A 56,340-nucleotide genomic window follows, 5' to 3' on the forward strand; every position below is an offset into this window, starting at 1 on the left:
CGTACCCCGTTCGACCTGACAGGCAAGCTGGCCGTCGTCACCGGCGCACGCCGGGGCATCGGGCTCGCCGTCGCGGAGGCGCTGGCCGTCGCCGGCGCCGACATCGTGGCCGTCAGCGCCCACCTGGAGCCGTCCGGCAGCGAGGTCGAGCAGCGGGTGACCGCGCTCGGACGCACCTGCACGGCCCTGCGAGCGGACTTCGCCGACCGCGCCGCCGTCCACCGGCTCGCGGCGGATCTCGGAGAACTCGGCCGGCCGGTGGACATCCTGGTCAACAACGCCGGAACGATCGCTCGGGCGCCGGCCGCGGAGCACTCGGACGACGACTGGGACCACGTCCTGACGGTGAACCTCAGCAGCCAGTTCACCCTCACCCGCGAGGTCGGGCGACGCATGCTGAGCCGCGGGCGGGGCAAGGTCGTCTTCACCGCCTCCCTGCTCAGCTTCCAGGGGGGCGTCAACGTCCCCGGCTACACCGCCGCGAAGTCCGGTGTCGCCGGCCTGACACGGGCACTCGCCAACGAGTGGGCCGGTCGCGGGGTGAACGTCAACGCCGTCGTGCCCGGTTATGTGGCGACCGACAACACGCAGGCGCTGCGCGACGATCCGGCGCGCTACGCCGCCATCCTCGACCGGATTCCGGCGGGACAGTGGGCGCGGCCGGAGGACATCGGGGGCGCCGTGGTGTTCCTGGCGTCGCCCGCGTCGGACTACGTCCACGGAGCCCTGCTCCCCGTCGACGGGGGCTGGCTCGGCCGCTGACCCGCACAGCCCGAGGCGCCCGCGCCGGGCGCCGCATCCCCGTGAGCTGTCCCCGGCCGTTGCGGCCGGGGACAGCTCACGGGGTCGTCGCCTCAGCTACGCGCCCACTTCTGGTTGGTGGCCCCGGTGCAGGTCCACAGTTGCACCTGTGTGCCGTTGGCCGTGCCGTAGGCGCTCGCGTCCAGGCACAGTCCCGTCTGGACGTTGGTGATGCTGCCGTCCGAGTTGACGTTCCACTTCTGGTTGTTCTGGCCGTTGCAGTCCCAGATGATCGCGCGGGTGCCGTTGGCCGTACCGCTGCCCTCGTCGTCCAGGCACTTGGTGCCGTAGACCTGGAGTTCCTTGGCGCCGGTGAGGGCCCACTGCTGGTTCGAACCGCCGTTGCAGTCCCACAGAGCGGTCTGTGTGCCGTTGCTCTGGCTGAGGTTGGGCACGTCCATGCAGCGTCCGGACGCGGTGCCGCGCACCACGCCGTTCGTTCCGCCGCTCCCGGAGGAGCCGCCGTAGCCGGCAGCGGTGATGCTCGCCTGCACCGCGTTCTCCGTGGCGTCCGACGGGAAACCGGCCGTGATCGCGCCCTCGAAGAACTCGCCCTGGCCGGAGACGCTGTTGTCGCCGCCGGTCCCCAGCAGGAGGGAACTGTCGGTCTTCATCGGCGAGTAGCCGTTCGGTAGTGCGCCGGAGTATGTCGTGGTGAGGTTTCCGCTCGCGGCGTTGCCGTATCTGAGGGTGAAGTTGCTGGTTCCGTTGTTCTTCTCCCAGGCGCTCACGAACGGGAAGTGCACGCCCTGGTTGTTGGAGTCGTGGTTGGACCCGCTTCCGGTGTGGAACATGCCGTTCTCCAGGTCGGCCTCGACCCAGGGACCGGTGCCGGTGCAGCCGCCGAACCAGCACGCGTTGCCCCAGTAGATCGCGTTCATGGTGGCATTGCCCGTGTCGGTGTGCGTGTTCTCACCGCTGCCGTAGTCGAAGCAGCACCACTGGTTGGTGAAGTTGGACGAGGTCACCATGTAGATGCCCTCGGGCTGGGAGCCGGTCGGCGCCCCGTTGGCGTGGTCGATCCGGTACCCCACGCCCTGGTTGACCTTGACGCCGAAGACGGGGTGGCCGCCCGCGGTGACCGGCAGCGCCGCGGCGTCGGCGCCCACGTCCGCCCCGTTCGCGCCCGGCCCCTTCCAGTAGCCGCCCCACGATATGGGCAGGTCGTTGTGGCGGGAGCTCTGGTCGTAGATCTTGCTGATGATGCACGAGGTACCGGCGCAGAAGGACGTCTGGACCGAGGCGTCGGCGTATCCGCCCGCGGACAGCAGGCCCACGTCGCGATACGCGTGGTCGGAGGCGCGCTGGACCTGGTAGAGCGGCCCGTTGTACGCCGCGAACAGCGCGCGGGTCGTGGAATGCGCCCCGATGCAGGGGGTGCCACCGGTGGCGTAGATGTCGCAGGGCAGGGACGAGGCCGCGGCGGGCGCCGCCTGAGGGCTCGGGCCGTTCGCGGCGGCCCGGCCGCCGAAGACCGCCGCGGCCATCGCCAGGGCCAGCAGGAGGATGACCAGGGGTCTCGCCCGCCGGAGGCCGGCGGACGGGGACGATGCGGAGCTGTGCATGGGCTCTCCTTCGATGGTGAGGGGGGAACTCCGGCTGTGTCGGACCGGGGAGTCCCGCCCGGACGCGGGACGCCGGTCCGGCGTGTGTCGTCGGCGTGGCTCAACCGGGAACCACGGCGGTCCACTTCTGGTTGGCCTGGCCGTTGCAGTCCCACAGTTGGAGCTGCGTGCCGTCGGTCGTGGAGGAGTTGGGATCGTCCAGGCAGCGGCCGGACACCGGATTGACGTAGGCCCCGTTCACGGCCTGCCAGACCTGGTTGGCACCGCCGTTGCAGGTCCAGATCTCGATCTGCGTTCCGTTGGCGGTGCGGCGTCCGGTGGCGTCCAGACACTTCCCGACCGCGCGAAGGGTGCCGTCGGGATAGGCCGTCCAGTTCTGGGCGGCGGCGTTGTTGCAGGCGTAGATCTGGGCCGCCGTGCCGTCGGCGTTACTGCCGTTCCTGACGTCGAGGCACTTTCCCGCGATCCCCGAGCGGACCGGCCCTGAGGCGGATACGGAGCCGCCGAGCCAGCCGGCGCTGTCGGCTGCCCTGACACCCTGCCGGAAGGCGTCGGCCATCTTCTGGTACCCGCGGTCGTTCGGGTGGAGGTAGTCGGAGAGGTCCGCCGTGGTCACGGCGCTCATGTCCACGTACCCGACGTGTCTGCCCGCGGCCTGCTCGCTCTGCACGATGCCGGGGATGGCCGCGTTGTAGGCGCCGCGGTACTGCTCCTCGGTCGAGCTGGTGGAGACCACCAGCGAGGCCACCAGCACGGTGGCCGACGGGACGTCGCGGGTGATCTGGTCGACCATCGCCTTCAACCGGGCGGTGGCCGTGGCGACCTGGTAGTTGCCGTTGAGGTCGTTGGTGCCGATCTCCAGGGTGACGACATTGGGCTGGTACTGGGCGAGGACCGCGTCGGTGAGGGCGGCCACCTGGTCGATGCGGTAGCCGGAGTGCCCTTCGTTGTCGGGGTCCGACATCGTGCCGCCGCGCAGCGAACCGACGAAGTCGAGGGGATGACCGTCGGCCGCGAGACCGTCGTACAGCGCGGCGCGGTAGCCGTTGCCCGTGCTGCTGCCGTATCCCCAGGTGATCGAGTCACCCAACGGCATGAGGCGTACGGGCGCGGTCGACGCCGGGGTGGCCGCCGCCTGCGCCGTCGAGGCGATGCCCGGTCCGCCGAGGGCGGCGACCAGGGCGAGCAGGAGCGCGGTGAGAGGTCTTTTCATGAGGCTTCCTCGTCCGGTGAGGGGTGCGGATGCTCGGGCGGCGGAGCTGACCGCTCCGGCATGCGGGTCCGGCCGCCCGCCCGGAACGCGCTGCTGTTCTCTCGGGAACTCCTGCGACGAGGGTCTGAAGCGCCAGATTGTGAACGCTAACAATCCTCGGGAGCGGAGAGACCGCGCAGAGGCGAGTGACATGTCCACTGTGCGGCCATCGGTGATAGTGGGGTGATATGAGACTGACACATATGGGCGACGGAACTCAAGAGTGCGGTACCGGACCGTCCGTCTGTCGGCGGTGGCCCGCTCCGGGCGGTGGCGGCGGGAATCGGGCGATGCCGCCGAGTACGCGGCCGGAACTACCAGTTCACGACGTCATGACGATCGACCCGCCGATGACCGCTCGCCGAGTCACCCCGAACTCGACGCCCTGCGGCATGGGTTGACCGAAGCCGTCCGGTCGCTGTTTCGCCGCACACCACCGACCTGCCCGGCTCGATGAATACGACAGAAGATGCCGGGAACCCCGCGTGAACCCGTGAGCGCCGAGTGCCGCGAGAGGGCTTGACACCGCCTGCCCGATGCAGCACGCTTCCGTCGTTCCGACGACAGTCACCGTCCCCAAGAACGGGTGTCTCGCCGGTAAGCATGTTAGCGCTCACATTTTTTACGTGTGCGCTCGGCCTTGGCTCCCCCCACCTGCCAGGAGACCTGCGTGAACGTCAGGCCCATTCCCGACCGGCCTCACGGAACCCGCAGCCCACTCGCCACGACAGCGCCAGCCCGCGCGATCCCACCGGACCGCGCCTCAGAAGGGAGATCCCGATGGACGACAGACTCACACGAGGTGGTGCGCCCTCCCGGCACGGCGGCATCCGCCGCATCTGGGAGCCGGTCCTGCGCCGAACCCGGCTGAACACCGAGCCCGCCCCCGCCGCCAGGACCGCGCGTCGGCGCGCCGGTCTTCCGGCCAAGCTGGCCGCGGCGGCCCTGCTCGTGGTCGGCGCCCTGGCCGGGGGCGCGGCGGGAGCCGGTACGGCGCGGGCCGCCGGCTCGGGGCCCTGCGACATCTATCAGTCCGGTGGCACGCCGTGCGTGGCGGCGCACAGTACGACGCGCGCGTTGTACTCGGCGTACAACGGGCCGCTGTACCAGGTCAGGCGTGCCTCGGACAACACGACGAAGAACATCGGGCTGCTCAGCGTCGGCGGTTACGCGGACGCCGCCTCGCAGGACTCCTTCTGCGCGGGCACGAGCTGTCTCATCACGGTCATCTACGACCAGTCGGGCCGTAACAACAACCTGACCCAGGCTCCGGGCGGCAGCGCGGCCGGCGGACCCGACAACCTCGCCGGCGCCACCGCCGCGCCCACCATGGTCGGCGGCCACAAGGCGTACGGGGTCTTCGTGGCCCCCGGCACCGGCTACCGGAACAACCACACCAACGGGATCGCGACCGGCGACGACCCCGAGGGCATGTACGCCATCTTCGACGGCACCCACTACAACGGCGGCTGCTGCTTCGACTACGGCAACGCCGAGACGGACAGCAACGACGACGGCAACGGCACGATGGAAGCCATCTACTTCGGCAACATCAGGGTCTGGGGCTACGGCGCGGGCAACGGTCCATGGATCATGGCCGACCTGGAGAACGGCCTGTTCTCCGGTGTCGACCAGCACTACAACGCCAACGACCCGACCATCAACTACCGCTACACCACCGCCATCATCAAGGGCACCCACAACCAGTGGGCCATCCGCGGCGGCAACGCCCAGTCCGGCGGCCTGTCCACCTTCTACAGCGGGCCGCGCCCCAACGTCTCCGGCTACAACCCGATGCGCAAGCAGGGCGCCATCATCCTCGGCACCGGCGGCGACAACAGCAAGGGAGCCCAAGGCACCTTCTATGAAGGCGTCATGACCTCCGGCTACCCCTCGGACGCCACCGAGAACGCCGTCCAGGCGAACATCACCGCGGCCGGATACACCAACTCCTCCGGTACCGGTACGACCGGTGCGTTGCACGCGGTGGGTGCGGGCAAGTGCCTGGATGTGCCGAATTCCTCGACCACGCCGGGTACGCAGCCGCAGATCTGGGACTGCAACGGCCAGGCCAACCAGAGCTGGTCGCGTACGTCCTCGAATCAGTTGACGGTCTTCTCCGGCGGCAGTCAGTTGTGCCTGGACGCGTACGACAACCAGACCGCGGCCGGTACGAAGGTCGTGACCTGGACCTGTAACGGCGGTGCCAACCAGCAGTGGCAGGTGAACTCCAACGGCACGGTCACCGGCACCCAGTCCGGTCTCTGCCTCGATGTCACCGGAGCCTCCACCGCCAACGGCGCCCTCGCCGAACTGTGGACCTGCAACGGCGGCAGCAACCAGCAATGGACCCTCGGCTGACACCCACCGGCTCACGACAAGCACATCCACCCACCCCGGTGGCTCGCCGGCGCTCCCGGCGAGCCACCGGGGTGGGAGCCGAACGTACCGAATCGCCGAGGACCGTGACGGCGCTGCGAGCGGTACGGTTCTGGCGCGTACGAGGTCGTGCCGGATCATCGGGCTGCGGAAGAGGGGGCGAGGGGTCGTGACCGCGATCGCGTACGTTCCGACGGCGCTTGTCCGGCTCGACGAGCCGCCCGCCCCCGCCGCCGTGGGCGTCGGCATCCACGGCCCCGCCGGGCAGGTCGACGAGTTCCGGTTGCCGGATCTGTGGCAGTTCCATCTCTACGACTACGAGGCCGACTTGACCGTGGACGGTGTCGGGCACGAGATCCGCCCCGGCAGCGTCAGCCTGGTGCCGCCAGGAACACCGGTGCGGTACCGCTATCGAGGCCGTTCCGAGCACTTCTACGTCCACGCGCGCCTCGGGACCGTCGGAAGTCCTCGTGAGGTGCCCACCGTTCAGCACGCGGGCCGCCAGGCCGCCCAGCTCACCGGGCAACTGCGGCAGGCCGTGGCCGCCTGGCCGAGCACACCGGGGCGTGCGGTCGCCGAGGTGTGGGCCGCTCTGTGGCGGGTGGCCGAACTCGCCCCGCCGCACGACCGGAACACGCCGGCCGCCACTCACCCGGCGGTGGCGGCGGCGGTCGCACTGATCGAGGCACGGCTGGCGGAGCCGCTCACCGTCCCGGAGATCGCGAAGGCGGTCGGTGTCTCCCACAACCATCTGACCCGGCTCTTCCGCACGGCCACCAAGGAGACCGTGGTCGGCTACATCCGGGCGCGCAGGATGGCTCAGGCCCGGCACCTGTTGCGGGCCAGCACGCTCTCCATCCCCGCCATCGCCGCGACCGTGGGAATCCCGGACCTCCAGAGGTTCAACAAGACGTGCCACCGTGAACTGGGGGCATCTCCGCGCGCCGTCCGCGCCCATCTCGCGTGAGGGTGAGAATCGACCAGTGGACGGTGAACATGACCCACGCCCTGCGCCTGGACCGTCCGTAGCGTGAGGGCCATGGAGGACACCGAGAAAGAGATCCCGAACACGAGCGGTGAGCTGCTCGGTTCGGTGCGGATGGCCCGTTTCGTGGCCCGCGGATCACTACGCCTTGACGCCGTGGTCCCGGCCGGGATGAACGCCGAGGCGTTGCGTGTGCTGGCGGACGGGGTGCCCCCGGTGCCGTACGGCACACCGCTCGACCAGGCGTTCCCCCAGGGGTCGTTCGTCGCCAGGCTGCTCGGACTGCCGCGGGTGGCAGGCGCCTTGCGCAGCCTGGTGGGCCCCGGGCCGACCGTCGACCACCACGCCGTGCACATCCGCGAGCCCCGCGGCGGCGAGGCCCAGCCCCTGCACGCGGACGCCATCATCGACGTCCGGCCGGACGCGTTCGACGTCCAGCTCATGTACTACCCGCAGGAAGTCACCCTGGAGATGGGGGGCACGCTCAGCGTGCCCGGCAGTCATCTGCGGCGTGTCAACGAGTCCGACACCGGCCGGTACCAGAACCTCGCAGGGCAGGACCGCCTTGTCTGTCCGGCGGGGACCGTGGTGTTTCTGCACCACGGCCTCTGGCACGGCGGCCGTCGCAATGACAGCGACATCGTCCGCTACATGTTCAAGGTCCGCTTCAACCCGACGGTGCGCCAGCGGCTTCTGTGGGACGCCACGGACCTGGACGATCCGCGGGTGCGCACCGAACTGGACGCGCACTTCCCATGGTACGAGCAGGCGGCCGGGCGCCTGGAGCGCTACAACCGCGTGCTGCTGTGGCGTGAACTCACCGGTGACAGCGCGTTCGACCTCGACCACTGGGTGACCAGGGTCACCAACCGCCCTCGGAAGGCCGCCGCATGACCGTCACCACGTCACGTTCCGCGCCGACCCTCCGGCAGCAGGTGCTGGTGCTGTACCTGTCCACGTCCACCCTGGACTCCCCGGTCGTCGGCTGGTCCCGCTACGACGGGACCGGCCGGACCACCCCGACCGCGGGCGACAGCGACGAGCCGCCCTACGCTTCCGGGGTCGCGGCGCTGTGCGACGGCTGGCGGCTGATCCAGGCATCCCCGCTCTTCCCGCCGCACCCGGGCAGTGAGTACGACGTCTCCTTCCTCAAGCACGAGTTCTTCTTCGAGCGCATCGTCGACCTCCCGGGCGGCGACGTGTGAACGGCACTCAGCGCCTGGGCGGCGCCGTACTCTCCCGGACCACGAGCCGCGTGGCGAATTCCAGACCGATCTGCGGCACCTTCTCGCCGCGTCCCAGGGCGAGTGCCAACTCCGTCGCGGCGGCGGCCATTTCGGTCAGCGGCTGGTGAACCGTCGTGAGCGGCGGGTCCACCCACGCCACCACCGGGACGTCGTCGAAGCCGACCACGCTCAGATCCCCCGGCACGCTCAGCCCGGCCTCGCGCGCCGCCTGGTAGACGCCGAGCGCCTGCATGTCGTTCGCGGCGAAGATCGCGGTCGGCCGGTCGGGGCGGGCGAGGAGTTCGCTCGCCGCGGCCTGCCCGTCCTCGCGGGTCAGCCCGGTACGCAGGACGAGTTCGGGGTCGGCGGGAAGCCCGGCCTCCTCCAGCGCGGATCGGTACCCGGCCACCCTCGCCAGGCAGTACCCGTGATCCGGACCGCTGATCATGGCGATGCGCCGGTGCCCGAGCCCGGTCAGATGCCGGGCCGCGGACTGGCCGCCCTTGAAGTTGGTCGCGCCGACGTAGGGGACCCCGTCCGGGACGTCGTCCATCGGGTCGAAGACGACGTACGGAATGTCCTTCGCGGTCAGGCGGTCGCGCTCCGCGTCCGAAAGCTGGGCCACCGACAGCACGGCCTGCGGACGCCGCCCCACGGTCTCGTCCACGGCGGCCTCCGAGTCGTGCAGCCCGAACCTGGAGACCATCACGCCCGTCCGGTTCCTGCTGGCCACCTGCTCCACGCCCCGCAGGATCTCCACGGCCCACATGCTCTCCAGCTCGCGGAAGACCAGCTCCACGATCTTCTGGCGGTTGCCCTTGGGCTTGCGGTAGCCGTACCTGTTGATCAGCTCCTCGACGCGGGCCCGCGTCTGGTCCGAGACACCCGCGCGGCCGTTGAGCACTTTCGACACCGTGGGAACCGAGACACCCGCGGACTGCGCGATGTACGCGATGGTCACCGACGCGGCCCCGTCGCCCGGCGCCGCGTTCCCGCTGTCCTGCGCCGCACTCTCGTTCTTGTCGGCCACAGCTGCCTTTCCTCGTCCCCGGGGCGGGGTGCTCGCCTGTTCCCGCGGTGCGCCCGCCCCGGCACCGCAGGTGATCCGTCATTCTGACACTGCCCGAGCGTGCCCCGGCGGAAGTCCGCCGCGGGCTCACCCGTCCGTCCGCGTCCGCGGTTGCGGGGCGGCGGCGAAGACCCTCACGTCCCACGGACCGAGTTCCACCCGCGCACCCGCGGGGAGGCTGCTGCCGTTCAGGACGTCGGTCAGGTCCACGGGGGCGTGCGCGGCGGCCGGTGTCCAGCTCCAGTTGTGGACCACGTGGACGCGGCGGCCGTCCGGGGCCGTACCGGTCGCGGCCGTGGCGGAGTCCGGCAGCCCCTGCCAGCCGCTCAGCGGGGCCGGGGCCGCCCACGCGGCGAGTGAGCGGGCCAGCTCCCGGCCGGGCACCGTGCCGACGCAGGTGACGCGGCCCGCACCGTGGCGGCGGGTGGTGATCGCGGGCCAGCGCCCGAAGTGCGGATGGTCGTACGTTGCCATGACCTCGGCGTCATCGACGGCCAGGCACTCCACCCAGCGGGTGGCGACCGCACCTGCCGGGAGCCGCAGTGGACTGTCCGGCGCGGTGATCAGCGGCAGGTCGGCGTGGAGGTTGCTGAACTCGTCGTAGCGGACGCCCGCGGCCTCGACCAGGCGGGCCGGGGTCACCTCGTGACGCGCCCGCGCCTCCTGGTCGCCGTAACCCGTGCGCGGCCCGAGGACCAGATGACCGCCCGCCCGCGCGTACGCGGCGAGCCAGTCGAGCGTCCCGTCGTCGGCCACGTACAGCCCGGCCGCGATCAGCACGGGGTGCCGCCGAGCCGCCGACTCCGGGTCCGTCCCCTGCCGTGCGCCGCTCGGGTCGTGGAGCTGACGGGCGTGCAGGATGCGTACCTGGCGGCCGGCCTCGAACGCGCCGCGGTAGAACGGCTCGAAGATCCCGTCGTACGATCCGCCGTCCTGACCGCCGTCGGCGGTCGCCAGCGGCGGATGCGCGTTCATCAGCCACTTGCTCGGCGCCGAGTACACCATCGCGATGTCGGCGTCCGGCGTGATCCCGGCGACCAGTTCGCCGGCCCGCTCGAACTCGGCTCCCAGTACGGCGAGTTCGCGGTGGACGCGGCCCGGTCGCCCGCTGTGCGGAAGGACGCCGCCCCAGTACGTCTCGGTGCCGAAGTGCAGGGTGTGCCAGTGCCAGTACTCGATCATGCGGGCACCACGCGCGACGAGCGCCCACGCGGCCTGCCGCCACTGGCCGTCGAACGCGGGCCGGTTGTCCGAACTTCCGCCGATGGCCTGGGCGTTGGTCTCGGTGATCAGGAACGGCTCCTGGCGCGAGGAGTAGATCCGGTCGGCGCTCTGGTGCAGCGCCCACGCCCCGTGCGCCATCCATTGCTGCGGCAGCTTCTCGGCCGGCGGCTCGGGCATGGTGAGACTGTCCTGCATGTCGTAGTACGGGTTGCCCGCGGTGACATCCAGGCTGTCGGTGAGCTCGTCGTCGTCCAGGCCGGGGGCGCCGTAGGCGAGGCAGGTGGTGACGAACTGCTCAGGGCTCGCGTACTCGCGCACGATAGCGGCCTGCCAGGCGATGAACTCGCTGGTCTGCCGGGCCTCGAAGGCCCGCCAGGCCAGGTCGTACTGTGGCTGGGCGTTGCCCTTCGGAGTCCACAGGTCGGCCCAGGTCGAGAGCCGGTGTGACCAGTAGACCAGCCCCCACTCGCGGTTGAGGGTCTCCACGTCGCCGTACCGCTGCCTCAGGTCGTCCACGAAGCGCTGGAAGACGCCGTGGTTGTGGTGGATGCGGGTGCCCGGTTCGTTGTCGACCTGGAAGCCGATGACCGCGGGGTGACGTGCGTAGCGGGCGGTGACGGCGCGGATCACCCGCTCGGCGTGGAAACGGAAGGCGGGGTGGGTGTAGTCGACCTCCTGGCGGGCGCCCCAGCCGGACGGGCTGCCGCTCGCGTCGGTACCGGCGATCTCCGGGTACTGCCGGGCCAGCCAGAGCGGTACCGCGTAGGTGGGGGTGCCGAGGACGACGGCGAGGCCGCGCTCGTGGGCGCCGTCGAGGACGGGCCGCAGCCAGTCGAGCTCGAAGCGACCGTTCTCCGGCTCCCAGGTGGACCACACCGACTCGCCGACCCGGATGACGGTGAACCTCGCCTCCGCCATCAGGTCAAGGTCGGCCTCGAGGCGCTCGTACGGTTGGTACTCGTGGTAGTACGCGGCGCCGAACAGGACGCGCGAGGGCAGGTCGGCCATGGTGAAGTCCTTAACGGGACAGGGACGTTGGAGCGCCCCGGCTGCCGGGCTCGGGACGTGAGCCCGGCAGCCGGGACGTATGACGGTGGAGCCTCAGCCGGCCGAACCGGTCACCGACGTGCCGGTCCTGGTCACGTGGTACGTGATCTTGGCGCCGCTGTAGAAGTGGAAGGCGAGCGTCACCGGCGCGTTGTCCCTGAGCGATCCGAGGAAGGTGTCGGTCAGGGTGATGGTGTTGCCGGCGTAGTCGGGGGTGAAGTTGAGGTTGAACTCCTGGAACGCGGTCCAGTCGGCCGGTCCGGCGTTGCTGCCGTCGGCGTAGGTGGACTCCATGGTGGCGAGCTGGTCACCGCGGAACTGGGTGGGAACAACGAGGGATGTGGTGTTTCCCGTGGCGCCCGACTGCTGGGGGGTGTCGTACGTCGTCACGTGGATCTTCCAGGGCAGGCCCTGGGAGAAACGGGCCTGGAGCGTGGAGTTGTCGCCGTACGAGCGGTCGCCGACCAGCCGGGTCAGCGCGGTCGCGGTGAGCGTGAGCCGGTCGCCGGAGACCGTGTAGTCGGTGCCCTCCGCGAGCTTGCTGTCACCTTGCCAAAGGCCCTGGAACGACAGGCCGTTGAGGTTGAGCGTGAGCGACTGGTCGGTGATGGCGCCGGACTTGGGGACGAAGACGCGGTCGAAGGACATCGAGCCCGAACGGTTGGTCCCGCTCGCCTTGATCCAGTCGAAGAGCTCCTGGTCCCGCCACTGGAGGGTGGCGCGGTTCAGATAGGCGAAGGGATCCCACAGGGCCGTCGTCACACCGGCCTGGCGAGCCGCGTAGCCCACCTGCTCGAAGTACTTGAGCGCTTCGCCCCGCTCGATCCGGTCCGGGTGGTTGTTGTCGGGGTAGCTGAGCAGTCCGTACTCACCGAGGTAGACCGGGACGCCCTTGGCGACGAACGTGTCGTGCATCCGTGCGAAGGCGTCGGTCAGATCCTTCTGCGCGGCGTCGTCGTAGCGGGTGCCGTTCGCGATGTTCACGCTGAACGGGTAGTAGCTGTAGTAGTGCACGGTGGCGATCAGACCGGGGTCGTTGAGCTTGCTGATCGTGGCGTACAGATCGTCCATGAGCGGCTGGGACGGAGTGCAGCCCTGCGTCGGCAGCACCAGCAGACGCGATGTGTTCTGCCCGCCCGAGGCTCGGACGATCTCGTGGAAGGAGACGTTCAGCTCGTCGAGCATCCGGGTCTTCTGCGCGTCCGTGGCGTTGTCGAACTGCGGCTCGTTGACGCTCTCGAAGAGCAGGGTGCGCGGCTCGTCCTTGAACGTCGAGGAGATCTGCGTCCAGGACGAGTCGAAGCGGGCCAGCACATTGTCGTGGTCGGTGGACATCTTCGCGATCCACTGCCACGAGTCGTGGTGGACGTTCAGCACCACGTACAAGCCGTCGGCGAGTGCCCAGTCGACGACCTGCTTCACGCGGCTCAGGAAGGCGGCGTCGATGGTGTACGGCGCGGTGGCGGACTGGTGGTCGGTCCATGTCACCGGGATGCGGACGCTGCGGTACCCCTGCGCGTGGATGGTGTCGAAGAGCGCCTTCGTGGCGGGCGGGTTGCCCCAGGACGTCTCGTCGGGGATGGCGTCGAGGCTGTTGCCGAGATTCCAACTGGGCTGCATCGCGGCGACGGCGTCCGCGGCCTTGGCCGGTACCTTCGGCCTGTTGGGAGCGGCCTCGGCGGCGGGCGCGGTCAGGGCGATGCCCAGGAGCAGTCCGAGGGCGGCGACCAGGGCGAGCAGTATGCTCCCGGGGCGTCGGAGGTGTATCGGTGTGCGGCCGCGGTGGGGCGCGGCTCGATGTGATTCGGTCATGTCCCTTGTGTCCCTTTCGTTTCGGGATGGTGGTGGGGGAGGACCGCCTGCGGGACGTGCGTACAGGCGGACGTCTGTGTGTGGGGAGGACAGAGGCGGCGGCCGGCGGCTCAGCCGGGCAGTGGCTCGTAGCCGAACCAGTCGACATGGACGGTGCCCCGGGCCGCGTACGGACCGATGACGCGACCGGTGAAGCCGCCGGCCACCTCGGTGGAGAGATAGCGGCCGTCGAGCGTCGCGAGCACGCTGAAGGCGCCGTCCGGCCGCTCGACGCCGAGGGAGACGACATCGGGACCGGTCCGCGGGTCGTGCGGCGCGGGCGGTCCGCTGACGCGTACGCCGAGAACGGTCGGGCCCGCGGGCACGGGCAGGGTGGCGACGACGGCGCGTACCGAACCGACCCGCGAGATCACCCGCGCCTGTGTGCCGTCGGTCTCGATGCCGTAGTGGTGCTGCTCGTCGAGCCGCACGGCGAGACCGCCGACGCCCTGGCCCGCGTCCACCAACGCGCTCGCGTGGCAGGCCGGGTGCTGCTGACGCCGGCCGATGAAGACCGCGTCGGGCTCGTCCAGCGAGGAGCCGCGGGCCCGCAGCGTCAGGGAGCCGGAGCGCTCCTTGGTGGAGCAGTGCTCGGTGGACCGGTCGCGCACGGAGATCCAGGACGGATGGAGCTCGGGGAGGTCGAAGTCGTCGCGGAACGGAGCGTCGGCGGCTGTGGCGTCGGCGGGGGAGACGATGTCGCCGACCGTGGGCCAGCCGTCCTCGGTCCAGGTGACCGGCGCGAGGAACGTCTCACGGCCCATCACGTGCCAGCCGGGGGTGCCGCCGTGCGGCCTCACGCCGAGGAACACCAACCACCACGAGCCGTCGGCTGCTTGCACCAGGTCTCCGTGGCCCGTGTTCTGTACGGGGTGGTCCGTGCCGCGATGGGTCAGGATCGGGTTGTCGGGGCAGGGCTCGAAGGGGCCCGTCGGGCCCGGCCCGCGGGCGATGGAGATGCCGTGCCCGCGCTCGGTACCGCCCTCCGCGATGAGCAGATACCAGTGGTCGCCGATGTGGTAGAGGTGGGGCGCTTCAGGCGCTCGGGCGCCCGGCGCGCCGGACCACAGCCCGCGCTGTTCGCCGAGGACGCGGCCCGTGTACGGGTCTATCGGTATCTGCCCGACCCCGGCGAACGTGCACCAGCAGGTGCCGTCCTCGTCCCAGGCGAGGTCCGGGTCGATGCCCGGGATGCCGGGGAGCCACGTGGGGGCGGACCAGGGACCTGTCGGGTCGGCGGCGGTGACGATGAAGTTGCCGGCGCCCTCGGCACAGTTGGTGACGATCAGCCAGAAACGGCCGTCGTGGTGGCGCAGCGTCGGTGCGTAGACGCCACCGGAGGACGTCATGTCGACGGGCAGACGCAACTGCTCCGGCCGGTCGAGGACGTTGCCGATCTGGGTCCAGTGCAGCAGGTCACGGCTGTGGAAGAGCGGGATGCCGGGGAAGTACTCGAAGCTGGAGCAGACGAGGTAGTAGTCGTCGTTGACGCGGCAGACGCTCGGATCGGGGTGGAAACCCGGGACGACGGGCAGAACGGACACCATGGGCCTTTCGTCGGTCGGCTGTGGATCGGGCGGGGTCAGCCCTTGATGGCTCCGGTGAGCACTCCGGTGCGGAAGTGCTTCTGGAGGAACGGGTAGACGATCAGCAGGGGCACCAGCGTCAGCACGACGACGGCCATCTGAAGCGAGAGCGGAGCGGTCTGCGCGTGCGCCTCGCCGAATCCGCCGTTGGCCTGGCCCGGCAGCCCGATGCCCCGGTTCACGTAGGTGAGAAGCACGTATTGAAGCGGCCACTTCTCGCTGTCGGTCGGCATGTACAACATGACGTTGAAGAAGGAGTTCCAGTAGCCCACGCCGTAGAAGAGGGCGATCACCGCGGTCACGGCGCGCGAGGTGGGCAGCACGACCGACCACAGGATGCGCCAGTCGCCCGCGCCGTCCACCCGCGCGGCGTCGGTCAGTTCCGACGCGGTCGACGAGTAGAACGCGCGCAGCACGAGGATGTTGAAGACGGAGACGGAGCTCGGCAGGATCAGCGCCCAGAACTGGCCGTAGCCGCCGAGTCCGGTGACCACGAGGAAGGAGGGGATCAGGCCGCCGCTCACGAACATCGTGATGATCAGCAGCCACAGCACCGTCTTGTGTCCGAACGTCCCCGGCCGGGACAGGCCGTAGGCGCACAGCACGGAGACGACCATCGACAGGGCGGTGCCGACCGCGGTGACGGCGAGGCTGACGAGGAGCGCCGTGCGGACGGTCGGCTCACCCAGCATCTCCCGGTAGGAGCGCAGGTTCAGGCCGTCCGGCCACAGGACCAGGCCGCCGGCCCGGTTGATGGCGCCCGGCGTGGACAGGCTCGTCAGCACGATGATCCACATCGGGACCAGGACCGCGCCCACCACGACGGTGAGAGTCAGCCCCTTGGCCGTCCGGCCGAGCGTGGTCGGGGGTTCCTCCCACGGCGCCCGGCCCGACTTCGGAGATTTCCGGACGATTCTCACGGCGGGCGTGCCGGTACTGCCGCGCTTGCGGCCGATCGTGAAGGTGTTGGTCATGTGCGGTACAACCCGTCCTCGCCGAAGGCGTGCGCGAGCCGGTTCGCGCCCCAGATCAGCAGCAGCGAGATCACGCTCTTGAACAGCCCGGCCGCCGCGCCGTAGCCGTAGTTGCCGGTGGCGATGCCGTAGTAGAAGGAGAAGGTGTCCAGGACGTCGGCCGTCTCGTGGCCGACCGCGTTGCGCTGGATCAGGAACTGCTCGAACCCCACCGTCAGGGCGTTGCCGAGCCGCAGCACCAGCATCAGTACGATCACTCCGCGCAGCCCCGGCAGTGTGATGTGCCAGGTGCGGCGCATCCGGCCCGCGCCGTCGGCCGCCGCCGCCTCGTACAGCTCCCTGTTGATCGCCGCCAGCGCGGCGAGGAAGACGATGATCCCCCAGCCCGCTTCCTTCCACACCGACTGCGAGGTGATCAACAGGGCGAAGGTGTCCGGGTTCGTCATGATGTCCCACGTGCCGATGTCGTGGGTGCGCAGGAAGTGGTTGAGCACGCCCGCACCGCCCAGCATCTGCTGGAACACCGTGATGGTGAGGACCCACGAGAAGAAGTGCGGCAGGTAGACGATCGACTGGACGGCGTTGCGGATTCGCTCGTTGAGCACCGTGTTGAGAAGCAGCGCGAGGGCGATCGGCACCGGGAAGAAGAGGATCAACTGGACGAAGCTGAGGTACAGCGTGTTCTCCAGCGAGCCCCAGAACTGCGGGTCCTGGAAGAGCTGTTGGAACTGGCCGAATCCGGCCCAGTCGCTGTGCCGGATCCCGGTCAGCGGGTCGTAGTACTGGAAGGCGGTGACCAGGCCGACCAGGGGTGCGTAGCTGAAGACCAGGAGCAGGCCGACCGCGGGCAGCGTCATGATCAGCATCGACCGGTCGCGGCGCAGCCGCATCCGCCGGGTGAGCCGGTCCGGATGCCGCGCCGCGGGGTGCTTCGGCGGGCGCGTGTGCGGTGCGGCGGTCGTGCTCACTGGCCGGTCCCGTACTTCTCCAGGACGTTCTCCGTCATCCAGCGCCTGAGCCGGTCCCCGCTGCTCGACTTCCAGGCGTCGATCGCCTGTTGCACGTCCCGGACCTTCTTCTTGCCGAAGTAGCAGTCCTTCACGGCATCGCTGACGGACTGCGCGGCGGCGGCCGTCGACATCGTCTGCGGCATCGCGATGTTCATGTTCCAGAACACCGGCTTGTACAGGCGCGTGACGTTGGTGGCCTGCCAGGCGGCGTAGTCCTTGGTGACCATGTCGGCGCCCATGTTGCTGATCACGGAGGACGGCGAGGCGAGGAAGGAGTAGGTCGGCACCTGGGTGGTCTTCTTACCGGCGTCGGTGGCCGTCGGTACGCCGTCCTTCATCGTGTGGTGGACGCCCTCCACACCGAAGTTGGCCAGGGTGTACTCACGGGAACCGTACGGAGCGGCAAGGTAGTTGGCGACCTCGAGCAGTTCCTCGATCTGGGCCGGCTTCAGCTTGGCGTTGAGGTAGCTGAACATGCTGGTGGAGGCGCCCATGAAGGTGCGAGGTGCGCTCTTGCCGTCGGCGGCGAAGATGTCGAACGCGCCTCGCCGGTAGTTCTCGTCGGCGGCCCGGCCGGACTCGAAGTCGGACAACGACCAGGCGCCCGTGCCTCCGCCCATGATGACCACCTTGCCGGAGTAGAACCGGGTGGGGCCGCCGGAATCTCCGGCGAGCGCGTCGGGGTGCATGTAGCCGGACTTGGCGAGCTTGTAGTGCCAGTCGAGCGCCTCCAGGAACTGCGGGGTCTCGAAAGCGTTGACCAGCTTGCCGTCCTCGATCCGCCACCCCGTGGGTACGTCCCAGAAGGGGAAGAGGTACGTCCATACGTCGTCGAAGGCCCACACGCCGCGTTTGGCGTCGGTCAGTTCCTTGCCCAGGCTCATCAGGTCGGCGGCGGACTTGACCTGGTCGCCCGTGATGCCTTTCGCGTCCAGGATGTCCCGCCGGTAGAACGTGGTGCCGGCGACCACGAACCTGCTGGAGGCGCAGGGGATGCCGTACAGCTTGTCGCGCCAGGCTCCGGCCTGCCAGGCACCGGTCGGCAGTGCGGCGAGGTTCGGGTACTTCCTGATCTTGTCGCCCGACAGGTACGGGGTCAGGTCGGCGAGTTGGCGTCCCACCAGTTGGCCCATGTTGAAGTTGCTGTTCCACCAGGCCGGCAGCGAGATCCAGTCGGGCAGGCGCTTGGCCGCCGTCATGGTCGGCACGATGGCGGCGTAGTTGTTGCCGTCGGCCGGCTTCATGGTGAGCTTGACGCCGAGGGCCTTGTCCATGGCCTGGTAGAACGAGTTGCCCGGTGAGGGGACCGTCCCCCACAGCGGGGTCACGGCGGTGTAACCGCCACCCTTGCCCGGCGCGCCCTTGACGGTGGCGGCGCGTTCCGACGGGTAACGCAGGAAGGCGGGGTCCGTGGCGGCGCCATCGCTTCCGGAGACGGACGCGATGTCCGGCGTGACGGGGTTGCTCGGCACATAGGAGGGCAGCGCCGCCTTCAGGCCCGACTTGGTGTTGGCGCCGGTGCTCTGGGCGCCGCCGCCTCCGCAGGCGGACAACAGCGGTGCTGCCGCTGCGGTGCCCGCGACGGCCGCTGCCGCGCCGACGAGCTTTCTGCGGCTCAAGTCTGGACTCATGGGGGTGACCCTCCGTACGTCGAAGCGCTTCACTTGAGAGGGAAGTTAACGAGATGTTTCGCGCGAAACAAGTAGTTGGATCGAAAGAAACTTTCTTTCGTGCGGGTCATTGACACCTCACGGAGCGGGGTGGCAGCGTCGATGCGCTTCGCCAATGTTCTGGACCACACGGTGGTTCGTTTGTGAAACTTTCGTTCCGTATCCCACACCGCGCCGCCGCGCGCACGGAGGAATCCGCCTGATGAAGTTCACCGACGGCCACTGGCTGACGCGTCCCGGCCACACCGCACGCTTCGCCAGAGAAGTGGCCGAGATCCGTGCGGAGGACCACCGCCTGACGCTCTTCGCGCCGGTGCGGCACGTACGTCACCGCGGCGACACCCTGAACAGCCCCTTGCTCACGGTCGAGTGCTGGTCCCCGGCAGAGGGCGTCATCGGCGTACGCGCCACCCATCACGCCGGATCGGTGCGCGGCGGACCGGAGTTCGCGCTTGCGGGCGCTGCCGAGGGGGTCGGCGAGGTGAGCCGGGACGGGGCGGTGGCCGAACTGCGCAGTGGCGAGCTGACCTTGCGCGTGGACTCGGAGGGCCCCTGGCGGCTGGAGTTCACCGTCGACGGGCGGACGCTGACCTCGGCCGGTGAGCGCGGCACCGGATTCGTCACGGACGCCGAGGACCGGCACCACATGGTGGGCCAACTGAGCCTCGGTGTCGGCGAGTCGGTCTACGGTCTAGGGGAACGCTTCACGCCCTTCGTCAAGAACGGCCAGTCGGTCGACATCTGGCAGGCCGACGGCGGCACCAGCAGCGAGCAGGCGTACAAGAACATCCCCTTCCACCTCACCAACCGCGGCTACGGCGTCTTCGTCAATCACCCGGGCAGGGTCGGCTACGAAGTCGGCTCGGAGTCGGTCGGCCACGTCCAGTTCAGCGTGGAGGACCACGTACTGGAATACTTCGTCATCCACGGCCCCACACCCAAGCGCGTCCTGGACCGCTACACAGCGCTCACCGGCCGCCCGGCCCTGCCCCCGGCCTGGGCGCTCGGCCTGTGGCTGACGACCTCCTTCACCACCGAGTACGACGAGAAGACGGTCACCTCCTTCATCGACGGCATGGCCGAGCGCGAGATCCCGCTGTCCGTCTTCCACTTCGACTGCTTCTGGATGCGCGGGTACCAGTGGTCGGACTTCACCTGGGACCCGGACACCTTCCCCGACCCCGAGGGCATGCTGGCCCGTCTCAAGGAGCGGGGGCTGCGGATCTGCGCATGGATCAACCCGTACATCGCGCAGAAGTCCGCGCTGTTCGAGGAGGGCATGCGCCAAGGTCACCTCGTCCGCCGTGCCGACGGCACCGTGTGGCAGTGGGACCTGTGGCAGCCCGGCATGGCCCTGGTCGACTTCACCAGCCAGGCCGCGCGCACCTGGTACACCGGCAAACTCAAGACACTCCTCGACCAGGGCGTGGACTGCTTCAAGACCGACTTCGGCGAGCGCATCCCCACCGACGTGGTCTGGCACGACGGCTCCGACCCCGAGCGTATGCACAACTACTACACCCACCTCTACAACCAGGCCGTCTTCGAGCTCCTGCGGACCGAACGCGGCGAGGGTGAGGCGATGCTGTTCGCGCGCTCCGCGACCGCGGGCGGCCAGCAGTATCCGGTGCATTGGGGAGGTGACTGCGAGTCCCACTTCAACGCCATGGCCGAGTCGCTGCGCGGCGGACTCTCGCTGGGCCTGTCCGGCTTCGGCTTCTGGAGCCACGACATCGGCGGATTCGAGGGCACACCGACACCGGCCGTGTTCAAGCGCTGGGTCCAGTTCGGCCTGCTGTCCTCGCACAGCCGCCTGCACGGCAGCACGTCGTACCGCGTGCCGTGGGACTACGGTGACGAAGCCGTCGACGTCACCCGCGAGTTCACGCTGCTCAAACACCGTCTCGCGCCGTACCTCCAGCGGGCCGCCCAGCAGGCGCACCTCGCCGGCACCCCGGTGATGCGCGCCATGATCCTGGAGTTCCCCGACGACCCGGCGGCAGCCACCCTCGACCGGCAGTACATGCTCGGCGACGACCTGCTCGTCGCCCCCGTCTTCTCCGAGGACGGCACGGTCGACTACTACATTCCCCCGGGCACGTGGACCAACATCCTCACCGGAGCCCAGGTGACGGGCCCGCGCTGGGTCCGCGAGCAGCACGACTTCCACACGCTCCCGCTGCTTGCCCGCCCCGACTCCGTGATCCCGCTCGCCGCCGACGACCAGCGCCCCGTCTCCGCCTGGACGGAGGATGTCGAGTTGCGGCTGCACGCTTTCGCGGACGGTGCCCGGCGGCTCCTGGTGATCCCGCGTTCCGACGGCCCCGCCGAGGCCGCCCGCTTCGACGTGCGCCGCGACGGGGACCGTATCCGCGTCACCACGGACAGCCCGCACGGCTGGCGCCTGCGCATCGGCGGCCCGCACGGCGCCGTGCACTTCGCCGAGCCGGGAACCGAGGTGACCGAGTTCCTGATCGCACAGTGAACCGGTCCCTTGGACGTGCACGGCGAGAGCGGTTGGCACTCGCCCGTATCAACAGCCGTAAGCGGTAAGGGAGGTGCGGGCGGCCCGCGGACGGACCGGGAGGCGGGGCGTCTGCCGGTCCGTCCGGAGGACACGAGACGGGCGACCCGCCCGGTCCGCGGCGGTCGGCTCAGACCGGCAGCCGCTGGGCGACCCGGCGCGTCGCCCACTCGAAGATGCCCGGCTCGTCGAGCGTGGCGACCCACAGGTCGACCCGCGCCGCGACGTCTTCGCCCGGCCAGGGGCCGACGCCGACGACGCGCAGGCCGCCCCGTACGGCCGCCTCCACCCCGCAGGCGGAGTCCTCGACCGCCAGTGTGTCGCCCGGCGCGGCGCCGCAGAGCCGGGCCGCGGTCAGATAGACGTCCGGGTGCGGCTTGGGCCGGTTGTCCATGTCGGCGACCACGATGTGGTCGAAGTGGTCCCGAAGCCCCGCATGGCCGAGGCAGGTCTCCACGACGTCCAGGGGGCAGTTGCTGGCGACGGCGAGCGGGGCGAACTTGGCGGCCGTCTCCACCAACTCCCGTGCGCCGCGCATGGTCTGCGGTTCACGGGCCACGAGCGCGCGGAAGTGGTGCAGCAGGCGGGCGGTGAGCTGGACGCCCAGCTCGGGACGGCCTGATTCGTCGGCCATGAGCTGGCCGCACTCGGTGAAGTGCAGGCCCTTGGCCCGTTCGGCGAAGCCCGCGGCGGGGGCGACCCCGAAATCGTCCATGGCCAGTTCACGGGCCTGCTGCCAATGGCGTTCGGTGTCCATGAGCGTGCCGTCGCAGTCGAAGACGATGGCCGCGGGTGTCCACGAAAGAATGGGGTGAGATTTCATCGGGGATTTCCGTTTCAGGAATGCCTGAATGTGCCGGCGGTGCGACGTCGCATTCCTCGCGGCGGGGTCGGCATACCGGTGAAAGCAGACAGGCGTGGGCTCTCGGCGGACGCGGCCCCGTAAAAGGGCCGTCGGGGAGACCGCCAAGAACATATCGATCGTTACGCTATGGACGTCAACCCAGCGTAGTCAAGCAAGTCCTCTTGGTAATCACCCGAGTCGCCGTATCCGAGTACCCCGAAAGCGGCGCGCTCGGCGCCGCTGTGGATACGGAAGACGCAGGTCCTGTGGTGCGGGACGCACTCCACGCTGGCCCGCGGCGTGAACTCGGCGAAGCGCGCCGCCACCAGCCGGCCGCGCGTCGGATGCAGGAGTACGCCGCCGCTGACCTCGGCGGCGGCCTGCCGTGCCGCCTCCAGGAGCACCATGCCGGGGACGTGGTCGGTCGGGTGGTCGAAGAAGAACGGGTGGCACGGGTCGGCCGGGTCGATCTCGACCGTGCCGGAGCGGTGGGCGATCAGCACATCTCTGGGATGGGCGACGGCCAGCGCGGCGGGCCCGGGGCGCCCGTCGGCCGTCGGCGGCGGCTGGCGTGCCGTGAGGCGTTCGGCGCGCAGCGCCGCGTATCTGTGAGCGCTCAGGAAACGGACACCCCCGCCCGCCTGCGCGAACGCCTGGCCGTCGGCGAGGTAGGTGACGTCGAGCCGCAGGCCGGTGGTGACGCCGTCCGCCCCCCGGCGGTGGCCGCTGGCCGCGATCCGGCACGTCACCTCGGTGCAGCCGTGGCCGGACCGCGGCTCGCGTTCGGGCCGCAGGGTGAAGGACAGGTCGGTGATGAGCAGGTGGCTGGTGGGCGAGACCCCGTACCAGCGCAGCGGTATGTGGATGCCGAGTTGCCGCAGGGTCTCCACCAGGACCAGCGGGCTGTGCCGGTCGGTCCCGTCGAGGGGGAAGGTCGTATGCGATCGGGGCCAGGCGGCGGCCGCCTCGAACGCGTCGTCCGCCGTCGGCCGTACGTCGGTCAGGAGAACCTCGGCGACGGACGCGCGGTGCACCGTCTCGCGGGGGACCGTCCGGGACCAGTTCAGCGGACGCGAACGACCGCCGACCCCTGTCGGAGAATTCATACCATAAGGAGAACTCACGCTCTGGGGATTTGCACGCGCATTGCTTCGTGGATGTTACGCCGAGGTAGTAGATTGCCCGCTGTTGGTGACGGCGCGGCATCCGGAGTGAACGTGCAGGAGCGGGCGGAGACGACACGGCGGTTTCTGCTGGAGGCAGCGGCGCGGCTGTTCGACGAACGCGGTTATGCGGGGACGAGTATCAGCGACATCAGCGCGCTGTCCGGCCGCACCAGCGGAGCGATCTACTTTCATTTCGCCAACAAGGAGAAACTCGCGCTGGCCGTCGTCGAGGCGCACTTCGCGACCTGGCCGGAACTGGTCGACCACGCCCGGACGGCCGACGCGCCCGCGCTGGAGAAGCTCGTCGCGCTCAGCTTCACCGTGGCGCGCGCCTTCCGTGACGATGTCGTCGTACGCGCCGGGTCCCGGCTGTGGATGGAGCGCAAGGCGATCGACGCGCGGCTGCCGACCCCGTTCAGTCCCTGGATCGAGACGGTGACCGCGTTGCTGGAGGAGGCCGGCCGCCGCGGGGAACTGGCCGACGGCGTCGCCCCGGCGGTCGCGGCCCCCGGCGTCGTCTACGCCTTCTTCGGCCTCCACACCGTCTCCGACGCGCTGGACGGCCGCGACCAGATCGAGGAGCGGCTGCACGATCTGTGGGTGCTGCTGCTGGGAGCGCTCCAGCGGGTGCCGGAGGCGGCGGGGCTGCTCGGGCGAGTGAGGGAGGGGCAGCCGGAGCCGGCGGGGACGTACGGTGACCACGGGTCGCCGCGCGGCGGCGTCCCTACCGTGATCTGATGGAGAGGCGCTCTCGCCGCCGAGTGCGGCCCGCGGGCGAAGAGGCCCGCCGACGGACCGGGCAGCTCGCCCCCCGATCACTTTCCAGCGCCTGAACGAGGCCGCTATGAACCAGCTCCATCACTTCCACATCGAACACGCCGGACACTCGATCAGCGTGGACGTCAGCGGCGGGCACCACCGCGAGGTCGAGCTCCTCGTCGACGGGCGGGAGGTGGGCCACCGGGAGGACAGGAACGCCGACCGGCTGACGCTCTCCGGGGAGCTGCCGGAGGACCCGCCCCGGCCCTTCGCTGTCCGCGTGGCGGGGCGCGTGGCGGGGCGCGAGGAAGGGCGCGAGGAAGGGTGGCCGCATCACCGATCCCAGCCTCCGACCTGCACACTCGTGCTGGCCGGGGAGGAATTCTCCGTCCCCGACCGGACCCCTGTGCGGCGTCCTGACCACCGCGTCCGCTGAGCAGGAGCCCGGCCGGGGCCGCTCCGGTAGCCGCTCCTGTCGAGGGTTCACGCGGATGGTTCAGGAAGAACGGGACCCTGCGGCAACAGTTCGGCGGCCATGAAGGAGACCACGGAGGCGAGGACGATGACCGGCGCGGAGCCGGAGTGGCCGAGCATGATCGCGACCAGCACGACGCTGCTGACCGGCAGCCGCAGCGCTGACGTGGCCGCCGCCGCCATCCCGGCCGCCATCGCGGGCACCAGGCCAAGACCCGGCAGCGGGGCGAGCAGCGCGCCCGCGGCTCCGCCCAGGAAGAGAGCGGGGAAGACCGGGCCGCCGCGCAGGCTGCCCAGGCACAGGAGGTAGGCGGCCCCCTTGAACGCGAGCACCGCCACCAGCGCCCCCACCGACCAGGCATGCGGGTCCTTGGCCAACTGCGACAACGTCGCCTGGCCCGACAGCGCCGCCTCGGACGGCGAGCGGCCGGTGCTGACCGCGAAGAGCGCGACGCACCCGCCGGCCGCCAGCGCGCAGAGCGTCGTGTGCGGCAGCAGCCGGCCGGACACGAAGACCGCCACGTACCGTCCGCCCACCACGAGCGCGTGGACGGCCGCTCCGATGACCAGCCCCATCAGCAGCGACCAGACGACGTCACCGGTGTCCAGCGGGGGAGGGGCGGGCAGGCCGACGGCCAGGCTCCCGGTCGCGAAACCGGTCCACTGGCCGAACCCGCTGAAGATCACCGATCCGATGCCGCTGGCCAGCAGGGCCGGCAGCATCACGGCGAAGAGCCGCGGCCCGCCCACGCCCGCCACTTCCATCAGCAGGACGCCCGCCACCAGGGGGTTGCCGAAGATCGCGGAGATCGCCGCCGCGGAACCCGCGGCACCGAGCAAGGCGGTGCTCTGCGGTGAGGCAGGCGCGCGCGCCAGGTCCCGGAAGACCAGGGCCAGCCCGCCGCCGAGCGCGATCAGCGGGGCCTCGGGTCCCAGGACCGCGCCCAGCGGCAGGCTGAACAGCGCCGCGATGATCACACCGGGAAGCGCTGCCGTCGTTGTCCCGCCCGCGTGCAACCCGACCGCCGGTACGTGCCCGCCGCGGCCGGGCAACCGGCCCGCCACCAGCGGGACGACCAGTCCCGCCAGCGCGAACGCCGGAAAGGGCCACCACCAGGGTGCGTGCGGCCACCCCAGGTCCTTGGGCCAGTCCGTCCAGACCAACTGCTCCAACTCGTGCAGCGCCGCGAGAAACCAGAAGGCCAGCGCGGACACCGGAATGCCGATCAGGGCGCAGAAGAGCAGCGCTCGTCGGTAGGCGGGGTCGCGCAGCATCGTCCGCAACCGCTCGGCCTCGGGCGGCTGGGTTCCGGGGGAGGCCCCTGCGGCGGCGGCCTTCGACTCGGCGATAGGTCATCTCCATCGGTCGGCGCGCAGGCAGAACCGCACCCGGGCCAGCGCGAGACTACCCACCCCGGCCCCGCCGGCCCCGTCGGCCACGCCCCGTGACCTGGAATTCCCCCTGAGCGGCCGTATGGACGGACCGCGGAGGCGGGGTCACGGTGACGACGGGGGCGCCGGGGCCTTCGTCTGGTGCGTGTCACCGATGGTCTGCCACAGCCGCAGTGCGCGCTCGTGGTGTCGGCGGGCCAGATCGTGGGCCCCGGCGGTGGCGTCGAGGTCGCCGAGCAGGTGCCAGCACGCGGCTTCGTCGTGGCGGTCGCCGTGTCGTTGGAAGATGCGGGCCGCGCGTTCCAGCGCCGGGCGGGCCCGGTCCCGGTCCTGCTGGCCGGCGTGCACGCGGCCGACTTCCAGCAGCGTGTACGCGGCGCACCGCTCGTCGGCCAGTTCCTCGAAGGCGGCCAGCGCCTGCCCCAGGCAGCGCAGCGCCTCGTCCGGATCGCCGCGCCGGTCGTGCAGCCGGCTGAACCGCCGCAGCACGACCGCCACCCGGTGCCCGTCGTCGAGCGCCCTGGCCTGGCGCAGTGCCTCGCCGAACCAGGATTCCGCCTCGTCGAGTGCGTCCTGCATGAGCCGCATCACGCCCATCGAACAGCACAGTTGCGCTTCGAGGTGCCGGTCGCCCGCACCGACCGCGATGGCCAGCGCCCGCTCGATACGGGCGGCGGCTTCGTCGTAACGGCCCCGCACCCGGCTGACCGTGCTGAGCATGGCCACCGCCAACGCCTCGCCGCGCTTGTCCTCGCCGTTCCGGCACAGGGCGGCGGAGGACTCCAGGGCGCGGGTCGCCCCGTCGAACTCGTCCCGGTAGATGTCGAGTTGGCCGAGGCCGCGCAGCAGCACCGACGCACCGCGCGTATTGCCCGCGGCCTCGGCCGTCTCCAACGCGAGCCGGTGCCCGTGCTCCCAGTCCTGGTACAGGCACCGGTGGTCGTAGTAGGTCGCGGGGCCGGCCGCCAACTCCCAGGCCAATTCGTCCAGTCCCCAGTCCGCGGCCAGCCGCACCGCGCCGAGCAGGGTGTCGCGTTCCGCGTCGAACCAGGCGACCGGGTCGGCCAACAGCCGGTCCACGACCGCGTCGGGAAGCGAACGGCGCGACGCGGAACCGGGCTCGGCGACCAGCAGTCCGGCGGGCAGCCGATCGGTGCCGCGCCCGGCCAGGTCGAGCCAGGTGGACAGCACGCGGACCATCGCGTCCCGTTGGTCCGCCGCCGGCAACTGTGCGGCGATCTCCACGGCACAGGTCCTGATCAGGTCGTGCAGCCGGTAGCGCGGCTGGCCGATGGCGTCGGTGGTGGTGAGACGGACCAGGCTGGCGTCGACGAGGGTGTCCAGCACTTCGTCGGCGTCGAAGCGGTCCAGCAGCGGGCCGACCACCCAGCCGGGCAGGGTGGACGCGCCGAGCAGCCCCAGCAGGCTCAGCGCGCGTACCGCGTCGGCCGGCAGCAGCCGCACGCTCAGTTGGACATTGGCTCGCACACTGACGTCCCCGATCCTCAGCTCGGCCAGCCGACGGGACTCGTCCTCGATCCGTTCCCGCAGCACCCGCAGCGACCAGGCCGGGCGGCCGGTGAGCTTGGCACCGGCGATCCGGATCGCCAGGGGCAGATTGTCGCAGCAGGCGAGGATCGCGTCGGCCTCCGCCGGTTCCCGCTCGACCCGCCGCCGCCCGACGATGCCGGTGAACAACTCCCGCGCCTCCACCAGGCTCAGCACGTCCACGTCGATGTGCCGGGCGCCGGGAAGCTGCGTCAGCAGCATGCGACTGGTGATCAACACCGCACAGCCGTCGGCGCCCGGCAGCAAGGGCAGCACCTGACTGGCGGGACCGGCGTCGTCCAGTACCACCAGCATCCGGCGGTCCGCCAGTAACGACCGGTAGAGCGCGGCCCGTTCGGGCAGGCCGTTCGGGATCGCGCTGCCGCCCACCCCGAACGCACGCAGCGCCTCGGCCAGCATTAGCGCCGGGTCCCGCGGCGCGTCCGACGTTCCGGCCAGATCGAGGTAGAGCTGGCCGTCGGGGAAGGAGGCGCTGGCCAGCCGCGCGGCGTGCGTCACCAGACAGGACTTGCCGACACCGGGACCGCCCACGACGACGGCTACCGGGGCCCGGCCGGGCGCCGACACGTCCAACTGCCGTGCGACCTCCGCCAGCGCGTCGGCTCGGCCCACGAAGTCGGGTACGCCGAGCGGCAGTTGGCGCACCGGCAGCGCCATGACCGGTTCGGCGGCAGGGGCGCCGGACCCGCCCGGTCCGGTGTCCGCGGGACCGCTCGCCGGACCGTTCGCCAGACCGCTCGCCGGGGCGGGGGCCGCCAGAGACGGATCGGCGGCCAGAATGCGCCGGTGCAGCGCCTGGAGCGGCGGAGTGGGATCGACGCCGAGTTCGTCCGCGAGCGTCCGGCGCAGCCGCTCGTACACCTGTAACGCCTCGCCCTGCCGCTGGCACCGGTACAGGGCGACCATCACGTGTTCGGCGACCTGCTCGTCATAGGGGAACTCGCGCAGCAGGGCGGTCAGTTCCTCGACGGCCTCACGATGGCGCCCCAGATCGACCTCGATACTCAGACACAGCTTGTGCGTGGCCGCGCGCTTCTCGTTCAGCCGTGCCGCGTCCAGCTCCAGGACCCGGCTCGCCAGGCCGACCAGGGCGTCTCCGCGCCAGCAGGCCAGCGCGCGCCGCAGCGCGACGGCGGTCTCCACGGGTGAGGTGTGCCGCTCGGCGAGCCGCCGCTGGTGGTCGAACTCCAGCAGGTCCAACTGCTCCCGTTCCAGGTCGATCTGGTAGCCGCCGCGCCGCGTGCTGATCAGGGAACGCGGCGCCCCGCTCGCGGCGAGGTTGCGGCGCAGCCCGGACACGGCGTCCTGGATCTGGCGGACCGCGGTGGCGGGGACCTTCCTGTCCCACATCACGGCAACGAGCTGTTCCACGGCGACGAGGTTGTTCGCGTCGACCAGAAGCGCGGCAAGCATCTTCGCCTGCCGCGCTCCGTCGAGTCGGACTTCGCACCCCGCGACGTGGGCGCGTAACGGCCCCAGCACGCCGAATCTCATGCCCCCGGCACTCCACGATCAGTGCCGGACCCCCGTCTGACCCGGCATCAGGACCGATCCTAGCGCCGCCCCGTGGCCCGCGGAGGTGCGGGTTCAGCCATACGCCGCGAGGAAGCACGCGGACGTCAGAACGTCATAGTTCATTTCTTCGGTGTTCTTCACCGTGGCGGCCAACGCGGGCACACAGGCGGCAAAGGCGTTCTCCGCGTTGACGAAGGCGGCGACAGCGGTCGCGTTGCAGATGAGGATCCGCGCGGTGGTGGCCGCGTAACCCCACTGCGTGAGGGTGCTCATGCAGGAGGTCGGGTTGGCGTCGGGCTTCACCTGCGCCGCGGGTGCGCCGGCCGGGGCCGGAGCGGCGGAGGCGCCGGGCGCCATCGCCATACCACCGCCCGCGAGAGCGACCACGCAAAGCGCGGCGGCGCCGAGTCGGCGGCCGGAGAGCGTTTTTCTCATCTGTTACCCCGTTTCGTTGGGAAAGGTGCTGATGGCGCGGACGGTGTCCGTCAACGGGCGGACGACGTCCAACCGGCGGACGACGTCCTTGGACAGACGGCTTCCTTCGACAGGCCGGACTCAGGTGGCCACGTCGAAGACGAGCCACGCCTGGTACCCCGAGTCCTGGGACGTTCCGTTGCACGGGTAGCCGCGCAGGCCGTACTGGAGGGAGAGATCGGCGCACATGTTGGCGTGGTCTTCCTGGTACCGCCCGTTCTGGAGCACGACCTGGGTGATGCCGTGAGCCTGGCGGGTGACGAGCCGCCACTCCTGCCACCCCCCGGTGTAACTGGTGTCGTAGCAGGGGAAACCGCGCAATCCGTACTCCTGGGAGTAGTCGAGGCAGTTGCTGCTGGCCACGTTCTCGAGGTTCGCCCAGCCGTTGGCGTTGATGACGACCTGCCACCGGTACGACGTGTCGTAGAGATCGCACGGAACGTTGCGGACCCAGTCGACCGGATGCCCGTTGTAGGTGGTCGACTCGCGAGTGTCCTGCATGCAGGTGTTGCCCGCGTCCGGCGACAACGACTCGAGCCGGTAGATGTGGCCGGTCTGCCACGACCAGGCGGGCGCGGCGTCGGCGGATCCCGTGTTGGCCAGGATCAGTCCCGCGGCCATCGCCACCGCCGCGGCGATACGCGGCAGGGGCTTTCTCATGTGGGCTCCTATCAGTTGGGTGACGGGATTCCCCGCCCGCCGGTGCGGCGGGCTCACAAGCTACGCAAACGGGTCTTTCGGATGTCCTAGATTCGTCCTAGCGCGAGGTGGCAGGGGCCATCGCCAAGCGCCGCTGACCTCTCACCGTGCGCCGAGCCGCACCGTGCCCCTGCCCGTGCCCCTGCGCCGGCCCCGGGGCTCAGGGCTCAGGGCTCAGGGCTCGACGAGGCCGGCCCGGATCGCGTACCGGGTGAGGTCGATCCGGTCGCGCATGCCGAGCTTCTGGAGGATGTTCGCCCGGTGCCGGTCGACGGTCTTCACGCTGATCACCAGTGTCTCGGCGATCTCCTTCGCCGAATTCCCCTCGGCGATCAGCTTGGTGACCTCCTCCTCCCGCGGCGTCAGGATGCTCTCCGGCAGCTTCTCGCCCTGCCTGGCCCGATGCAGGTAGTCCCGGATCAGCGCGGTGATCGCGCCGGGATAGAGAAACGGCTCGCCGCGCATCGCCGATCTGACCGCCTCCAGCAGGTCCCGGTCGGCGACCGACTTGAGCACGTAGCCGGAGGCGCCGGCCCGGAGCGCCTCGAAGAAGTACTGCTCGTTGTCGTGCATCGAGAGCATCAGGATGCGTACGCCGGGAGCTCGCCGGGAGATCTCCCGGGCCGCTTGCAGGCCGGTCATCCGCGGCATGGCGATGTCCAGAATCGCCAGGTCGATCTCGGACCCGCGGATCATCTCCACCGCTTCCGCCCCGTCGGCGGCCTCGGCGACCACCGTCATGTCGGGTTCGGCGTCGAGAATCAGTCGCAGGCCCCGCCGGACCAGTGCGTGGTCGTCCGCCAGCATGATCCGGGTCTTGGTCGTGGACACGCTTACCCCCGCTTCCTCTGCGCCGCCGACGGAATCGGACCGTCGGCGGGAACGGTCAGCCGGACCTCGGTGCCGGTGCCGGGCACGGCGGTGATGGACAGCCGTGCGTCGATCAGCAGCGCCCGTTCCCGCATTCCCCGGATGCCGGCGCCCTCCCGGCTCACCTCGCCGAGGCCGTCGTCGGCGACCCGCAGTACGACCGTGTCCGCCTCTGGCCGCAGCGACAGCTCGACCCGGCCGGCCCCGGCGTGCCGGGCCACGTTGGTCAGGCTCTCCTGGGCGATCCGGTAGATCACCAGTTCTTTCTCCACGCTCAGCGCGGGCAGGTCCGGCTTCGCCCGCCGTACCACCGGCACCCCGCTGATCTGCGAGAACTCCGTCGCCAGCGCGTTCATCGCGCTGAGCAGCCCGAGATCCTCCAGCACGTCCGGCCGGAGCCGGCGGGCCACCCGTCCCACCTCGTCGAGGCTGGAGCGCACCGTCTCCTGCACGGCGTGCAGGTCGTCGCGCAGGTCGTCCGGGGCCCGGTCCACGGCCCGTTTGAGGCCGAGCAGCACGACCGTGAGGCTCTGCCCGATCTCGTCGTGCAGTTCCCTGGCGATCCGCTGCCGCTCCGCCTCCTGGGCCGCGAGCGCGTCCGCGCTGCTGGCGCTGCGTTCCGCCTCCAGCCGGTCCAGCATCGCGTTGAAGGTCGCGATCAGGTCCGCCAGGTCACCGTTGCCGGAGTCCGCCAGCCGGTCTCCGCCGCGCAGCAGGTCCACCCGGCGCATCAGCGCGGTCAGCGCTTCGAGCGGGGCCAGGCTGGCCCGCAACAGCAGGGCGTTCACCGTCAGGATGAGCGCGAGACCGACGATCAGCACTGGGATCTCGGCCAGCCGTACCCGTGAGGAGACGGTGGCCGGTGAGAGCGCGAGCACGAGCGTACCGATCGTGAAGACCAGGCCGTTCAGCACGACCAGCCGGCGGAACAACGCCTGGGCCGGTGCCCGGCGGTCGGGCTCGGGGATGGCTGCCCGGTCAGCGGTATTGGTCACCGTGCCAGCCTCGCTCGGGAGCGGCCCGTTTGTCCATCGGGTCGTTCACCCATCCACAACCCCGTTCACCTGCATGTTCCGCGCGGGCAGAGATGGGTGTCGGACCCCATGGCCGGGTCGGCCGAATTCCCGAAACGTAGAGGGGGACCAGCCTCCCTTGCTCGAATGACCCGAAGGAGCCCTCAGTGGAGATCACCCGGACCAGTGTTTTCGGCGTCGGCGTCGTCAACCACTTCTCGACCCGGGAAGGGCAGCGCTTCGGCGTACTGGTGCATCAGTCCGGCCGGCGATCGCTGCTCTGTTACGGGGCGGGCGATCCGGACGTACCGGTCAACCAGATCGAACTGGACCTCGACGAGGCCGACCAGGTCGCCGAGGTGCTGCACAGCGTCTCGGTCGCCGACCGGCTGGCGAGCCTGGAACGGCGTCTCGCCGAGCTCCAGGGCGGCTTCGCGTGATCAGGACGTATCCGAAGGTTGGTCCAGGCCAGGGGAGTTGGTGGAATGCAGGCACAGCAGATCGCCGTGACCGTACCGACGGTGACCGTTCGGGACTCCGTGGCCCACGCGGTCCGGTTGATGGCCCTACGCAGGTTGCCCGGCATGATCGTGGTGGACGACAGGGGCCGACCTCGTACGGTGCTGCCGGGCACGCAGGTGCTGCGGATGGCGGTGCCCGACAGCTACCGGGCGGACCGGGCGTTGGCGCGGGCCATCGACGAGGCGCACGCGGATCACTACTGGGACGAACTCGGCGATCTGACCGTGGGCGACTGCCTGCACCAGGGGCTGGCCCGGGTGGTCACGGTCGGCCTGGACGGGACGCTGCTGGAGGTGGCCGCCCTGATGGCCGGGCAGCGCAGCCCGCTGGTGGCGGTGGTCGACCACGCCGGCGTACTGGTCGGGGCGATCACCCTGGAGCGGGTGCTCGCCGAATTCGCGGTGGCCCACCCGGACATCTGATCGCGCCCGGATGTCTGATCCCGCCGGGACGTCTGATCCCGCCGGGACGTCTGATCCCGCCGGGATCTCTGATCCCGTTGTGCGGCGGCGCACGCCGGTCGGGGGGTGACCGGTGAGCGCCGTCGTCGCGCTGGCCATCTTCTCGGTGGCGTTCTTCTTCATCGCCACAGAGAAGGTCGACAAGGTCAAAGTCGTACTGGTCGCGGCTGCCGTGATGCTGGTGTTCGGCCTCGCGCCCGGGGCCGAGGTGTGGTTCTCCCAGCACGCCGGGGTCGACTGGGAGGTCATCCTCCTGCTGCTCGGGATGATGATCATCGTCGGGGTGCTGAAGCAGACCGGCCTCTTCGACTACCTCGCCATCTGGTCCGCGAAGCGGTCGGGCGGGCGGCCGTACCGGCTGATGGTCATGCTGATGCTGATCACCGCTGTCGCGTCGCCGTTCCTGGACAACGTCACCACGATCATGCTGGTCGCCCCGGTGACCGTGGTGGTCTGCAACCGGCTGCACATCCCCGCGCAGCCGTACCTGATCGCGGAGATCCTGGCCTCCAACATCGGCGGCGCCGCGACCCTGATCGGCGATCCGCCGAACATCATCATCGGCAGCCGCGCCGGGTTGACCTTCACGGACTTCCTGGTGCACATGGCCCCGATCGTCGTGGTGATCTTCGTGGTCTTCGTGCTCTTCACCCGGGTGCTGTTCCGCAAGTCGTTCCAGTACAACCCGGAGCACGTCAACGCGGTCCTGGCGTTGCAGGAGCGGCGGGCGATCACCGACGTACGGCTGCTGGTGCGCTGCCTGGCCGTACTCGCGGTGGTGGTGCTCGCCTTCTCGCTGCACTCCGTGCTGCACCTCGACCCGTCGGTGGTGGCGCTGGTCGGCGCCGGGTTGATGCTGCTGGTCTCGCGGATGGACGTCACCGAGGTGCTCAACGAGGTCGAGTGGCCCACCCTGGTCTTCTTCATGGGCCTGTTCGTGATGGTCGCCGGTCTGGGGCACACCGGGGTGATCAGCACGTTCGGCGACTGGGTCGTCGGCCAGGTGGACGGCAACTTCTTCGGCGCCGCGACCGCCCTGCTGTTCGGTTCGGCGATCCTGGGGGCCTTCTTCGACAACATCCCGTACGTCGCCTCCATGGCCCCGGTGGTCGAGGGGCTGGTGGCCGAGGCGCCCGACGAGCGCACCGGCCAGGCGCTCTGGTGGGCCTTCGCCCTCGGCGCGGACTTCGGCGGCAACGGCACGGCGGTGGCGGCCAGCGCCAACGTGGTGGCGATCGGCATCGCCGCCCGCAGCGGTCACCGCATCTCGTTCTGGCAGTTCACCCGTTACGGCATCATCGTCACGACCATGAGCTGCCTGATCGCCTGGCTCTACGTCTGGCTCCGCTACTTCGTCTGAGCGGGCCGGACCTCCCGCGAGCAGGCCGAATTCCCTCTGAGCGGGCCCACCGACCGGGCAGGACATCCCGTCCTGCCCGGTCGGCTCGCTGCCGTGCGGCCGACCGACCGCCGCCGCGTGTACCGCGGCCCTGGCCGCCCTGCTGGTACCGGGCGCCGCCACCGCGTCCGCGAGCACCACGGACTCGCCCAGCGGCTGCCAGTACTACACCGACTTCGACTTCATCTACGGCCAGCTCTCGATCTACAACAGCAAGGTCTGCAACGGCGTCAGCCAGCCCGCCTACGCGGTGATCGAGAAGGTCAGCGGTACGGGCACGATCACCGCGGTGGCGTACGGCGTCGGCATCGTCCGCTACACCTGCCAGGGCGCCGCCGTGAACACCTTCCGCTTCGACGGTGACCTCAGCCACCAGGTGACCCTGACTCCGGGGGCGCTTCCCTGCGGCTGACCACCGCCCACCCGTTCGCCGCCTCCCCCTCCGGCCGACGGTGAAGACGGGTCCTGTCACGGCGGTGGCAGGACCCGTCCACCGGCAAGCGCCCGCGCGGACGTGCTCCAACATGCTCCAACGAACTCCAATGAGCTCCGACGAGATCAAGGGTCGTGGCAGACGTGCGGGGCCCTCGATGGCCTGCCATGATCCGCAGGGAGAGGCAGCGCGTCGCGGAATCCGCGTCGGTCGTCGGGCGGCTGGAGGCTCAATTGACACGTGGAGCGAGTGAAGGCGCCGTGGACGTGGTGGTCGTCGGCGCGGGTGTGGCGGGGCTGGCCTGCGCGCAGGACCTGGTGGCCGCGGGGCTGCGCGTGAGAGTGCTGGAAGCGTCGGACGCGGTGGGCGGCAGGATGCGTACCGACGTACGCGACGGGTTCCGCTTCGACCGCGGCTTCCAGGTGGTCAACACCTCCTACCCGCAGTTGCGCCGTCGCCTGCGACTGAGCGAGCTGCGCCTGCGGCCGTTCACGCCCGGCCTTGTGGTGCACACCCCCCAGGGGAAGCTCAGCCTGGGCGACCCGACACGTCACCCGCGGATGGCTGCCGACCTGCGGCCCGGCCGGTTGGCCACGCTGCGCGATCTGGCCGGACTCGCCGTGATGAGCGGCCGCGACCTGCTGGCGCCGCCCCGAGTCCTCAAACACCGGACGGACCGGACGACCCGCACCGCGCTCGCGCAGGCGGGCATCGGCGACGAGCTGGTCGAAACCCTGTTCCGCCCGTTCCTGTCGGGAGTCTTCCTGGAGGACGAGCTGGAGACCTCCAGCCGGTTCTTCCACCTGGTGTGGCGCTCCATGCTCCGCGGCACGCTGTGCCTGCCCGCTGGGGGAGTCGCCGCGGTGCCCGAGCTGATGACGGCCGCGCTGCCGGACGGCACCGTCGCCTTCGACGTTCCCGTGGAACGGCTCACCGACGACGGGGTGCTGACGGCCCGCGGTGACGAACTGGCCGCGCCCGCGGTGGTCGTCGCCGCCGGCCCGGCCGCCGCGGCCTCACTCGTGCCCGGCCTGCGCGTACCGGCTACGCGGTCGGTCACCACGTACTACCACGCCGCTCCTGAACGACCGCGAGCCGAACCGACGCTCATCGTGGACACCGCGCGGCGCGTGCTCAACACCGTCGTGCTCAGCGAGGTCAGTCCCACCTACGCGCCGCCCGGCCGGGCCCTGGTCTCCACCTCCGTGCTCGGTGCCGACGAGACCGCGGGCGGCGAAGCGCAGGTGCGCCGGGTACTGGCCGAGCTCTACGAGGCCGACACCACGGCGTGGGAGCCGGTGGCCGCCTACCGCGTCGCCGAAGCGCTGCCCGCCATGCCGCCGCCGTGGCCGCTCAGCCGTACCACGCGGGTCTCGCCCGGCCGTTACGTCTGCGGCGATCACCGTGCCACCGGCTCGGTCCAGGGGGCGATGGCCTCCGGCGCCCGTGCGGCTCGCGAGCTGCTCGCCGATCGCTGAGGCCGGTCGGGGGGCGAGTCCGCGCCCGAGGTGTGGGCGTGGGGCGGGCGGGCACGCGACCGTCTGAGCACGCGTCACCGGCGAGCAGATGCCGCGACGGCATTCTCGTCACTCGGGGCGCGACGTTTCCGACGGAGGAGCCGTGACATGAGGGACAACATCTGGGGCTATCAGCACACCACCGGCCACACGGCGGGGAGCGACCTGATCGGTTACCAGGTCGAGGCGACGGACGGTCACGTCGGCAAGGTCGACAAGCACTCCGACGACTTCGACTCGGCGTATCTGGTCGTCGATACCGGCGTGTGGATCTTCGGCAAGCACGTACTGCTCCCCGCGGGCACCGTACGGTCGATCGACGCGGCGGACCAGAAGATCTTCGTCGATCTCACGAAGGACCAGATCAAGAGCTCCCCCGAGTTCGTCGTGGACGAGCAGATCAGTGATACCCACTACCGCGAGGTGGTGGCTCGCTACTACGAGAACCACTACAACATCTGACACGCCGTCCCAGTGGTCAGACGCGGGCGGGGACGCGGAGCAGGAGGAGGGCGGTGTCGTCCACGGCGTAGTCGCCGGTGTACGCGAGGACCAGGTCGCGCAGGTGGGCCAGGGTGGCGTGGGCGTCCATGGCGGTGGTGGCGGACAGGGCCGTGGCCAAGCGGTCTTCGCCGAACAGCGGGCCGCGTCGGCGCGTTCGGGCTTCGGTGATGCCGTCGCTGTAGAGGAGGAGCGCGTCGCCCGGACGCAGGGTGAACGCGGTCTCGCTCAGGCGGACCTGGCCGGGGGAGAGGGACGTGGTGAGCATGGTGCCGGGGGCGAGCAGCACCTCGACGGTGCCGTCGGCGCGACGGATCAGGGCCGGGGGATGACCGGCGCTGGCGTACCGGCCGCTCAGATGTCCGTCGGCCGTCACCTTGAAGGTGACCAGGGCCGCGGTGAGGAACCGGTTGCTGATCTTCTGGTCGAACAGGGCCTGATGGAGGCGGCGCAGCACCGCGGTCGGCCGCGAGTGCTGGGTTGCCTCGGTGCGTACGGTGTAGCGGGCCAGCGCCGTGACCTTCGCGGCCTCGACGCCCTTGCCGCATACGTCACCCAGGACCGCGCACCAGTTCGCGCCGCGGGTGCGGAACAGGTCGTAGAAGTCACCGAGGACCTCGGCGCGGGTGGCGTCGGCGGGCAGATGCAGGGCGGCGACGTCCAGTCCCGGGACCTCGGGCAGGCTCGGCGGCAGCAGCGACTCCTGCAAGGTCCGTGCCAGTTCCGCCGACGCGAGACCGGAGGCCAGCGCCCGGCGAAGGGCTTGGCGCAGCGCGATCTCTGAGGAGACCGAGCGCGCCAGGATGCGCAGGGACTCGCGCTGCTCCTCGGTGAAGGGCCGGGCCCTGCCGTCCACCACGCAGAAGCCGCCCAGGACGTGCCCGCCAGGGGAGACCACGGGATATCCGGCCCACGCCCCGATCCCGAGGACATCGACCGCGACCAGGTCCTTGATCCGGGCGTCGGTGGCCGCGTCCTCGGCTATCAGCGGCTGACCTGTGCCGATCAGCAGATGGCAGGGGCTGTCGCGGATGTCGTTCTCACGTCCGGCGGCCGGGTCGACGCCGACCGCGCTCTTCCAGAACGAGCGCCGCCCGTCGGCGACGGTGAAGAACGCCATGTCCGCGCCGGTGATCGCCATCGCCAGCCGCGCGAGATCGTCGAAGGTGCCTTCGGGCTCGGTGTCGAGCAGCCCGCTGTCCACGACCGCCGCCAGACGGGCCGGGTCGAACACCGCCGTGGGCAGCTCCGGCGGTGCGGTTCTCCGGGCGGGACGCGGCCGTACGGGCATCAGGACCTCGTCTCTCCTGCCGGGCGTGACGGCGTCCCCCGCGCGTCAAACGATCTGGCGCCCACAGTACGGTCCCGCTCGGACATACGACAGAGCCGGTGGACCGGCTCGTTCCTGCCGCTCAGGGTGTACGGGACTTGGCGGGGAGCCCCGCGGGGCCTCTTTCGGCCCTGAGCCGCGAAGGCGGATTCCGTCACGTGAACCCCGGCGCTCCGTCGGTGGCGGGACGGAGCGCCACGGGTCCCGGTCAGCAGGTCTTGAAGGCGCGACGCGGGCGTTGTTGTAGGAGCAGACGTCGACCTTGGCTCCCGACGCCTTCTTCAGCGTCGCGGTGTCCTTGTCGTTGTTCCAGATGTACCAGGACTTGCCCTGGTAGCGGTTGGCGGCGGTGTTGGTGCCCTTGCCGGTGTGGACGGTGACCGTCTTGTGCGCGCCGAGGGCGTAGGCGCCGAAGGTGTAGCGGTGGTTTGAGGCGTCGGTGAGGGTCCAGCCCGTCAGACTCACGCCCTTCGACGTGGAGTTGGCTATCTGGACGTACTCCGCGTTCAGGGACGCGTTGGAACCGCGGTCGGCACCGGGGCTGTTGTAGTAGATCTTGGCCAGGTGCACCGATCCGGCGGCGGCTTCGGCATGGACCGGCACCAGGACGACCGCGGTGGCGGCGGCCACGGCGACGGTGGCGGCAGCGGTGAGACGAGAACGGGTCATGAGTATCCCTTGAACGAGGCCGGGCACCCCCCTTGCGGGCCCGGCAGACCCGTACTTCACCGACCTGCTGGCCGGCGCCGACGCCGCACGCAGGACGAGTTGCCCCCGACGACGGGTTCGGTTCCCTACAGGTGCGCGGGGACCAGTTTGGGGCTGAGCCCGAACTGGTTACGGCCCTGGGTGGTGTCGGCGCACAGGTGGACGAGGAGGACGATCCCGCCGACGAGGGGGACCAGCAGCCAGAGCAGGAACCAGGCGGAGTGGTCCGTGTCGTGCAGCCGCCGCACCGTCACGGCGATCGTGGGCACCGTCGTGATGAGGGCGTAGACCGAGGACGGCACCGTGGAACCCGTCCTGTGCCCGACCACGACCAGGGCGATGGTGATCGCGACGTCGATGAGCGTGTAGACCCAGAACTCCTGACGGCGCGCCCGTCCCCCGAAGACCACGTATTTCTTGAGCACGTCGAAGTACCAGTGCACAGGTGTTTCCCCCCAGGGATGCCCGATGACCCCGGGGGCCGAGCGGCATACCGGGATGGGGACCGTACGGCTAGTGAACTGTACGGGTCAAGATCTTTCCGCGGGGGCCGCACCGGCACCGCGCGCCGATGCCGGGCGCAGGCTCCGTAACGACGCGTTCGACCGATCGTCGGGGGTAGACGACTGTCGTCGTGGCGACGGCAGTTGGGGGCGCGGATGAGCAGCGAGTACCGCCAAGGCGGGGATGTGGACTGGGACGGTGAACGCCGTTGGTACGACCGCCTGTGGGTGCGTGCCGTGACGGCAGTGGCATTCCTCGCAGCGATGTACGCCGCGCTGTGGTTCTGGCTGGGCTTCAACTTCGCCGGTTTCGCGGGCGGCTCGGGCGCCGCCGTGGTGGGCTTGTGGCAGAAACGGACGTTCCGGCGACAGCTCGCCCAGGAGACCGGAATCCGGCCCCGGCAGATCCCGGTGATCGCCCGCCGCCTGCGCAAGGGACACGTTCCTGCGGACCCGGCCGCACGACACGCCATGACCGTCCTTCTGCGACGCCAACGCAAGGCAGCGCGCAGCGGCCTTCGGTGGCTGCCCTGGCTCGACGGGTTCTATCTCGTCCTCGGCACCATCTACCTGACCGCGGGTGTCACCGGCTTCGGCGTCTTCTGCCTGATGATCGCAGTCCTCCTCGCCGCCGCGTGGGCCGCCCATCGCCGCACCACCAGACGCCTTGACCGAGCCGAAGCCCAACTCATCCCTCCGTCGACCCCTCCCGCCACAACCGGCCCCGCGTACGGCTCCTGACTCCTCGGCCGGTTCGCAGCACGCCGTCCCGGCTCGTCACCGGCCATGACCGCTCGCCGACCTCGCAGTGGTAAGCCGTAGCCGGGTCCGCGACCGATATCTCCCCTTGCGCGTCATTCCGCGAGGCTACGGAGTCAAACGACGCGGTACGCGGCCAACGTTTCGCGAGAAGGCACTAGTTCAGTCAGGGCGGTGTGTGCCGGTGGTGCTGCGGGATCGGTGGGGTGGGAATGGATACGACCGGTGGTTCGTACCAGAGGGAGGGCGGGGGAGGGGGGAGGTTCGCGGGGGAGGTGGGGTGGAGGGGGGTGGGCGGCGCGGGGTGTGCGGGTGGGGTGGGGGGAAATGCGCTGGTCACCGTAGAGTAATACCAGTGGTTTGCTTAGGTTATCGAGCTGTAATACCAGAGGGTTGACCACTGGTTGGTGCCAGATCTAGCGTGAGGCAACTCACCCCGCTACACATGGCTCAGAGGTGGACGAAACTCTCATGAACGTTACTTCTCATTCACACCGCCGACGCATGGCCGTTGCGGGGGTGGCTGTAGTCGGAGCCCTCATGCTGGCCTCGTGCTCGTCGGACACATCCGACGCAACCTCCGGCTCGACCGGCGGCTCCGGCTCCGGCAAGGCCAAGGACAAGCCGATCGTGGCGCTGCTGCTCCCGGAGAACGCGACCGCCCGGTACGAGGCGCGGGACAAGCCGACCTTCGAGAAGCAGCTCGCGGAGAGCTGCCCCCAGTGTCAGCTCCGCTACTACAACGCGGCCGGGGACGCGAGCAAGCAGCTCAGCCAGGCCGAGTCGGCGCTGACCGAAGGGGCCGGCGTGCTGGTGATCGACCCCGTCGACTCCAAGGCCGCCGGGGCCGTGGTCGCCAGCGCCCGCAGGCAGGGCGCGAAGGTCATGAGCTACGACCGCGTCATCTACAACGCGGCCGTGGACTACGGGGTGAAGTTCGACAACGTCCAGCAGGGCGCCGTCGGCATGCGGTCACTGCTCGACAAGCTGAAGAAGGACGGCAAGACCTCAGGCAACGTCGTCATGATGAACGGCGACCCCGTCGACTCGGGCGCCAAGCCGGAGAAGGACGGCGCGCACAGCGTCATCGACACGTCCGGCTTCACCGTCGCCGCCGAGTACGACACCAAGGGCTGGTCGGCGGCCAACGCGCAGAACCAGATGCAGCAGGCCATCACCAAGCTCGGCGCGTCCAAGATCGCCGGCGTCTACGCGGGCAACGACGGCATGGCCACCGGTGTCGTCGCCGCGCTGAAGAGCGCGGGCGTCAAGCCGATGCCGCCCGTCACGGGCCTCGACACGCAGCTCGACGCCATCCAGAACATGGTCGCGGGAGACCTGTACGAGAGCACGTACCTGCCGGTCGAGACCGAGGCGCGGATCGGCGCCAAGGCCGCCGCCGCCCTCGCCACCGGGCAGAAGCCCTCCGGCGAACTGCTCAACGGCACCATCGACGACGGCGCGGGCAAGGTGCCCGCCTACCTGCTCGAATCCATCGCCGTGACGATGGAGAACATGAAGGAAATCCTGCTCGACAGCGGCTATCTGACCGTCGATCAGATCTGCACGGCCAACTACAAGAAGGCGTGCGTCGAGGCGGGACTCATCAAGTGACCCCCTTCTCCACCGGCTTCTCCACCGGCGATGCCGCCCGGGTCGTCGCGGTCGACCTGGGCGGCACCACCGCCCGCGCGGCGCTCGTCGACCGGAGCGGAACCGTGACCGCCAGGCTCAAGGAGCCCGTCCGGCACGACGCCGCGCACGAGCAGGTCGCCGATCTCATGACGCGGATCGCGGCCGGTACGGACGCCGTCTCGGCGGTCGTCGGACTGCCGGGGCGGGTGGACCACGTCGAGGGCCGACTCCACGTGGCGCGCAATCTGCCGTCCACCGACCTCGGCCGTCTGTCGGCCGCGCACCTGTCCGAGGTCACCGGACTGGCCGTCGAGCTGGCCGGTGACGCCGAACTGGCCGCGATCGGCGAGGCGTACTTCGGCGCCGGATCCACCGCCGGGACGACGGCCTATCTGACCCTCTCGACCGGGATCGGCGCGGCGGTGGTGAGCGACGGCCGCGTGCTGTCGGGACGCGTGTCGGGGTTCCAGATCGGATTCCTGCACCTGCTCGGCGCCGGGCGCCCCATGATCGAGGACCTCGGCTCGGGACAGCGCGTACGCGAGGCCGGGCGTGAACTGGGCAGGGACGTCGACTACCGCGCCTTGACCGACCTCGCGTCAGGCGACGGCGCCCCCGGCGACACCGGCACCGCACCGACCGCGCCCCACCCCCACCCCCACCCCCACCCCCACCCCCACCCCCGCGCCCTGGCCGCCGCCGCGCTCACCGACATCGCCGACGCGGCGGCCTCCGCCGCGCTCCTCCTGTGCCACGTCGTCTCACCCGACGTACTGGTCGTCGGCGGCGGCCTCGCCCGCGCGGCCGGCGCCCCGCTCCTCGACGAGCTCGACCGCCGTATCCGTGACACCGCCGGCTCGCACGTCTCCTGGGACGTCGACGTACGCGCCGCCGTGTGCGGCGACGACGCCGGTCTCGTCGGCGCCGGCGCGTGGCACCTCGCCCAACCGATCGCGGTCGCCACCGCGGCGGACCGACTCGGCATGAAAGGAGACCGCCGATGACAACGACCGTTGACCGGGCGGCCGACCGGGCGGGAGAACGTCCGCCGCCCGTGCTGGAACTCGAGCACATCAGCAAGAGCTTCGGCGCCGTTCAGGCGCTCAGCGACGTCAGCATGACCGTCGCCGCGGGAGAGGTCGTCGCGCTCGTCGGCGACAACGGCGCGGGCAAGTCCACCCTGATCAAGACGATCGCCGGTACGCACCCCCGCGACGGCGGCACCATGGCGGTGAACGGCGAGCCGGTGTCCCCGCGCAAGCCCACGGACTCGACCCGCCTCGGCATCGCGACGGTGTACCAGGACCTCGCGCTGTGCGACAACCTCGACATCGTCGCCAACCTCTTCCTCGGGCGCGAGAAGCACCACGGCGGCTTCCTGAGCGCCCTCGACATGGAAGAGGTCGCCGTCGGGCTGCTCAAGCGGCTCTCCGTCAAGATCAAGGACCTGCGCGCGCCCGTCTCGTCGCTCTCCGGCGGGCAGCGCCAGTCGGTGGCCATCGCGCGGTCCCTGCTCGGCGACCCGCGGCTGGTCATCCTGGACGAGCCCACCGCCGCGCTCGGCGTCGAGCAGACCGCCGAAGTGCTCGAACTCATCGAGCGGCTGCGGAGCGAAGGGCACGCCGTCCTCATGGTGAGCCACAACCTGGCCGACGTCTTCGACGTGGCGGACCGCATCGTCTGCCTGCGGCTCGGGCGCAGCGTCACCGAGTTCCCCGTCGAGGGGACCACAGAAGAACAGGTCGTCGCCGCCATCACCGGCGTCGCCGACAGCAGTGCCCAAAAGCGCCGGACGCTGCGCCGCGACCGGGCTCAGGAAGGATGACCGTGACCACTGACACCGCAACCGCCCGCGCCGGGCAGAGCGTGCCGCCGCCAGGACCGCCGGCGCGGGAGAGCTGGGTGCGCGAGCGCGTCCAGCGCCTGCGTACCGGCGACTTCGGCGCGCTGCCCGTCATCCTCGGCCTCGTCGTCATCTCGCTGGTCTTCCAGATCGCCAACCAGCGGTTCCTCTCGCCGCAGAACCTCTCCAACCTGAGCCTTCAGATCGCCTCGACCGGCGTCATCGCGCTCGGCATCGTCTTCGTCCTGATCATCGGCGAGATCGACCTGTCCGCCGGATCGGTGAGCGGCATCACCTCCGCCTCCATGGTGGTGCTGAGCATCAACCAGGGTTGGCCGCCGGTCCTCGCGATCGTCCTGGCCGTCGTGTTCGGCGCCGCGATCGGCCTGTTCCACGGCTTCATCTTCACCAAGCTCGGCGTTCCGTCGTTCGTGCTGACCCTGGGCGGCCTGCTCGCCTGGCAGGGCGGCCAACTCCTCGTCCTGGGCAACCAGGGCACGATCAACATCCCCTACGACGGCGCCATCGCCTCGCTCGCCAACACCACGCTCCCGGCGTGGATCGGATACGTGATCGCCTTCGTCTACGCGGCGGCGGCCTTCGGCGGGACGGTCCTCACCGCCGGACGGCGACGCGAACGCGGCCTGACCGTACGGCCGCTCACCGGGGGCCTGGTGCGCGCCGGAGTGATCACGGTCCTGATCGTCGCGGCGACGACCGTCTTCGCGCGGTGGCACGGCATACCCCTGTCGCTGATCATCTTCGTCGGACTCGTGGTCCTCGTCGACCTGCTGCTGCGCGGCACGACCTTCGGCCGCAAGCTGTTCGCCGTCGGCGGCAACGCCGAGGCGGCCCGGCGCGCGGGCATCCAGGTCGGCACCGTCAAGGTCATCGCCTTCACGATCGCCTCGTCGCTCGCCGCCTTCGGCGGTGTACTCGCGGCCTCACGCCTGTTCGCGGTCAACCAGGCCAGCGGCGGCAGCGACATCCTGCTCAACGCGATCGCCGCCGCGGTCATCGGCGGCACCAGCCTGTTCGGCGGACGCGGCACCGCGTACTCCGCGCTGCTCGGCATGCTCGTCATCGGAGCGGTGTCCAACGGCATGGATCTGCTGAACCAGACCTCCGCCGTCAAGTACGTGATCACCGGCGCCGTACTCGTGGCCGCCGTGGTGATCGATTCCCTGGCACGACGAGGAAGGGCGGCCAGCGGCCGATGAGTGTCAACGCGTTTCTGCGCCAGGGGTTCATCCCCTTCGACGAGGGCGTGCTGAGCCAGACCGGCCGGCTCACCGAGGTCGCACCGGTGCTGCGCGAGCGGGCGCTCGCCGCCGCGCGCGCGGTCGGCCGCCCCGACCAGGCCACGTTCATCGGCATCGGCGCGAGCCTCGCGGCGCTCGCCGCACCGGTCGCCCACCTGTCGGCGCGCGGCATCCCCAGCGTCCGGCTCAACGCGGCGCAGGCGGGGCCGTTCGACGAGACCACCACGCTCGTCGCGCTGTCCCAGTCGGGCCGCAGCCGCGAGACGGTCGACGTGATGCGCGCGGCCACGGGCCGCAAGCTCGCGGTCGTCAACGTCACCGATTCGCCGATGGCTTCCGCCGCCGACTCGGTGCTGACCCTCGGCGACCTGCCCGACAGCCTCGCCTCGACGATCGGGTTCACCGCCTCGGCGATGGCCGTGGCGATGCTCGCCGAGACCTGGACCGACGGCGAACCGTCGCCGACGTGGCTCAGCCTGGGGGAGCGGCTCGCCGGGTTCCTCGACGCGACCTCAGCGCAGGCCGAGGAGATCGCGGACCGGTTGTCGTCCGCGTCGGTCATCGACCTGGTGGCGCCCGCGCACCAGTACGGGGTCGCCGAGAGCGGCGCGCTGCTGCTGCGCGAGGTGACGCGGGTGCCCGCGGCGTCGTTCGAGACGCGGCAGTACCTGCACGGGCTGATGGAGTCCACCCACCCCTCGACGCTGCACATCGTTCTCGACGGTCCCGACGACGGGCAGATCCTCCGCGCGCTGGGCTCGCTCGGCCGTCAGATCGTCGAGCTGCGTACGGGCGCCCCCGTCGTCCACGGCGAGCGGACCCTGGTCGTGCCGGTCGGGGCGCACAACCCCCTGGAGATACCGGTGTTCGTGGCGGCGCTGCTGCAACAGGTGGCGCTGCGCTCGGCGCGGGCGCGGGGGATCGATCCCGACGAGTTCCTCTTCCTCGACACCGGAACCAAACTCGAGGACGGCGAATAGCCCGGCCGGGCGGCCGTACGAGGGCGGTACGGCCGCTTTCGCACCGTGCGACACGGGCTGCTGAATACGTTCATTCCCACCAACTCCACGAGACACAATCGGGGTCATGTCTACTTCGCCAGCACTGCACCGCAAGGTGGCGCAGCACCTCAGGGAACGCATCGAGTCGGGTGTGATCGAGCCCGGTTCGAGACTGCCTTCCGAGCGGGTTCTCGCTGAGCAGTTCGACGTCAGCCGGGTCACGGTCCGTCAGGCACTGAAGGATCTGGAGGCGGCCGGCCTGGTCACCGTCGTGATGGGCGCCCGGTGGGTGCGCGGGCAGCCGCCCGCGCCGACCCCGGCCCGTCCCGCGGACAGGGACGAGGCGGAGTCGATCGAGGAGGGCGCCACCGGGCTGGTGAGCTTCTCCGACCTCGCGTCCGCGAACGGCCTGACCTCCAGCTCGAAAGTGCTGAAGTGTCTCACCCGCGCCAGCTCGCTCGACGAGGCGGACCTGCTGGGCGTCGCCCCGGGCGCACCCGTCGTCGACCTGGTCCGGCTGCGTTATCTCGACGGCATCCCGACCCTGATCGACTTCTCGCTCATCCCGGAGCAACTGGCGCCTGGCCTGGGCGACCACGATTTCACCACCGCTTCCCTGTACTCCACGCTCTCCGAGCAGTACGGCCTGCACGCGGTCAGAGCCGACTGCGTCATCGAGGCGCGCGGGGCAACCGCCGACATCGCCGAGAACCTCGGCCTGGCTCCGGGCGACCCCGTCCTGGGGATCGTCCAGACCACGTTCGACGAGAACCGCCGGGTCGTGCAGTGGTGCCGCAGCGTCTACCGCGGTGACCGTTACCGCTTCCGCGCCGCCCTCCAGGGCCAGGCCGGCCGCGCGCACCGCCATCAGTCCGCCGCGGAGCCGACCGGCCGCGGTCCCGCTCCCCATATAGCGAGGTTGTATCCATGAGAATTTCCGCACGCGGCGCCGTCGTCGCCGGCGCCTGGGTGAAGGGCGACGTCGAGGTCGACGGCGGACGGCTGGTACGCACCGGCCTGCCGTCGACCGGCACGGGGTACGTCCTGCCCGGCCTGGTCGACCTCCAGGTCAACGGTTACGGCGGGGTCGACTTCAACGCGGCCACGGCCGAGGAGTTCGAGCGGGCGTTCGCCGCCCTCACCCGCGACGGCGTGTTCCACGTACAGCCCACCGTCATCACCGACTCCGAGGAGAACGTGGTCCGGCAGCTCGGCGTGCTGGACAAGCTCCAGACGTCCTCGCCTCCCGGCGCGAAGGTCGTCGGCGTGCACGCCGAGGGCCCGTTCCTGTCGCCGCACCACCGCGGTGTGCACCGGCCCGAGTACCTCCGCGACCCCGACATCGGCATCGTGCGGCGGTTCCTCGACGCCGGGCCGCTGCGTACGATCACCGTCGCCCCCGAACTGCCGGGCGCGCCGGAGCTGATCGCCTGGGCCGCGGGCCGAGGGGTCATCGTGCAGGCCGGGCACTCGGGCGCCGACGCGGCGACCGCGTACGCCGGTTTCGACGCGGGAGCCCGCGCGGTCACGCACCTGTTCAACGGGATGATCGCGTTCAGCCACCGCGCCCCCGGCATCGCGGGCGCCACGCTCAACCGGGAGGAGGTCGCCATCCAGCTCATCGCCGACGACATCCATCTGGCGCGGGAGACCTCGCTGTTCGCGCTCAAGGCCGCCGAGCACCGCATCATGCTCGTCACCGACGCCGCGTCGCCCGCGGGGGCGGGCGACGGTGTCTTCACCGTGGGCGGTTTCACCGTCGAGGTCACCGACGGGGTGCCGCGCCTGCCCGACGGCACCCTCGCCGGCAGTACGGTGACGCTGCTCCAGCAGGTACGCAAGCTGGTCGAGCACGACTGGCCCGTGGACCGGGCGGTGAACCTGGCCAGCCGCGCGCCCGCCCGCTTCTACGGGCTCACCGGCGCGGGGGAGCTGACCCTCGGCGGCCCGGCCGACCTGATCGTCACCGATGAGAACGTCGCCGTCGAGCGCGTCCTGGTCGCCGGAGAGGAGTTCGCGGCGTGAACATCCTTCCTCGCGGCCTGATCGTCTCGCTCACCCCGTCGCCCCAGTCGCCCTGGCAGAACATCGACGACGTCGTCCGGCTCGCCGCCGCCGCGCAGGCCGGTGGCGCCGTCGCCGTGAAAATGGACGGCCCGGACGCCGTACGCGCGGTGAAGCGCGCCGTTCCCGGCCTCCCCGTGCTCGCCGTGAGCATCGACGGCTCGCACGGCGGGGTCGTCCGCATCACGCCGACGCTCGACCACGCCGCCGCCCTGGTGGACGCCGGGGCCGACGTCGTGGAACTGGAAGCGGACGCGGCGGCGCGCCGGCACGACGGCCAGGACCTGGCCGAACTCGTCGCGTCCTTCGTCGGGCTCGGCAAGCCGGTCAAGGCGGGCGTGCCGGGGATCGACGACGCGCGCACCGCCGTGGCGGCGGGCGCCGCGATCGTGAGTTCGTCCACGATGGGCTACCCCGCCAAGGCGGACTCCGGGCCCCTGCCCGACCTGGGACTCGTGGCCGCCCTCGTCGCCGCCGCCGGAGTGCCGGTCGTCGCCGAGCGCGGCTACTCCACACCGGACGACGTACGCGCGGCCCTGGCCGCGGGCGCGCACGCCGTCGTGGTCGGCTCAGCCATCGTCGACCCCGTCTGGCTGACCGCCCGCTTCGCGGGCGCCGTCTAGGGCGGGTCCGCAGGCGGAGGGGCGGCCACGACCTGGCGACCGCTTCGACCTGGCGGCCGCTTCGACCTGGAGACCCTGGCGATCGACATGGCCGTACGGCGGGAAGAAGACGGTCTGACACACTGGTCGCAGGCCGCTGCCCCGGTCCGGTGCGTGGCAGCCGCAGACGGCGGAGGGTGCGTTGAACGCGAGGCGGAGTCGTTCGCCCGGTGGTCTGGAACGTGAGGTGATCGCGTGTCTGGCGGCGTCCGGCGTGCCGATGACCGCCTCGCAGGTACAGGCGGAACTGGGCGGTGACCTGGCCTACAACACGGTGCTGACCGCCATGACCCGGCTGTACGCGAAGCAGGCGCTGGAGCGTTCCCCCCAGGGGCGGGCCTTCGCCTACCGGCTCTCCGGTGAGGGAGCCGCCGACGCCGAGGCGGGTGTCACCGCCCACCGGATGCACCTGCTGCTGGAAGCGGGCGCCGACCGTACCAGTGTCCTGGCCCGTTTCGTCGGGGAGATGGACGAGGAGACGGAGCGCTTGCTGCGGGCGCTGCTCGAAGAGGCGGAGGCGACAGGGCCGTCGGGGCCGTCGGGAGCGTCGGGGCCGGTGGCTTCGGAACGCGAGGACAGGTGACGCGCGAATGCGTCGTCGCGCTCGCCGCCACGCCTGTGGCGCTCGGCGCGTTGAGCAGCCGGCTCTCCCGGCATGCCGCCGTCCGCCTGGCGCCTGCCGCGGCGACGGTGCTGTTGACCGCGTTCGCCCTGACGGTCGCCCTGAGCACGGGACTGCTGCTCTGTCTGGCGGCGGTGATAGCGCTGGCCGAGACGCCGGGCCTGTCGGGTCTTTCTCACTGGTCGCCGGGGGAGCTGCGCGCCGTCGTCCCCGTGCCCGCCGAGGCGGGCGCCGTGGGAGGCGTCCTCGCGGCAGTGCTGCTCGCGTCGGCGGCCGTTCATCTGGCGCGGACCGTACGGGACGCCCGCAGGGCGTCGGCGGTGGCCGCGTCGCTGCCGCGGTCCGGCGGCGGGCTGAGCGTCATGGAGAACGATGCCGTGATCGCTTATACGATTCCCGGCCGTCATCGCCGCATCGTGGTGTCCACCGGCATGCTGAGAAGTCTGTCGGCGGTCCAGCGCCGCGCCCTGCTGGCGCACGAGACCTCTCATCTGCGGCACCGCCATCACCGCTACGTTCAGCTGGCGCGGCTGGCGGCAGCCGCCAATCCGCTGGTGCGGCCGGTCTCCCGCGCCGTCGATCTGGCGGTCGAGCGGTGGGCCGACGAGAACGCGGCGGTGGAGGTCGGCGACCGCAGGACCGTCGCCCACGCCCTGGCCGCTGCGGCGCTGGCGTCCGCCGCTCCCGGCCCGGCGCCGCCCGCGGGAAGTCTGGGCGGTGCGCGGACCGGCGTCGCTGACAGGGTCGGCTTCCTGCTGCGCCCGCCGGTCCGGCACCGGCTGGCGTACGCGCTCGTCACCGCCGGGATCGTGCTGTGCTGGACGGCGACCTGTGTCGCCGTCGGTCACATCCACGGGCTGATGGAACTGGCGGAGGCGTAACCGCTCTCCGCACGGACAGGCAGCCGCAGTCGCTGCTCACGCGAACAGGGCGCGGCCCCAGTGGTCGCCGGGCCGCACGCCGGGCGGACAGGCGAAGAGCCCGCTCCCGACGTGCTGGATGTACTCGTTGAGCAGGTCGTTGTTCTTGCCCGCCAGCGACGTCTGGATCCGTACGAACTGGGCCCGCGGGTCGCGTTGGTAGGCGAGGAAGAACAGGCCCGCGTCGAGGCGGCCCAGTTCGTCGGTGCCGTCGACGAAGGAGTAGCCGCGGCGCAGCAGTACGGCGCCGCCGTTGTGGGAGGAGTGGGCGAGTCGTACGTGGGCCTTGTCGTCGGTCAACGGCCGGCCCGAAGGGTCTTCGGCGCGCAGGTCGAGCGCCTCGAATTCGCGGTGGCCGCCCAGGGGCGCCCCCGATCCCTTCACCCGCCCGATCACCCGTTCCTGCTCGGTCAGCGGGGTGGAGTCCCAGGGCTCGATGAGCATCCGGATCCGCCGGCTGACCAGATAGCTTCCGCCGGTCATCCACGCCGGACCGTCGCCGTCCCCGGCCCAGACGTGGCGGTCCATGGCGGCGGTGTCCTCGGCCTTGACGTTCGCCGTGCCGTCCTTGAAGCCCATGAGATTGCGGGGCGTCGCCTGCCCGGTCGAGGTGGAACTCGTACGGCCGAAGCCGAGCTGGGAGTAGCGCACCGAGGCGACGCCGCGGGCCAGCCGGGCGAGATTGCGGATCGCGTGCACGGCGACCTGCGGATCGTCCGCGCACGCCTGGACGCACAGGTCGCCGCCGCTGCGGGCGGGGTCCAGCGCGTCGCCGCGGAAGGCGGGCAGGTCGGCGAGGAGGGCGGGGCGCCGGGCGGCGAGGCCGAAGCGGTCCGTGCCGTCGGGCCCGGTGAACAGGCTCGCGCCGAATCCCACCGTGAGGGTGAGCCGCGCGGCGGCCAGTCCGAGTGCCTCCCCGGTGTCGTCCGGCGGCGCGGAGGGCTGCCCGGTGACGGCGCCGGTGCCGACGTCCGCGCCGACGGTCATCCGGGCCGCCGCGTTGGTCCACGCCGTGAGCAGGGTGACGAGTTCGGTACGGGTCGCGGCGGGGGACAGGTCGAAGGCCGCGAAGTGCAGCCGGTCCTGCGCGGGTGTCGCGATGCCCGCCTGGTGGTCGCCGAAGAAGGGGACGGTGAGGTCGGCGGCGGCCGAGGGGGCGTCGGCGGTGCCGGACGACAGGGCCGCCGCTCCGCCCGCGCCCGCGGCGACGCCCGCCGCCGCACCGGCGCCGAGCAGGCTCATGACGCGCCGTCTGCTGGGGCGGCGGCCGGGGGAGTCCGACTCCACGGCCGGTTCCGCCGAGGACTGCCCGGCACGCGACCGGTCCCGGGACGTACTCACTTGCTCGTCACCACCGAGCTGATCCTGCCCAGCGGCTCGGAGATGGTGTCGACCTCGACGGCCAGCGCCTTGACCTCGTCCCGGCTGAGCGCGTCGTAGGACACGTACGGGCTGCCGGGCACGTATCCCCTGTCCCCCCGCTGGGCGCGGTGTGTGTCGAGCAGGCCGACCAGTGCGGGGAAGCGCTGGTCCAAGGCGGTCACCAGCGCCGGGTCGCGCTCCTGGAGGGCGGGCCGCAGCGCGGAGTACACGTACTTGGCGCCGTCGACGTTGCCGGCGAAGTCCAGCAGATCGATCCGCGAGTAGCGCTCCTCCTCGCCGGTGACCTTGGACTTGGCGACCTCGTCCAGCAGCGACTTGGCGCCGTTGCCCATCGTCAGCGGGGTGATCCGGACGGTCTTGACGAGACCGGCCAGCTTGGCGGTGTTGACGTCGAGACCGTCGGCGAGGGCGCTGGCGTCGGCGCCCAGGGCCTTCTTCTGAAAGAGCATCTGCTCCAGGGCGTGGAAGCCGGTGAACGGTGTGCCCTCGGTGATGTCATCGGCGCGCATGTCGATCAGCGGATCCAGATCGCCGAAGGACTCGGCGATGGGCTCGATACGTTCGTAGTGCAGCCGCGCGGTCGGATAGGCCGCCTGCGCCTTCGCCAGGTCACCCGCGGTGACGGCCGCGGTGAAGGCCGCGGTGGTGTCCACCAGCGCCGCGGTCTCGGACTCCACATAGGCGCGGTACGACGCCACGGCCGTCCGGAGCCGCTGGTCGACGGTCGCGGGCGTCGCGCGGGAACCGGTGACCTTCAGCGTGCTGCGGATGCCGTCGCCGACCATGCCCGGCTTGCACGCGACCTCGTATTCACCCGCTGGAAGGTCGATGATCAGATCGCGCTTGGTGGACGGGCCGATGTTCTCGACCTCGCCCATGATGCGGTCGCCCGGCGCGTAGACGTACACCTCGGTCACCTGCGAGGCGGTGTTGGCGACGGAGAAGGTGTGGCGGCCCGCGGGCAGACTGCCGGTGGCCACCTCGCAGCTCTTGTCCCCGGCCTTGATCGTGACCGCGCCGTTCTTGCCACCGTTCTTCCCGCCGGACGACGAACCGGCCGACGCCGCCTTGTCGTTGGACGAGCAGCCGGTGGCCACCAGGGCGACGACGGCGAGCGGCACGAGGCTCAGCGTTCTACGGGCGACGGACGGCATCACGGACATCTCTCCTCGGGCAGGGGGCAAGGGGGCAAGGGGGCAAGGTGGCAGCGGGACAGCGGCTGTTGGGGATGCGGAGGCTCAACTGGCCTCGTGAGAAGGGGAGTCGGATGTCGCGGGTCACAGCGCCGAGCGAACCGGCGCATCGGCGGCGGCCGTTCGCGTACGGCGCCGCGGCAGCAGCTTCCCGCCGGTGAAGAACACGGTCATGACGGGCACCAGATAGCAGACCCAGGCGACGGCCTGGACGACCGTGGTCTGCGGGGTGAAGTTGAAGACGCCCTTGAGCAGCGCGCCGTACCAGGATCCGAGGGAGATCTGCTCGCTGACGTCGAAGGCGAGGGAGTTGAGGCCAGGAATGACGCCGCCCTCCTGGAGGTCGTGCACCGCGTAGCCGAGCACCCCGGCCGCGATCACGATCAGACCCACGCCGGTCCAGGTGAAGAACTTCGCCAGATTCAGCTTCACCGAGCGGCGGTAGAGCAGCCAGGCGAGCGCGACCGCCGTGGCGATGCCCAGGGCGAACCCGGTGACCGGGGCGGTGGTGCTGCCCGCCGCCTGCACCGCGGACCAGAAGAAGAGCGCGGTTTCGAGACCTTCGCGGGCGACCGCGAGGAAAGCCGTCAACCCGACCGCGAAGGCGCCCAGTTGGAGCGCCGAGGAGAGCTTGCCGTCCAGCTCGGCCCGCATCCCGCGGGCGGTGCTCCGCATCCAGAAGACCATGCCCGTCACGAAGACCACGGCGATGGTCGACATGACGCCGCCGAAGATCTCCTGGCTCCTGAAGTCCGAGAGCAGCGTGGTCGAGGTGTACGTGAGCAGCGCGCCGAACGCGATGCTGACCGCGACGGCGAACGCCACTCCCGCCCCCACGACGGGCAGCCGGTCCCGGCGTCCGACCTTCACCAGGTAGGCCACGAGGATGCTGACCACCAGCCCGGCCTCCAGCCCCTCGCGCAGCCCGATCAGATAGTTCGCGAACACGTCGGCATCCATCCACTCCACGACTCGTCACCTACACGTCTTGTAGGTGATGGCGAGGTTAGCCTTACCTAATGGGCGACGCAAGGCCGACAGGTTCGAGACCCGCCGCTGACACCCGACCGAGGCCCGGTCCGGCGGATGGCAACCCCCCGGGCGGGCTCGCGCATTACCCTGGCGGCTGTCCGACAGTGGGATTCGCAGACTTCACCTCTCGGGGGACCGCGTGGCAGTTCACCAACAGCCCACCGGGGCACCGGACCTGGACGAGCTGCGGCGGCGGGCCGTCGCGGCGCCACGGCGGGAGGAAGGTCTGGTCGTCTGCGAGAACCTGGTGCGGATCTACCAGACCGAGGGCGTCGAGGTGCAGGCGCTCCAGGGCCTCGATCTCGCCGTGGCCCAGGGCGAGATGATCGCGGTGGTCGGGGCGTCCGGCTCCGGCAAGTCCACCCTGCTGGGCATACTCTCCGGCCAGGACGTGCCCACCGCGGGCGCCGCCACCGTCGCCGGACACGACCTGCTGACGATGAGGCGCCGCGAGCGGCTCACCTACCGGCGGAGCACCGTGGGCTTCGTCTGGCAGCAGACCTCACGCAATCTGCTGCCCTACCTCTCGGCGGCCGAGAACGTGATGCTGCCGATGACGTACACCGGGACCAAGCGCTCCCGACGCCGGGCCCGCGCCGAGGAACTGCTCGACCTGCTGTCCGTCGGACACTGCCGGGACCGTACGCCCGACACGCTCTCCGGCGGCGAACAGCAGCGGGTCGCCGTCGCCGTGGCCAACGCCAACGAGCCGCAGGTGCTGTTCGCCGACGAACCCACCGGCGAACTCGACACCGCCACCAGCGACGAGGTGTTCGCGGCACTGCGCCGGGCCAACGAGGACCTGGGCGTCACCGTGATCGTGGTGACCCACGACGCGCTGGTGTCCGAGCAGGTCCAGCGCACCGTACGGATCCGCAACGGCCGCACCTCGACCGAGGTGCTGCGCCGGGTCACCACCGGCGAGGACGGCGTCGAGGTGCTCACCGCCGAGGAGTTCGCGGTGCTGGACGCCAGCGGTCGGCTGCAACTGCCCGGCCAGTTCACCGAGCGCCTGCACATGCGCAAACGGGTGCGGCTGGCACTGGAGACCGACCACATCGGCGTATGGCCGGACGAGGCCGCGCGGCGGGCGAAGTCCGAGGCGGAGAGCGCCGCGGGCGCGGAAGATCCGGAGGGCACCGGTAGCTCGGGGTCCGCCGCGAGCGCCCTGTAGGCCCTTCGCCCGAGGGCCGGACGCTGAGCCGCTGCCGGTCAACTGAGCCGCAGTACGGCCCCCAGCCGCCGCCGACGGGCCAGTGCGGTCTCGGCGGCAGCGGCGACCAGGATCAGCGCGGTCACGCCGACGACGAGGGCGAGCGTCAGCGAGTAGTCGGTGCGCAGGGCCGGTTGGGCCGGGCCGCCGGTGAACTGCCGCAGGTCCAACGTCGGTGCCATGAGCCGCGGTTCGAGCAGCCCGAGCAGCGTGCCGCCCACCGCGGAGGCGACCGCCAGCGGCAGCAGTTGCAGGAAGTGCAGCGCCCCGGCCTCCTTGCCGCCGAGTCCGAGTGTGCGCAGGAACGAGGCGGTGCGACCGCGTTCGTGCGCGGTGAGGGTCAGCTCCAGCGCGAGCGTGAGCAGGCCGGACAGCGCGGCCAGGACCGAGGTGACGGTGTAGGTCGCGTCGAGTCCCCGCGTCAGCCCGTCCGCGCGCAGGGCGCTCAGCGTTTCGGAGCGGACGCGGATCCGGGCCAGCGGCCCGAGCGTCCGGGCCGCCGCCGACCGCAGTGCGGCGGGCGTGGCGGGGGCGGGCCCGCCGGGAGCGCCGCCCTTGAGCAGCATGACGGTGCTCCCCGAGGACTGCTCGGGCATCAGGTGCTCGGCGCCCGCCGTGGTGATCAGCATCGGCGTCCCGGCGGGGATCCGCGCCGTGACCGGTCCGAGGACAGGGTCGTGCAGATCCGCGCCGGTGAGGGTGCCGACCGGCGAGAGAACCAGGTTCACCGGGCGCTGCCCGAGGGCCGAGACGCTGGAGGTGAAGCCGCCGGTGCGCTCGCGCGCCCGCAGGTCGGGCGAGAGGAAGGACGGCAGCGGGACGCTCGCGTCGATTCGGGTCCCCGGCGCGGTGGCCAGCCCGGACAGCAGGGCGGCGGCCAGCGGCGACTTCGGTGCGACGGCGGCCAGTTGCCGCGGATCCACGGTGATCACGGCGACCTGCGTGATCAGCGCGCCGTCGGTCTGTCCCACCAGGTCGAGGGTGTGCAGACGCTGGACGGCGGTCCGTATCCCGTCGCCGGCACCGGTCCCCGGCCCGGCGGTCCCCGTCCCGGCCACGATCGCGCTCGCGTCCGCGCCGGTGGTCCAGTCCGCACCCGCGGCCAGGCCGTCGCCGATCGTGCGCTGTACGAGGCCGCAGAACACGGCCGTCCCCAGGGTCAGGACCAGGACGAACAGCGCCAGCCCGGTCGCCGGGGCGTCGTGGGCGGCCCGTGCCCCCCCCCCCACCCCCCCCCCCCCCCCCCCCCCCCCCCCCCCCCCCCCGCCCCCCCCCCCCCCCCCCCCCCCCCCTCCCCCCCCCCCCCCCCCCCCTGCTGATCGTCGGCACGACGCTGGTCGTCGCCCAGATCCTCGTGCCCTTCGCCGCCGACCTCGCGCCGGACGAGAGCCGCGGCAAGGTCGTCGGGCAGGTGATGAGCGGCCTGCTGACCGGCATCC

Annotated in this window: 50 protein-coding genes and 1 pseudogene (1 of these 51 cut by a window edge); 27 read left to right on the forward strand and 24 right to left on the reverse strand. The window is 70.8% G+C overall.

What is annotated here, in order from left to right:
• Window positions 1-762 carry the 3' portion of an SDR family oxidoreductase gene (locus BGM09_RS05155; RefSeq protein WP_223186333.1) on the forward strand. The gene continues 12 nt to the left of window position 1, outside the view, so 762 of the gene's 774 nt are visible here — the last part of the coding sequence; the start codon falls outside the window, past its left edge; the stop codon is at window positions 760-762.
• Between the two features lie 92 nt (window positions 763-854).
• Here BGM09_RS05155 and BGM09_RS05160 read toward each other — a convergent pair whose 3' ends face one another.
• A complete protein-coding gene (locus BGM09_RS05160) occupies window positions 855-2,366 on the reverse strand; it encodes an arabinofuranosidase catalytic domain-containing protein (protein WP_223186334.1) in 1,512 nt (503 codons plus the stop codon).
• A gap of 100 nt (window positions 2,367-2,466) precedes the next feature.
• Window positions 2,467-3,579, reverse strand: coding sequence for an SGNH/GDSL hydrolase family protein (locus BGM09_RS05165; RefSeq protein WP_188280198.1), 1,113 nt, complete (start codon window positions 3,577-3,579; stop codon window positions 2,467-2,469).
• Window positions 3,580-4,398: 819 nt separating this feature from the next.
• On the opposite strand from BGM09_RS05165, the gene BGM09_RS05170 reads away from it, so the two are divergent.
• From BGM09_RS05170 to BGM09_RS05185, 4 genes are all read left to right on the forward strand, one after another.
• Window positions 4,399-5,979 (forward strand): arabinofuranosidase catalytic domain-containing protein, encoded by a 1,581-nt coding sequence (locus tag BGM09_RS05170; protein WP_223186335.1) that lies wholly within the window; start codon window positions 4,399-4,401, stop codon window positions 5,977-5,979.
• Window positions 5,980-6,166: 187 nt separating this feature from the next.
• Complete coding sequence (locus BGM09_RS37420) at window positions 6,167-6,964, forward strand: helix-turn-helix transcriptional regulator (protein WP_411158259.1); 798 nt, start codon at window positions 6,167-6,169, stop codon at window positions 6,962-6,964.
• Window positions 6,965-7,036: 72 nt separating this feature from the next.
• Window positions 7,037-7,876: a phytanoyl-CoA dioxygenase family protein gene (locus tag BGM09_RS05180; RefSeq protein ID WP_188280200.1), complete on the forward strand. Its 840-nt coding sequence runs from the start codon at window positions 7,037-7,039 to the stop codon at window positions 7,874-7,876.
• On the forward strand, window positions 7,873-8,187 hold the full coding sequence (locus BGM09_RS05185; protein WP_188280201.1) for a hypothetical protein: 315 nt from the start codon (window positions 7,873-7,875) through the stop codon (window positions 8,185-8,187). Before BGM09_RS05180 ends, BGM09_RS05185 begins: the two co-directional genes overlap by 4 nt.
• A 7-nt stretch (window positions 8,188-8,194) precedes the next feature.
• On the opposite strand, the gene BGM09_RS05190 is transcribed toward BGM09_RS05185, so the two are convergent.
• From BGM09_RS05190 to BGM09_RS05220, 7 genes are all read right to left on the reverse strand, one after another.
• Window positions 8,195-9,169 (reverse strand): LacI family DNA-binding transcriptional regulator, encoded by a 975-nt coding sequence (locus tag BGM09_RS05190; RefSeq protein ID WP_188280248.1) that lies wholly within the window; start codon window positions 9,167-9,169, stop codon window positions 8,195-8,197.
• A gap of 195 nt (window positions 9,170-9,364) precedes the next feature.
• Window positions 9,365-11,509, reverse strand: a complete 2,145-nt coding sequence (locus tag BGM09_RS05195; RefSeq protein ID WP_188280202.1) for a beta-galactosidase — start codon at window positions 11,507-11,509, stop codon at window positions 9,365-9,367.
• Between the two features lie 93 nt (window positions 11,510-11,602).
• Window positions 11,603-13,360 (reverse strand): cellulase family glycosylhydrolase, encoded by a 1,758-nt coding sequence (locus BGM09_RS05200; protein WP_188280203.1) that lies wholly within the window; start codon window positions 13,358-13,360, stop codon window positions 11,603-11,605.
• A gap of 110 nt (window positions 13,361-13,470) precedes the next feature.
• Window positions 13,471-14,946 carry a glycoside hydrolase family 43 protein gene (locus tag BGM09_RS05205; RefSeq protein WP_188280204.1) on the reverse strand — a complete coding sequence of 492 codons (1,476 nt, stop codon included), beginning with the start codon at window positions 14,944-14,946 and terminating at the stop codon, window positions 13,471-13,473.
• 35 nt (window positions 14,947-14,981) lie between these two features.
• Window positions 14,982-15,959 (reverse strand): carbohydrate ABC transporter permease, encoded by a 978-nt coding sequence (locus BGM09_RS05210; RefSeq protein ID WP_188280205.1) that lies wholly within the window; start codon window positions 15,957-15,959, stop codon window positions 14,982-14,984.
• The gene (locus BGM09_RS05215) at window positions 15,956-16,927 is read right to left on the reverse strand and encodes an ABC transporter permease (protein ID WP_317452537.1); all 972 of its coding nucleotides are present in this window, start codon (window positions 16,925-16,927) and stop codon (window positions 15,956-15,958) included. Before BGM09_RS05215 ends, BGM09_RS05210 begins: the two co-directional genes overlap by 4 nt.
• On the reverse strand, window positions 16,924-18,600 hold the full coding sequence (locus tag BGM09_RS05220; RefSeq protein WP_188280206.1) for a Tat pathway signal sequence domain protein: 1,677 nt from the start codon (window positions 18,598-18,600) through the stop codon (window positions 16,924-16,926). Before BGM09_RS05220 ends, BGM09_RS05215 begins: the two co-directional genes overlap by 4 nt.
• A 241-nt stretch (window positions 18,601-18,841) precedes the next feature.
• Between BGM09_RS05220 and yicI the strand changes: the two genes are divergently transcribed.
• Window positions 18,842-21,124 carry an alpha-xylosidase gene (gene yicI / locus BGM09_RS05225; protein ID WP_188280207.1) on the forward strand — a complete coding sequence of 761 codons (2,283 nt, stop codon included), beginning with the start codon at window positions 18,842-18,844 and terminating at the stop codon, window positions 21,122-21,124.
• A 169-nt stretch (window positions 21,125-21,293) separates the two neighbouring features.
• On the opposite strand, the gene BGM09_RS05230 is transcribed toward yicI, so the two are convergent.
• Together BGM09_RS05230 and BGM09_RS05235 are read right to left on the reverse strand one after the other, a co-directional pair.
• Entirely contained in the window at window positions 21,294-21,986 is a 693-nt protein-coding gene (locus BGM09_RS05230) for an HAD family hydrolase (protein WP_188280208.1), read from the reverse strand.
• Window positions 21,987-22,147: 161 nt separating this feature from the next.
• Window positions 22,148-23,113: a ScbA/BarX family gamma-butyrolactone biosynthesis protein gene (locus tag BGM09_RS05235; RefSeq protein WP_188280209.1), complete on the reverse strand. Its 966-nt coding sequence runs from the start codon at window positions 23,111-23,113 to the stop codon at window positions 22,148-22,150.
• A 111-nt stretch (window positions 23,114-23,224) separates the two neighbouring features.
• Here BGM09_RS05235 and BGM09_RS05240 point away from each other — a divergent pair, with 111 nt between their 5' ends.
• Both BGM09_RS05240 and BGM09_RS05245 read left to right on the forward strand, forming a co-directional pair.
• Entirely contained in the window at window positions 23,225-23,911 is a 687-nt protein-coding gene (locus BGM09_RS05240; protein WP_317452538.1) for a ScbR family autoregulator-binding transcription factor, read from the forward strand.
• Window positions 23,912-24,017: 106 nt separating this feature from the next.
• Window positions 24,018-24,368 carry a hypothetical protein gene (locus tag BGM09_RS05245; protein WP_188280211.1) on the forward strand — a complete coding sequence of 117 codons (351 nt, stop codon included), beginning with the start codon at window positions 24,018-24,020 and terminating at the stop codon, window positions 24,366-24,368.
• Between the two features lie 47 nt (window positions 24,369-24,415).
• Here the strand turns inward: BGM09_RS05245 and BGM09_RS05250 are convergent, their stop codons facing one another.
• From BGM09_RS05250 to BGM09_RS05275, 6 genes are all read right to left on the reverse strand, one after another.
• Window positions 24,416-25,681, reverse strand: a complete 1,266-nt coding sequence (locus BGM09_RS05250; RefSeq protein WP_188280212.1) for a chloride channel protein — start codon at window positions 25,679-25,681, stop codon at window positions 24,416-24,418.
• 222 nt (window positions 25,682-25,903) lie between these two features.
• Complete coding sequence (locus BGM09_RS05255; protein WP_188280213.1) at window positions 25,904-28,861, reverse strand: BTAD domain-containing putative transcriptional regulator; 2,958 nt, start codon at window positions 28,859-28,861, stop codon at window positions 25,904-25,906.
• Between the two features lie 93 nt (window positions 28,862-28,954).
• Window positions 28,955-29,317 carry a hypothetical protein gene (locus BGM09_RS05260; protein ID WP_188280214.1) on the reverse strand — a complete coding sequence of 121 codons (363 nt, stop codon included), beginning with the start codon at window positions 29,315-29,317 and terminating at the stop codon, window positions 28,955-28,957.
• A 120-nt stretch (window positions 29,318-29,437) separates the two neighbouring features.
• Window positions 29,438-30,016: a hypothetical protein gene (locus tag BGM09_RS05265; protein ID WP_188280215.1), complete on the reverse strand. Its 579-nt coding sequence runs from the start codon at window positions 30,014-30,016 to the stop codon at window positions 29,438-29,440.
• 213 nt (window positions 30,017-30,229) lie between these two features.
• Window positions 30,230-30,862 carry a response regulator gene (locus BGM09_RS05270; RefSeq protein WP_188280250.1) on the reverse strand — a complete coding sequence of 211 codons (633 nt, stop codon included), beginning with the start codon at window positions 30,860-30,862 and terminating at the stop codon, window positions 30,230-30,232.
• 26 nt (window positions 30,863-30,888) lie between these two features.
• Window positions 30,889-31,920 carry a histidine kinase gene (locus BGM09_RS05275; RefSeq protein WP_188280216.1) on the reverse strand — a complete coding sequence of 344 codons (1,032 nt, stop codon included), beginning with the start codon at window positions 31,918-31,920 and terminating at the stop codon, window positions 30,889-30,891.
• Window positions 31,921-32,105: 185 nt separating this feature from the next.
• Here BGM09_RS05275 and BGM09_RS05280 point away from each other — a divergent pair, with 185 nt between their 5' ends.
• The 6 genes from BGM09_RS05280 to BGM09_RS05305 all read left to right on the forward strand — a co-directional run bounded on the left by BGM09_RS05280 (window position 32,106) and on the right by BGM09_RS05305 (window position 36,732).
• Window positions 32,106-32,378: a hypothetical protein gene (locus tag BGM09_RS05280; protein WP_188280217.1), complete on the forward strand. Its 273-nt coding sequence runs from the start codon at window positions 32,106-32,108 to the stop codon at window positions 32,376-32,378.
• Between the two features lie 45 nt (window positions 32,379-32,423).
• Window positions 32,424-32,882 (forward strand): CBS domain-containing protein, encoded by a 459-nt coding sequence (locus BGM09_RS05285; RefSeq protein ID WP_188280218.1) that lies wholly within the window; start codon window positions 32,424-32,426, stop codon window positions 32,880-32,882.
• A gap of 112 nt (window positions 32,883-32,994) precedes the next feature.
• Complete coding sequence (locus BGM09_RS05290) at window positions 32,995-34,281, forward strand: ArsB/NhaD family transporter (protein WP_188280219.1); 1,287 nt, start codon at window positions 32,995-32,997, stop codon at window positions 34,279-34,281.
• A gap of 289 nt (window positions 34,282-34,570) precedes the next feature.
• A complete protein-coding gene (locus BGM09_RS05295; RefSeq protein WP_188280220.1) occupies window positions 34,571-34,732 on the forward strand; it encodes a hypothetical protein in 162 nt (53 codons plus the stop codon).
• A gap of 254 nt (window positions 34,733-34,986) precedes the next feature.
• A complete protein-coding gene (locus BGM09_RS05300; protein WP_223186336.1) occupies window positions 34,987-36,231 on the forward strand; it encodes an NAD(P)/FAD-dependent oxidoreductase in 1,245 nt (414 codons plus the stop codon).
• 147 nt (window positions 36,232-36,378) lie between these two features.
• On the forward strand, window positions 36,379-36,732 hold the full coding sequence (locus BGM09_RS05305; protein WP_188280222.1) for a PRC-barrel domain-containing protein: 354 nt from the start codon (window positions 36,379-36,381) through the stop codon (window positions 36,730-36,732).
• 16 nt (window positions 36,733-36,748) lie between these two features.
• On the opposite strand, the gene BGM09_RS05310 is transcribed toward BGM09_RS05305, so the two are convergent.
• From BGM09_RS05310 to BGM09_RS05320, 3 genes are all read right to left on the reverse strand, one after another.
• Window positions 36,749-38,062, reverse strand: coding sequence for a PP2C family protein-serine/threonine phosphatase (locus BGM09_RS05310; protein ID WP_188280223.1), 1,314 nt, complete (start codon window positions 38,060-38,062; stop codon window positions 36,749-36,751).
• Window positions 38,063-38,107: 45 nt separating this feature from the next.
• A complete protein-coding gene (locus BGM09_RS05315; RefSeq protein WP_188280224.1) occupies window positions 38,108-38,770 on the reverse strand; it encodes a lamin tail domain-containing protein in 663 nt (220 codons plus the stop codon).
• A gap of 125 nt (window positions 38,771-38,895) precedes the next feature.
• Complete coding sequence (locus tag BGM09_RS05320; RefSeq protein ID WP_188280225.1) at window positions 38,896-39,252, reverse strand: DUF805 domain-containing protein; 357 nt, start codon at window positions 39,250-39,252, stop codon at window positions 38,896-38,898.
• Between the two features lie 306 nt (window positions 39,253-39,558).
• On the opposite strand from BGM09_RS05320, the gene BGM09_RS05325 reads away from it, so the two are divergent.
• The 11 genes from BGM09_RS05325 to BGM09_RS38765 all read left to right on the forward strand — a co-directional run bounded on the left by BGM09_RS05325 (window position 39,559) and on the right by BGM09_RS38765 (window position 50,041).
• Window positions 39,559-40,053 carry a hypothetical protein gene (locus BGM09_RS05325; RefSeq protein WP_188280226.1) on the forward strand — a complete coding sequence of 165 codons (495 nt, stop codon included), beginning with the start codon at window positions 39,559-39,561 and terminating at the stop codon, window positions 40,051-40,053.
• Window positions 40,054-40,611: 558 nt separating this feature from the next.
• The gene (locus tag BGM09_RS05330) at window positions 40,612-41,685 is read left to right on the forward strand and encodes a substrate-binding domain-containing protein (protein ID WP_223186337.1); all 1,074 of its coding nucleotides are present in this window, start codon (window positions 40,612-40,614) and stop codon (window positions 41,683-41,685) included.
• Window positions 41,682-42,710 carry an ROK family protein gene (locus tag BGM09_RS05335; RefSeq protein ID WP_188280228.1) on the forward strand — a complete coding sequence of 343 codons (1,029 nt, stop codon included), beginning with the start codon at window positions 41,682-41,684 and terminating at the stop codon, window positions 42,708-42,710. Before BGM09_RS05330 ends, BGM09_RS05335 begins: the two co-directional genes overlap by 4 nt.
• Entirely contained in the window at window positions 42,707-43,531 is an 825-nt protein-coding gene (locus tag BGM09_RS05340; protein WP_188280229.1) for an ATP-binding cassette domain-containing protein, read from the forward strand. The genes BGM09_RS05335 and BGM09_RS05340 overlap by 4 nt, the downstream gene beginning before the upstream one ends.
• On the forward strand, window positions 43,528-44,769 hold the full coding sequence (locus BGM09_RS05345; protein ID WP_188280230.1) for an ABC transporter permease subunit: 1,242 nt from the start codon (window positions 43,528-43,530) through the stop codon (window positions 44,767-44,769). The genes BGM09_RS05340 and BGM09_RS05345 overlap by 4 nt, the downstream gene beginning before the upstream one ends.
• Window positions 44,766-45,791 (forward strand): SIS domain-containing protein, encoded by a 1,026-nt coding sequence (locus BGM09_RS05350; protein WP_188280231.1) that lies wholly within the window; start codon window positions 44,766-44,768, stop codon window positions 45,789-45,791. Before BGM09_RS05345 ends, BGM09_RS05350 begins: the two co-directional genes overlap by 4 nt.
• A gap of 106 nt (window positions 45,792-45,897) precedes the next feature.
• Window positions 45,898-46,743, forward strand: a complete 846-nt coding sequence (locus BGM09_RS05355) for a GntR family transcriptional regulator (protein WP_188280232.1) — start codon at window positions 45,898-45,900, stop codon at window positions 46,741-46,743.
• Complete coding sequence (gene nagA, locus BGM09_RS05360) at window positions 46,740-47,837, forward strand: N-acetylglucosamine-6-phosphate deacetylase (RefSeq protein WP_188280233.1); 1,098 nt, start codon at window positions 46,740-46,742, stop codon at window positions 47,835-47,837. Before BGM09_RS05355 ends, nagA begins: the two co-directional genes overlap by 4 nt.
• Complete coding sequence (locus BGM09_RS05365; protein ID WP_188280234.1) at window positions 47,834-48,499, forward strand: N-acetylmannosamine-6-phosphate 2-epimerase; 666 nt, start codon at window positions 47,834-47,836, stop codon at window positions 48,497-48,499. Before nagA ends, BGM09_RS05365 begins: the two co-directional genes overlap by 4 nt.
• A 181-nt stretch (window positions 48,500-48,680) precedes the next feature.
• Window positions 48,681-49,121, forward strand: a complete 441-nt coding sequence (locus BGM09_RS05370; RefSeq protein ID WP_188280235.1) for a BlaI/MecI/CopY family transcriptional regulator — start codon at window positions 48,681-48,683, stop codon at window positions 49,119-49,121.
• Complete coding sequence (locus tag BGM09_RS38765) at window positions 49,118-50,041, forward strand: M56 family metallopeptidase (RefSeq protein WP_188280236.1); 924 nt, start codon at window positions 49,118-49,120, stop codon at window positions 50,039-50,041. The genes BGM09_RS05370 and BGM09_RS38765 overlap by 4 nt, the downstream gene beginning before the upstream one ends.
• Window positions 50,042-50,077: 36 nt before the next feature.
• On the opposite strand, the gene efeB is transcribed toward BGM09_RS38765, so the two are convergent.
• The 3 genes from efeB to efeU form a co-directional block, all read right to left on the reverse strand.
• Complete coding sequence (efeB, locus tag BGM09_RS05380) at window positions 50,078-51,421, reverse strand: iron uptake transporter deferrochelatase/peroxidase subunit (RefSeq protein WP_411158260.1); 1,344 nt, start codon at window positions 51,419-51,421, stop codon at window positions 50,078-50,080.
• On the reverse strand, window positions 51,418-52,626 hold the full coding sequence (gene efeO / locus BGM09_RS05385; protein WP_223186338.1) for an iron uptake system protein EfeO: 1,209 nt from the start codon (window positions 52,624-52,626) through the stop codon (window positions 51,418-51,420). Before efeO ends, efeB begins: the two co-directional genes overlap by 4 nt.
• A 114-nt stretch (window positions 52,627-52,740) precedes the next feature.
• A complete protein-coding gene (efeU, locus tag BGM09_RS05390; RefSeq protein WP_223186358.1) occupies window positions 52,741-53,616 on the reverse strand; it encodes an iron uptake transporter permease EfeU in 876 nt (291 codons plus the stop codon).
• Between the two features lie 211 nt (window positions 53,617-53,827).
• Between efeU and BGM09_RS05395 the strand changes: the two genes are divergently transcribed.
• Entirely contained in the window at window positions 53,828-54,862 is a 1,035-nt protein-coding gene (locus tag BGM09_RS05395; RefSeq protein ID WP_411158261.1) for an ABC transporter ATP-binding protein, read from the forward strand.
• Window positions 54,863-54,900: 38 nt separating this feature from the next.
• Here BGM09_RS05395 and BGM09_RS05400 read toward each other — a convergent pair whose 3' ends face one another.
• Entirely contained in the window at window positions 54,901-56,130 is a 1,230-nt protein-coding gene (locus BGM09_RS05400) for a hypothetical protein (protein ID WP_223186339.1), read from the reverse strand.
• A gap of 80 nt (window positions 56,131-56,210) precedes the next feature.
• Between BGM09_RS05400 and BGM09_RS37435 the strand changes: the two are divergent.
• Window positions 56,211-56,340 (forward strand): annotated as a pseudogene (locus BGM09_RS37435) (MFS transporter); the annotation flags it as partial.

It is taken from the genome of Streptomyces sp. CBMA29 (assembly GCF_014596445.1).
Lineage (GTDB): Bacteria > Actinomycetota > Actinomycetes > Streptomycetales > Streptomycetaceae > Actinacidiphila.

Coding starts and splice junctions, on each gene's coding strand:
- BGM09_RS05195 (WP_188280202.1), bottom strand. CDS start 11,509: ATGGCCGACCTGCCCTCGCGCGTCCTGTTCGGCGCCGCGTACTACCAC.
- BGM09_RS05305 (WP_188280222.1), top strand. CDS start 36,379: ATGAGGGACAACATCTGGGGCTATCAGCACACCACCGGCCACACGGCG.
- BGM09_RS05200 (WP_188280203.1), bottom strand. CDS start 13,360: ATGACCGAATCACATCGAGCCGCGCCCCACCGCGGCCGCACACCGATA.
- BGM09_RS05250 (WP_188280212.1), bottom strand. CDS start 25,681: ATGCTGCGCGACCCCGCCTACCGACGAGCGCTGCTCTTCTGCGCCCTG.
- BGM09_RS05180 (WP_188280200.1), top strand. CDS start 7,037: ATGGAGGACACCGAGAAAGAGATCCCGAACACGAGCGGTGAGCTGCTC.
- BGM09_RS05185 (WP_188280201.1), top strand. CDS start 7,873: ATGACCGTCACCACGTCACGTTCCGCGCCGACCCTCCGGCAGCAGGTG.
- BGM09_RS05255 (WP_188280213.1), bottom strand. CDS start 28,861: ATGAGATTCGGCGTGCTGGGGCCGTTACGCGCCCACGTCGCGGGGTGC.
- BGM09_RS05170 (WP_223186335.1), top strand. CDS start 4,399: ATGGACGACAGACTCACACGAGGTGGTGCGCCCTCCCGGCACGGCGGC.
- yicI (WP_188280207.1), top strand. CDS start 18,842: ATGAAGTTCACCGACGGCCACTGGCTGACGCGTCCCGGCCACACCGCA.
- BGM09_RS05220 (WP_188280206.1), bottom strand. CDS start 18,600: ATGAGTCCAGACTTGAGCCGCAGAAAGCTCGTCGGCGCGGCAGCGGCC.
- BGM09_RS05270 (WP_188280250.1), bottom strand. CDS start 30,862: ATGCTGGCGGACGACCACGCACTGGTCCGGCGGGGCCTGCGACTGATT.
- BGM09_RS05345 (WP_188280230.1), top strand. CDS start 43,528: ATGACCGTGACCACTGACACCGCAACCGCCCGCGCCGGGCAGAGCGTG.
- BGM09_RS05355 (WP_188280232.1), top strand. CDS start 45,898: ATGTCTACTTCGCCAGCACTGCACCGCAAGGTGGCGCAGCACCTCAGG.
- efeO (WP_223186338.1), bottom strand. CDS start 52,626: ATGTCCGTGATGCCGTCCGTCGCCCGTAGAACGCTGAGCCTCGTGCCG.
- BGM09_RS05210 (WP_188280205.1), bottom strand. CDS start 15,959: ATGACCAACACCTTCACGATCGGCCGCAAGCGCGGCAGTACCGGCACG.
- BGM09_RS05260 (WP_188280214.1), bottom strand. CDS start 29,317: ATGAGAAAAACGCTCTCCGGCCGCCGACTCGGCGCCGCCGCGCTTTGC.
- BGM09_RS05160 (WP_223186334.1), bottom strand. CDS start 2,366: ATGCACAGCTCCGCATCGTCCCCGTCCGCCGGCCTCCGGCGGGCGAGA.
- BGM09_RS05310 (WP_188280223.1), bottom strand. CDS start 38,062: ATGCCCGTACGGCCGCGTCCCGCCCGGAGAACCGCACCGCCGGAGCTG.
- efeU (WP_223186358.1), bottom strand. CDS start 53,616: ATGGATGCCGACGTGTTCGCGAACTATCTGATCGGGCTGCGCGAGGGG.
- BGM09_RS05235 (WP_188280209.1), bottom strand. CDS start 23,113: ATGAATTCTCCGACAGGGGTCGGCGGTCGTTCGCGTCCGCTGAACTGG.
- BGM09_RS05265 (WP_188280215.1), bottom strand. CDS start 30,016: ATGAGAAAGCCCCTGCCGCGTATCGCCGCGGCGGTGGCGATGGCCGCG.
- BGM09_RS05330 (WP_223186337.1), top strand. CDS start 40,612: ATGCTGGCCTCGTGCTCGTCGGACACATCCGACGCAACCTCCGGCTCG.
- BGM09_RS05245 (WP_188280211.1), top strand. CDS start 24,018: ATGAACCAGCTCCATCACTTCCACATCGAACACGCCGGACACTCGATC.
- nagA (WP_188280233.1), top strand. CDS start 46,740: ATGAGAATTTCCGCACGCGGCGCCGTCGTCGCCGGCGCCTGGGTGAAG.
- BGM09_RS05340 (WP_188280229.1), top strand. CDS start 42,707: ATGACAACGACCGTTGACCGGGCGGCCGACCGGGCGGGAGAACGTCCG.
- BGM09_RS05230 (WP_188280208.1), bottom strand. CDS start 21,986: ATGAAATCTCACCCCATTCTTTCGTGGACACCCGCGGCCATCGTCTTC.
- BGM09_RS05165 (WP_188280198.1), bottom strand. CDS start 3,579: ATGAAAAGACCTCTCACCGCGCTCCTGCTCGCCCTGGTCGCCGCCCTC.
- BGM09_RS05315 (WP_188280224.1), bottom strand. CDS start 38,770: ATGACCCGTTCTCGTCTCACCGCTGCCGCCACCGTCGCCGTGGCCGCC.
- BGM09_RS05205 (WP_188280204.1), bottom strand. CDS start 14,946: ATGGTGTCCGTTCTGCCCGTCGTCCCGGGTTTCCACCCCGATCCGAGC.
- BGM09_RS05350 (WP_188280231.1), top strand. CDS start 44,766: ATGAGTGTCAACGCGTTTCTGCGCCAGGGGTTCATCCCCTTCGACGAG.
- BGM09_RS05285 (WP_188280218.1), top strand. CDS start 32,424: ATGCAGGCACAGCAGATCGCCGTGACCGTACCGACGGTGACCGTTCGG.